The sequence below is a fragment of the Thiothrix winogradskyi genome, from assembly GCF_021650935.1.
Lineage (GTDB): Bacteria > Pseudomonadota > Gammaproteobacteria > Thiotrichales > Thiotrichaceae > Thiothrix > Thiothrix winogradskyi.
The window spans coordinates 4,111,123-4,168,793 of sequence record NZ_CP091244.1; the positions used below are offsets into that span (position 1 = coordinate 4,111,123).

A 57,671-nucleotide genomic window follows, 5' to 3' on the forward strand; every position below is an offset into this window, starting at 1 on the left:
CAGATGATCGACGATGACCTGATAGCCATCCGGGAACAGCGCATCATCGCCTTTGAATGCCGCTGCTGCGTCATACCAGTGGGCGGAAAGTTCGTGGCTGCCGCCTGCGTATTCTTGCTCTAGGGTGCTATTGAGGATGAATTGCACGAGTTGGCGTTCGTTTGCCTTCAGGTTATTCCAGTTCAGTGCTTTTTCCACAGCGGCTTGTACGGACTGATCTGTGTCAGCATTTTGTGCGGCTTCCAAGGCGTTGTCGATACGCGCTTGCCACTGTTCCAACTGGCGGCTTTCGCTGTTGCTTAAGGGTTTGCCTGCGGTGTTGTAGGTAGTGGTGTCGGCGTAACGGGTGATCAAACGCTTTGCGCCGATGCGGTCAGCCAAGGCGGATAAGGGATTGTCTTTCGCGCCGTGAATCCAGGTTGCACCGAGGTCTACGGGCATGTGTTGCCAGCGTTTGCTTGTCCATAAACGCCCGCCCAAGCGGTCACGCGCTTCCACAACGGTCACGGAATGCCCTTGCTGACGTAGGGTGTGTGCGGCAGTTAGACCGGCGATGCCTGCGCCGACGACGATAATGCGTTTGGCGGGGGCGGCAGTGAGCGGCGCAACGCTAGTGCTTGCCAATAGAGCGGCGATCAGGTGTAAAAATTTTCTTCGGCTCATGGGGCTTGTTACCTTAGTTTTTACGGCGTGGTTAAATAATCACCATAAAGGATGCATTGAGAGTCTTCCTCACGCTGCTTTTTGTTGGGGCAAATGCACATCCACTATGATTTCTGAGTAGGGCGTGAAGATTTTGCCGTTGGCATCGCGTTCGATGGCAAGCCATTCCATCAGGCGTTCCACGTCGTTGTGGACGTTTTTGTAATCACGTTGCAAGGTGCGGGCAAGTTCGGCAATGCTCATTGCGCCATGTTCGCGTAACGCTGCCAGCAAATCCCAGCGCTTGGGGGTGAAGACACTGAGCATTTGGCTGACGTTTTTGAAGCCTACGCCGAAGTAAGGGGCGGGTTCTTCGCCGACTTCAAGGCGTTCTAACATTTGTTGGGCGAGTGCGAGTGAGGACTGGATGCCTGTACCTACTTTGATGGTGAGAATGTTTTGGTTCATGTGTTTACCCTCTTAAATCTCTTGTATAAAGGCATGGTGGCATGGCACTTTTATGGTGTAAAGAACCATATTTTTCTGATTTTATTTGACCAGAACAGAGCCTGTGATTCACATAATGCGGGAAAAATAAATACCCCCCGCTTTTGAGTGCTGCGGTTAATGCTGTCAGAAAACGACAGGGTGGCGGCAGAGTGTGCCAGAGGTAACAAGGTGGAGGGGAATTGGCGTCACGATGGTGTTATCTGTCGGCTGGTTCGGGCGGTCTTTATGGATTATGCTTATCCCAGCAAATCTGCTAACGGAGGCGATGACCATGTTAAATTTAGAGCTAAACGTACAACCTGCCACAGCGCAACGTTTACGCCTGTTAATGTCCCAAGTCGCGGATCAGGAGACTTTTGCCCAGAACATCATCGCTTTTCAGGTGCATGAGTTGAAACGGGGTATCTTGAATTTGCGGCTGGATTTGAGGAAATTTGAAGAGCAATACCAGATGCCATCTGATGTGTTCTACGGTCAGTTTGAACAGGGTGAAGTGGATGATAGTGAAGACTATATGCTCTGGTCCGGGCTGTATGAAATGTTGCGCGACAACCAGCAGCAGTTGCAGGCATTACAATGATCGAAGCCTATTTCACCCAAATCGAGCAAGTGCTGCAAACTGTTCCGAACACGCAAAACTTGTCGCTCCGCAAAACCCTTTACAACAACAAGCAAGGCTATATTGCGGGTTCTATCGTGTTTGATGGGGGCGACAGATTAGACTTTGCCGAAGTCAAAAATACTGACCATGCAGGTAAGGTGAAGTATCGGTATCAATACATGGATGCCAATCAAACGATGATTTTTCGGTACGATAATGCGCCACATCATCGGCAGGTAGGGACGTTTCCGCACCATAAGCATGACGGTGAAATTATCCGTGACAGCCGCGAACCATCATTAGCGGATGTTTTGATGGAAATTGCAGGGTATCAGCGAACACATCACTAATAAGGGAAATAATCTGCTGAATTCTTATCCCAGTCGTGCCAATATTGTTTAGCTGGCTCGAACGCGGCGAATTCGTGGTTTCTGCCGAAAAAGCCTGCGCCCTCCACGCTGCTGCTGGCAAAGAAGAAGCATTAGAATGGGGACGCTTCCGTTCCGGTGGCGTATTCATCGCGGGAACAGATTACATGCCGCCACCCGTCGCCGAATTGCCCGCCCGTTTCGAGGCAATGGTTGCCGACCTTGCCCACATCGACGACATTTACGACCAAGCCATTCACCTCTTCCTGACGATGGCGCGTTGCCCGTTTTTCTACGACGTGAACAAGCGCATGGGGCGTTTCATGATGAACGGGCATTTGCTCCAACACGGCTACCCCGCGATCAACCTACCCGCCAAACGCCAACTGGAATTCAACACGCTGATGTTGGCGTTTTATGCGTCGGGGGATGAAAGTGCGATGAATGCGTTTATGCGTTCGTGCATGGATGAACGGGTGCTGCGGATTATGCGCGGGGCGTAGACTGCCAATAATACTGCCGCGCTGCTGCATGTTTAACAGCGGCTGGCGATTTTCTACTAAGCCGCAACATCCGTTAGGAAAGGAACTTTACGTAAACTTTACGCCATTGCCTGACAGCACTATTGTCTTTTTACGCCCCCACCCTCTAGCCTAGTAACACAAGTTCATGACAGGTGTTGTTCATGCAAAGAGTGTTTAAGGCGTTAGAGAAATACCATTATCTGGCTGCCTTGTTGATCATGGTATTGGCGTTACTGGTTTCCCTGTTATTGGGAAACTGGTTTTTGCCACCCTTGGGCGTGTTGCTGATTCTGCAACTGGGCGTAGGCGTGGTGGCGTTTATTGGGCAACGCGCCTCCGCCATCCTCGCTGGGGTGTTTGGCGCAGTGGCATTCAATTACTTTTTCACCGAACCGCGTTACACCTTGCACATGCACGAGGTGGAAGACACCGTGAGTATGCTGGTATTTCTGGTGATTGCGCTGCTGACCAGCCAACTGGCGATGTTGTACCGGCGGCAACAGGCGGAATTGCAACATACCCGCCTGCGTTCCAGCATTCTGCTCTCGGTTTCCCACGATCTGCGCACCCCGCTCGCCAGCATTATTGGCACATTGAGTACCTTGCAAGCCTACCGCGAACGGTTGCCCGCCGCCGAACAGGATGAATTAATCAGCGGCGCGTTGGAGGAAAGCCATCGGCTGCACCATTACATCGAAAACGTGCTGCAAGCCACTAAGATTCAACACGGCGCAATGAATTTCACCACCACCATTCAGCCGCTCATGCCGATTGTGCAACAGGTGCTGAAACGGGTGGACAACCCCAGAATCCGGCTGGACGTACTGCCCCCCCTGCCCGAAGTCAAGGTACGCGAATCCTTGCTGGCACAAGCCCTGTATAACCTCGTCGACAACGCTCTGAAATATTCCCGTGCTGCCGTCATCCTCAAACTGCGTTTTGCTGCCCCCTGGGTAGAAATCACCGTGATGGATTACGGTGCTGGCATCCCCGACACCTTGCGCCACAAAGTGTTTGAATCGTTTTATTCCACCCGCAGCGGGGATAGCGGCGAAGGCGGTACAGGCTTGGGCTTGACGGTTGCCGCTGGGATTATTCATGCGCATCAAGGTCACATCGACCTGCTGCCTGCCACCGCACCGGATGCACCGTTTGCTGTGCGCATCCGCTTACCAGCCGTCCCAGAGGAACAAGCCTAATGCAACAGCGTATTTTGCTCATTGATGATGAAGTGCAAATCCGGCGTTTCATGCGCATTTCCTTGCAAGCGGAAGGGTTTGCGTATTTGGAAGCCAGCACTGCCCGCCAAGGTATCGACATGATTGCGCTGGAAAGCCCTGATTTGGTGATCCTCGATTTGGGCTTACCGGATGAAGACGGTTTCAAGGTCTTACAAACCTTGCGCTCTTGGAGCAATTTGCCGGTATTGGTACTCACCGCCCGCGATGCCGAAGAGGAAAAAGTCAAACTGTTAGAAGGCGGCGCGAACGATTATTTGAGCAAACCGTTTGGGATTCGCGAATTGATTGCGCGAGTACGGGTGTTATTGCGCGATTTAAAAGAGAGCAGCAGCGAGGAAACCACCCCGGCACGGCTGGTTTTCAACGAGTTGGAAATTGATATTCCCAACCATCAGGTGTGGCATAAAGCGCAATTGCTGACCTTATCCCGCAAGGAATTTGCCTTGCTGGTGATGTTGGCGCGGCATCCGGGGCGTTTGATTACGCAGCAACAGTTGCTCACCAGCATCTGGGGTAAAAGCCATGTGGAAGATACCCATTACCTGCGCATTTTTGTCAGCCAGTTGCGGAAAAAGCTTCAGGATAATGCCGATGACCCAACTTATATTTTAACTGAGCCGGGCATTGGCTACCGGTTTATCCCCTTGCCGCTATGTTAAATCTGGCGAATACCCTGTTGCTGCTGTCCGTGCCGGTGCTGTGGATGGGCGTGGTGCAATTGTGCTTTGGGCTGTTATCCCGCTGGGTGTTTGACGATGACTTGATGCTGATCTTTGTCGAATCCGCGTTGCCGATGATTCTGGTGGGACTGGTTATGTTTTTGGTGGTGTGGAAGCGCCGCCTGAAAACGGTGTCGTATCGCGATGCTTTATTGTTTGCCACCCTCACATGGGTCGTCACTGGCGTGTTGGGTGGGCTGCCCATTATGCTGATTGCCCAGGTCAGTTTTACCGATGCGGTGTTTGAATCCATCAGCGCCCTGACCACCACGGGGGCAAGCATCTTGATTGGGCTGGATGGTATGTCTCCCAGTTTTCTGCTTTACCGCCAATTTTTGCAATGGATGGGCGGGCTGGGTGTGGTGATTTTCGTGGTAGCGGTGCTGCCAATGCTGAACGTGGGCGGGATGCGGTTGTTACGGGCGGAAACGCCGGGGCCGGTCAAAGATGACAAGCTTACCCCGCGCATTGCGCACACCTCGCATTACTTGTGGCTGGTATACGGGCTGATCACGGTCTTGTGTGCGCTGGCGTATTACCTAGGTGGGATGACGTTTTACGACGCGGTAGCACACAGTTTTTCCACCGTTTCAACCGGGGGATTTTCAACGCATGACAGTGGCATGTGGTTTTACGAAAGCCATTGGCTGCTGGCTATCAGCAATGTTTTTATGCTGCTGGGAGCGCTCAATTTTGCGCTACATTTCAGCTTTTTGTACTCCGGCAAACCCAAGGTGTACTGGCACAATGAAGAAGCGCGGGTATTCCTGATCACTGTTACCTTGTTGTCGCTGGGACTCGCCGGGTGGTTATGGGCGCAAGGGCGTTATGGTATCGGCGATGCACTGGGATTTGCCTTTTTTGAGGTCACGACTTTCATCACCAGCACGGGATTTACCGGGGCTGATTTGACAAGCTGGCCACCGGGAACCGATTTATTTCTGGTGACGGTGGCTTATCTGGGGGGCTGCGCAGGGTCAACAGCGGGAGGCAATAAGTTTATCCGCAACATTGTAGTCGTAAAGTTATTTCAGCATTTGCTGCAACGGGCAATTCACCCCCATGCCATGCTGCCAATTCACTACAACGGTGAAGTGGTGAGTGATGCAGTACTCAATGCGATCATGGCTTTCCTATTTTTAGCGGCAACCAGCAGCGTGGTATTCACCTTGCTGCTGATGATGACGGGCTTGGATGCCTGGTCAGCGTTTACCGCCGTGGCCGCCTGCATCAATGTGCTGGGGCCGGGGTTTGGCGTAGTCAGTAGTAACTTCCAACCGGTCAGTGACGCGGGGATCTGGATGCTTTCCGCCGCCATGATTATCGGGCGGCTGGAATACCTGACGGTGTTTGCGTTGTTGTTGCCTGCGTTCTGGCGTTATTGAATGGCATTATTGCCGATGCGCGTCTGCAAATTGGTTAAGGGTACGCGATGAGCATTGCCGAACTTGCCTGTACGAAGCTATTTATCGGGCGTTGGGCTTAATCATCGTGTTTGAGGAAATGGTCGAATTGCGTGTAGGCATTTTCCAGCCACACCCGCAGCCGCTGACGTTCCGGCGTATTCATCAGGTCGCGGTTATTTGCCGCCGCCCAGAAACTCAGGTCGTTGAAATCGACTTTCTGCACCAATTTGGCGTGCAATTTGCCCAATGTCATGCAATACGCATTGCGTTGTTGCGCTTTCTGGAAAATCGGTGAACGCTCGAATGCCTCGAAGTTTTCACCGCGCCCCATGTTTTGCACCACAATGAACTGAATGTCTTGCTGTGGGTAGCTATCCAGCGTTTTGTCCAGCAGGCTCATGGCATCTACACCGTCATCCATCACGTGCCAGATGAATACTTTATGCCCCATTTCGGTGAAAATGCCGAATACGTCGCTTTCCGCAATCCACTGCCCCAAGCGTGCCGAAGTTTGCGCGGCAAGGTCGATAATGAGGTCATGTTCCGGCAACGTTTCGGCGATAGTAATAATATTATCCAGACTTTCGTAATCATCCACGCGCAGCGGCGAGGCGAAGTCCTTGTAAAATCGAGAAAATGTGCCGTGTGACTGGTCGGAATCGAAGCCCGTAAACGGCGTGGCGTTGTCGATGAAATATTGTGCCAATAGACGTGCGGTCAGTGATTTGCCAACGCCGCCTTTTTCGCCGCCAATGAAATGTACCCTACCCATTATTGTCTCCATGATTGCTGGTGGTTAAGATGCGTATTATGCAACATTCAAGCCAGCTCGAACTAACTCTTCCCATTGATGCCGTCCTCGACGCTCTCAAACAAGCCCTGCGTGAACGCCACGAAGTCGTGCTAGAAGCCCCACCCGGCGCTGGCAAAACCACCCGCGTGCCTCTGGCTTTACTGAATGAGCCGTGGCTTGTGGGCAAAAAAATCCTCATGCTCGAACCGCGCCGCATTGCCGCCAAAAATGCCGCGCACCGCATGGCAAGCCTGCTGAACGAAAGCACCGGGCAAACTGTCGGCTACCGAATGCGCCTCGACAACAAAACCAGCCGCCAAACCCGCATCGAAGTCATTACCGAAGGCATCCTCACCCGCCAGTTGCAGCAAGACCCGTCGCTGGATGGCGTTGGCTTGGTGATTTTCGACGAATTCCACGAACGCAATTTGGATTCCGACCTCGCCCTCAGCTTGTGTTTGAAAGGGCGCGAACTGTTCCGCGACGATAGCCATCCGCTGAAATTACTGATCATGTCCGCCACCTTGGATAGCGTTGCGATTGCCAATCTACTGGATGATGCGCCAGTAGTACGCAGCGAAGGTCGCACTTACCCGGTAAACATCCGCTACGGGCAAGCCGCCAAACCCAATGAGCGTATCGTTGAGCGCATGGTTGCCACCTTGCGCCAAGCCTTAACCGACAACCCTGACAGCAGCATCCTCGCCTTCTTGCCCGGTCAAGGCGAAATCCACCGCACCACCGAAGCACTCGGCGCATGGCTGGTGGAACGCAAAATTCGCGGCGTGCATTTACGCCCGATGTACGGCAATCTCACGCTGGACGAACAGCAACAAGCCATTGCGCCGCTCACAGATTCAAGTGCTGGCGAACGCAAAGTGGTGCTGGCAACCAACATTGCTGAAACCAGCCTGACCATCGAAGGCGTGGATGTGGTGGTCGATTCCGGGCTGGTGCGTGAAGCCCGTTTCGATCCCGGTACGGGCATGACCGGCTTGCACACCACGCGCATTTCCCGCGCATCCAGCACCCAACGCGCCGGACGTGCAGGCCGACTTGCCCCCGGTGTGTGCTACCGACTGTGGACGGAAAGCCAACAAGAACAACTTGCCGCGCACAATACGCCCGAAATCTTACGCGCCGATCTCGCCCCACTCGCCTTGCAATTGTTGCAATGGGGGGTGGATGATCCAACAGAATTGCACTGGCTGGATGTGCCGCCTTCCGGTCTGTGGCAACAGGCGCTGGATTTGCTGGAAACGCTCGGCGCGATTCAACGCAAGGGCAAAGCCACGGTACTGACTGCACACGGGCAAGTCATGTGCAATCTGCCCGTGCATCCGCGCCTTGCACACCTGCTGATTTGTGGCGCACAAGCCGGACACCTGAACGCTGCGGCTAACCTTGCCAGCCTGCTTTCCGAGCGTAATCCGTTCAGCCAAGACAATCCTGACATTAGCCAAGCGCTGGAAATACTGGCAGGCAAAGCCAAATGCCCGCCCCAGCAGCAAGGCTGGTTACAACGTACCCGGCAACTGGCAAACCAGTTTAAAGAAACCCCTCCTAACCTCCCCTTATCAGGGGAGGGACAAGAATTCGGAGTCCGGTCAAGCTCCTCCCCTGATAAGGGGAGGCCGGGAGGGGTTTCTTCGTCCATCAATGGCTACTTGTTGGCTTGCGCCTACCCCGACCGTATTGCCCGACGGCGGCATTCCGGCGGCTACCAACTAGCCAACGGACGCAGTGCTGATCTGCCCGACAAACACGCGCTGGGCAATCAGGCGTGGCTGGCGATTGCCGAAGTCAGCAACATGGCGGGCAAAAGCAGCGACACCATCCGCTCCGCCGCCGCGTTGGATGACAAGCTGTTTGCGAGCGCATTGGCGGATCAAGTGCGCACGCAAACCGTAGTGGAATGGGACAATAAAGCGGGGCGTTTCATCGCAGAAGCCCAGCAAAAAATCGGTGCATTGGTATTACAACGCAAAGCCCTGCAAGCCGTACCAAGTGAAGCCAAAAGTGCCGCGCTGATTGGTTTCATCCGCAAACAAGGGCTGGATGTGCTGCCTTGGCAAACGGAACAGGAACAATGGTGCGCACGGGTGAATCTGTTACGCAGCGTAGACCCCGAACAGCTCTGGCCTGATGTCAGCCGTGCCAACTTGCTGGCAACGCTGGAAGATTGGCTTGCGCCGTATCTGGAGGGGGTGAATGTATTGGCGGATTTCAAAAAGCTCGATTTGACCAGCATCCTCAGCAACCTGTTGCCGTGGGAAAGGCAACAGCGTTTGGAGCAACTTGCTCCCAAACGCTTGGACGTGCCTTCGGGGCATGACATTGCCATCGACTACAGCCAAGCGCCGCCGGTACTCGCGGTGAAATTGCAGGAAATGTTTGGTTGCCAACAAACCCCGACCATTGCCAATGGCAGGGTCGCGCTGCTGGTGCATCTGCTGTCTCCGGCGGGCAGACCATTGCAGATTACGCAGGATTTGGCAGGATTCTGGCGCACGTCTTACCACGAGGTGAAAAAAGACATGAAAGGACGTTACCCTAAGCACCCGTGGCCGGATGACCCATTGCAGGCAATGGCGACGCGCAAGGTCAAGCGGCTGCTGTAATCAGGAGTAACTCGGTTTACACGCGCCGGGAATGCGCCCAAACCCAATCAAGCGATTCGACCAATAGCCTTTCAGCTCATCGGTGGCAATCGCCCTGCCCTTACGTGGCGCATGGACAAATTTGTCGTTGCCCAGATAAATCCCCACGTGGCTTATGCGCTTGCCGCTGGTATTGAAAAATACCAAATCGCCTTTCTGACTTTGCGCTTTAGGAACTTTGACAGCAGCAGCGTATTGCTCAGCAGCAGTGCGCGGAATGGCTACTTGTGCGCCGTTTTTGAAGGCGTATTGCGTCAAACCGCTACAATCAAAACCGGTTGCCGGACTCGTGCCGCCCCAGCGGTACATTTTGCCCTGCTGCTTTTGCGCATTCCACACGACTTTATCCAGCAAACTCACCGCTGGTTGCTGCTGTACCACCGGAATTTGCGCCACACTCGCTACTTTCGGCGATTCAGACACCGCACTACAACCAACCGAAGCACACACCAACAACACTGCAAATCCTTGCATTATGACACCAGACATATAGGCATCCTCCACTCAACACCACACAACCTTTATACTCGTAAGGTTAGGGGGAAAACCTAATATTCCCCCTAAGCGGCTTACAATACATCCCTCACTTAACAATAAAAAGTCTAGGTCAGAACCTGAATCTTTGCTGAACAAATATGATTAAATTAGCAAGAAACTTTTTACCTGCCCCGCTTGGGTTTCGCGATGGATGTTTAAGTTGAAACGGCTGAAGTCAATCCTGGCATCAGACTCGTGTTCCAGATAGATCATGCCCCCCGGTTGCAACAAAGATTTTGCCAGCACGATCTCCAGCACGGGTTCCAATAAGTTTTTACGGAAGGGGGGATCAAGGAAAATCAAATCAAAACCCTGTGTTTCCCGTTGCAGAAACCGCAAGGCATCATCGTGTACCAACTGCGCGTGTTGCGCCCCCAACAACGCAATATTGTCACGCAAGGCTTTGGCAGCAGCCGGATGCTTTTCCACCATCACCACCTCACTCGCCCCCCGTGACAAAGCCTCCAAACCTAATGCACCACTGCCTGCAAACAAGTCGAGGCAACGCGCCCCCGGTATTTGCAGTTGCAACCAATTGAACAAGGTTTCGCGCACCCGATCCGGGGTTGGGCGCAAACCGGGTACATCGGCAAAACGTAACTGGCGACTGCGCCATTCGCCCCCAATAATGCGCAATAGGTTATTTTTCATCACCGCCCACAATCACCGTCACCATTTTGTCGGGCTGGATACGACGAGTAAACGCTTCGGTAATTTGTTCCCGCGTCAAGGCATTCACCTTAGTGGTAAAGGTATCCAAATAATCCAATGGCAATTGGTAAAAACCGATCATGCCGATGTATTCGACAATCTGGCTATTATTCGCGGTACGCAAGGGGAAACCGCCACTCACGTCTTTTTTGGATGCTTCCAGTTCTTCAGCCGTCGGGCCTTCTTGCTGGAATTTACCCAACACATCACCCACCACCTTCACGGCTTCATCGGTTTGTTCCAACTTGGTTTGCAAGCCTATTTGAAACACCCCAAGCTGCGCCAAGGGTGCAAAATAACTGTACACGCTGTAACTCAAACCCCGATCATTGCGGATTTCCTTCATCAAACGTGAGGTAAAACCACTGCCGCCCAACACCTGATTGCCCATGTACAGGGTGAAAAAGTCCTCATCGCCACGCTTATTACCGATCTGCCCCACCAAAATGTGCGCCTGCGCGGACGGGTAAGGAATCTTCACGGTTTTCGCCTCAGTGAGTGGCTTAACCTCAGGCAACGCAGCGGCTGCTTCTCCTTCCGGCAATGCTCCCGACACTTTTTCCGCCAAAGCTTCGGCTTGCGCACGGTCTACCGCGCCCACAATCGCCAGCAAACCATTTTTTGCTACGTAATGCTGTTGGTAAAACGCTTTCAAATTCTCGACTTTCAACGCTTGCACACTGTCTTCCGTGCCGTTTTCGGGCTGACCATACGGGTGATCGCCGTACAACGCTTGGTAAAACGCTTTGCTGCCAAGGCTGGCGGGGTCTTGTTTTTCAGCTTGCAAACCCACTAGGGTCAGCTTTTGCACCCGCTCGAAATCTTTTTGCGGAAAATCGGGTTTCGACACCACTTTCAACCACAAATCCAGTGCCGCTTGTTGCTCTTTTTCCAAGGTAATGGTGCGCAAACCTGCCCAGCCCATGTCGCTGGAAGTGCTGGAAGAAAACACCGCACCAATGGCTTCAAACTGCTCGGCGAGTTGGTCTTCACTCAAACCCGCCGCGCCTTTATCCAACATGCTATTGGTCAGCATTGCCAAGCCCGGTTTATCGCCATCGCGGGCGCTACCGGCTGCAAAAATCAGGCGCATATCCAACATCGGCAATTCCGGCGCGGGGACGTAATACACCCGCAAGCCATTGGCAGTTGTCCAATGTTCAATCTTCGGGGCGGCTGCTACCTGCGCGGTAAACAGGGCAAATAACAGCACCAACGGCGCTACAATAATAGTTTTTAACATGGAGTTATCTCTCAAAGCGTGGCGCGTTTTTCGGCTTATTCGGGTCAATGGGTTGCGGATCAAGTTCCGCAATCGTGAGTGAATCTTCGATCAGGTATTTTTTCGCCACTGCCTGAATTTGTTCCGGGGTAATCGCCAGAATATTATCCACGTATTCATCCGCCAGCTTGTAACCCAAACCCACGGTTTCCAATGAACCCAACACATTCGCCTGATTTTGTTGGGAATCGCGCTCGTAGATTTCACTGGCAATCACTTGGGCTTTGACCCGCGACAACTCCTCAGCAGTCACTGGTTCGTTGCGGAGTTTTTCCACCTGTTCCAATAAGGCAGCTTTCACCGTTTCGAGTTTTTCGCCTTTGGTCGGCATTCCGCTTAAGCTGAATAAATCCGGCAAGCGCCCAAACCCGCTGTACCAAGCGCTGGCGCTGGAGGCGATTTCTTTGCCACGAATCAGTTCTTTGGATAAGCGCGAACTGTTACCGCCATCTAAAATACTGGCTAACATTTCCAGCGCATACGGCTCCCATTTTTCCTTGGCATTGACCATGGCGGGGACTTTGTAACCCATCAGAATGTACGGCAGTTCGGCAGGCGCTTTCACCTTAATGGTGCGCAAGCCTTTTTGCTCGACTTCGGTTTGCGGTTTAGGTGGAGGAATGTTTTCCGTCGGTTTGAGTGGACCATAATATTTTTTCGCCAGTTCTAGCACTTTTTCTGGCTCAACATCACCGACGACCACCAGCGTGGCATTATTGGGCGCGTACCAGCGTTCATACCAGGCTCGCAGGTCTTCAACTTGCATGGCGTCCAAATCTGCCATCCAACCGATGACCGGGTTTTTGTAGGGGCTATTGAGGAAAGCTACCCCCTCGAATTGCTCACGGGTCAAGGACGTGGGTTTATCGTCGGTACGCCAGCGGCGCTCTTCTTTGACCACTTCGAGTTCTTTTTTGAATTCGGCAGGCGGTAACGTGAGGTTACGCACCCGATCCGATTCCAAGTCAAACGCGACTTCCAGCCGATCGGCAGCAATCACTTGATAATAAGCGGTGTAGTCTTGCCCGGTGAATGCATTATCTTCCGCACCGTTTTCCGCGATGATGCGATTGAATTCGCCGGTGGGGTATTTTTCTGTACCCTTAAACATCATGTGTTCCAGCACGTGGGAAACCCCTGTCGAACCGTTCGGTTCATAGCTCGACCCCACTTTGTACCACAATTGCACCACGGCAATCGGCGCACGCTTATCCTGTTTCACCAGTACCTTCAAACCGTTATCCAGCTTGTATTCGTGGACGGGTACTTCTACCTTTACCCGCTCAATGGCGTGCGCTGTGGACACAAAAAAACCTGAAAATATGACAGAAACCGCTAGAATTGTTTTGATATTACGGTTTTGTCTGGCAAATGGTAGTATTCTTCGCATTCTCGCACCTGACGATAATAAAGCTGGACGGTCATTGTACGATGTTTGGATTCGGAAAGAAAAAAAAGCCGGAATTACCTGATGCCACCACGGTAGTTCCTCAAGCCCCTGCCCCAGCGGAAGGTTTGTTTGCGCGGTTAAAGCGCGGTCTGTCAAAAACCAGCCATGCCCTTACCGAGGGAATGGAAACGCTGGTGGTTGGCAAAAAGCAAATCGACGACGATGTGCTGGAGGAGCTGGAAACGCGCTTACTTACCGCCGACGTCGGCATGGAAGCGACCCGCGAAATCATGAGCGACCTTACCAGCCGCGTGAAACGCGCGGAACTTGCGGATATGGATGCGCTGATGCAAGCGCTCTACAATAAAATGCACCGCATTCTGCGCCCTGCCGCACAACCCTTGGAAATCGACGGCTCACACCAGCCCTTTGTGTTGCTCATGGTCGGCATCAATGGCGCGGGTAAAACCACCACGATTGGCAAACTGGCGAAAAAATTCCAACAAGACGGCAAATCGGTGATGTTAGCGGCGGGTGACACTTTCCGTGCTGCCGCCGTGGAGCAGCTCACCGTCTGGGGCGAACGCAATAATATTCCGGTGATTGCGCAAGGCAGTGGTGCGGATTCCGCGTCGGTGATTTTCGATGCGTTTCAAGCCGCCAAAGCGCGTAAAATCGACGTATTGCTGGCGGATACTGCCGGACGCTTGCACACTCAAACCAATTTGATGGATGAGCTGAAAAAGGTCAAACGGGTTATTCAGAAATTCGACGGCACTGCACCGCATGAAATCATGCTGATTGTGGATGCCAGCATTGGTCAAAATGCTTTGGTACAAGCCAAACAATTCAACGAAGCATTGGGGCTGACGGGAATCACCGTCACAAAACTGGACGGAACTGCCAAAGGCGGGATTCTGTTCGCGATTGCCCAACAACTTAACATTCCGGTACGCTTTATTGGCGTGGGTGAAAGCATCGACGACTTGCAAGAATTTGATGCGTATGAATTCACCAGCGCCCTGCTCGCCGGAAACGACTGAGCCACATGATTGAATTCAAACAGGTTAGTAAGAAATACCCCACGGGGCAACTCGCCCTTTACAATATCAACCTGACGCTGGAAGCCGGTGAAATGGTATTCATCACCGGGCATTCCGGTGCAGGCAAAAGTACTTTATTGAAACTGGTCGCGATGCTCGAACGCCCCAGCAAAGGCGAAGTGCTGATCGGTGGGCGTTCCTTGAGCAAATTGGGGCGTAGCCAAATCCCCAACTACCGCCGTCGCATTGGATTCATTTTCCAAGACCCCCACTTATTGTACGACCGCACCGTGTTCGACAATATCGCCCTGCCCTTGCGGATTGCCGGTATGGGGCAAAGCGAAACCCGCCGCCGCGTGCAAGCCGCGCTGGATAAAGTCGGGCTAACCGGGCGCGACACTACCTTTCCCCTGATGCTTTCCGCCGGGGAAAAACAACGGGTTGGCATTGCTCGTGCGATGGTCAATAAACCCACCATCATTCTGGCGGACGAACCCACCGGCAACCTCGACCCGGAACTCGCGCAAGACATTATGTTTACCTTTGCGCAATTCAACGAACTCGGTGCCACGGTCATGATTGCCAGCCACGACCACGCCTTGGTGGAACGCATGAAAAAACGCACCATCGTCTTACAAAAGGTGGACTAATGGCGAACCCCAGCAATAAGAAAACTCCCCCAAAACGCAATGCAGCCTCCAGCGCTAACCCGTTGAGCGCTTGGTGGAATCAGCAATCCAGTGCCATCCACTTCAGCATGGAACGCCTGTGGTTCAACCCTATCTCCACGTGGATCACGCTGGCGGCGATTGCGATTGCCTTATCCTTGCCCACCAGCTTGCATTTACTGCTGAAAAACATGCAAACCTTGACGGCAGATAAGCGCGAAGTCCCCACGATTACGCTCTTCCTCAAACAATCGGTATCCGAACAGCAAGCCAAAGACCGTGCGGAATTGCTGTCTGAATTGCGCGAAATCGATAATGTACGGGTGGTCACACGCGAGGAAGCGCTGGCAGATTTCCGCAAAATCACCGGCTTTGCCCAAACGCTGGAAACGTTGGATGAAAACCCCTTGCCCCATGTACTGATTTTGACCCCGCGCCTCAGTCTGCTCGGCGATTTGGAAATGGATGTGGCAGGTTTATCCAAAAAACTCAAAGCCTACCCCGAAGTCGATGATGTGCAAATTGACGTGGAATGGGTGCAACGCCTGCGCGGGATTTTACGCATTGCCGAACGCATTGTGCTGGTGGTTGCTATCTTGCTGGGGCTAACCGTGCTGCTGGTGGTCGGTAACACCATCCGGCTCGATATAGAAAACCGCAAGGAAGAAATCCGCGTCACGCAATTGATCGGTGCCACCAATGCCTATATCCGCCGCCCCTTTATTTACAATGGTATCTGGCTGGGATTGTTTGGCGGCGTACTAAGCTTGGTCATTGTCCACGTCGCGCTGTTATTCCTGGTCGAACCGGTGACTAAACTCGCCAGTTTGTATGGCAGCACGTTTATCCTCAGTGGTATTGATGTGCTGATGACCCTGAAAATTCTACTCGCCAGCAGCGTGTTAGGCGTTATCGGCTCATGGTTAGCTGTCGGGCGTTATTTATGGCAAAGTGATGATGCCATTAAATAAAATAATGATAAATTAATAATAAAAAACATTAATTACAGTTAAGGTTGATTTTTATATCAACTTGGCTTACCTTAACGCTGTATGAATATTGTTCTGAGTGTTAAAGGGCTTGTTTTATGTTAAGTACATCCAAAGCGTTAGTGATTACATCACCACCGCGTCCATTTTCGCAAAAACACCATTTTGATTGGCTAAAACAAAGCCGCATGGGTTGCCCCAGTTGCCGCAGCGCCTACGTCATGGCAGTGCGCCGCACTTGGTATGAAAAACTCATTACCCGCCAACACAAATTCTGGTGTCAGGATTGCGGCGAGAAATTCTGGAAGAAGGATTGATCCCCATCAATTGAGCAAGCGTGGCACAGCCTGCAACAGCTTCTGTGTGTACGCATCTTGGGGATTACCGCATACCGCAGCGGTAGTCCCCCGCTCCACAATCTTGCCTTTGTACATCACCACCGTTTGATCGCTTAAGTATTCCACCACCCCGATATTGTGCGTAATAAACAGCAAGGTCAGGTTATGTTCCGCACGGATTTTTAGCAGCAATTGCAAGATTTCCGCTTGCACGGACACATCCAATGCGCTGGTAATTTCATCACAGACGATGAATTCGGGGTTCAACACCAAAGCACGCGCCAAACCAATCCGCTGACGTTGCCCGCCGGAAAATTCGTGCGGGTAACGCCACAACGTGTCACGCGGAAGCTGCATATCCTCCAGAATCTGCGCGGCACGTTCGATGCGTTCCTCATGGTTTGCGCCGATGCCGTGGGCTTTCAGCGGCTCAGTTAAGGTGGTTTCGATCAGCAAACGCGGATTCAGCGACGATTGCGGATCTTGGAAGGCAATCTGCATTTTCGGGCGCAGGGGGCGTAATTCCCGCGCCGATAAGCCGACCAATTCCTGCCCGTGAAGCTGAATACTGCCGGAAGTCGGCTTTTCTAACTGTAATACCGCCCGCCCCAAGGTGGTTTTGCCGCAACCGGATTCACCCACCAATGCCACGATTTGCCCTTGCGGAATATCGAGAGAGACATCATCGACGGCGCGTACATGGTCAACCGTGCGGCGCAGAATGCCTTTTTTGATAGGGAACCAGACGTTTAGGTGGCGGATGGAGAGGAGAGGTAGGTCGGACTTCAGTCCGACATCTTCTACATGATTTATGACGGAAATTGTCGGACTAAAGTCCGGCCTACTGGATCGACGGCGAGCTAAATTCTCCGGCACTGCCGCGAGCAATTGCCGCGTGTAAGCGTGTTGCGGCTGACGCAACACTTGCGCCGTACTACCGACTTCCACCAAGCGCCCTTGCTGCATCACGCCGACTTGTTGCGCCATTTGTGCGACCACGCCGAAATCGTGGGTGATAAACAGCGTGCTCATGCCGGTATCGTCTTGCAGTTGGCGCAGCAGGCGCAAAATTTCAGCCTGTACAGTCACATCCAGCGCGGTGGTCGGTTCGTCGGCAATCAGCAATTCCGGTTCGCACGCAAGCGCCATTGCAATCATCACCCGTTGGCGTTGCCCGCCGGACAATTGGTGCGGAAAATCACGGAAACGTTCACGTGCCTTGGGGATTTGCACCTGTTCCAGCGCTAACATTGCCCGTTCTATCGCATCCGCCTCGCTCATCGACGGGTGGTGCAATTGCAAGGCTTCGGTAATCTGTTCGCCCACCGAAAATACCGGGTTAAGCGAGGTCATCGGCTCTTGGAAAATCATCGCAATTTGCGAACCGCGAATGTGCTGCAATGCCGTTTCGGGTTGGGTAAGAATATCCTGCCCATTAAACAGGATTTCGCCGCCGGGGTGCGAAGCAATATCCTGCGGCAATAAGCGCATCACCGACAACGCCGTAATCGACTTGCCACTGCCCGATTCGCCGACCAAACAAAACGTTTCGCCTTTGGGGATGCTAAAACTCACATCATCGACCGCTTTCACGGTGCGCCCATCACTCTGCAAATAAGTACGCAGGTTGCGAATCTCCAGTAGGGGCGGTTCGTGAACCGCCCTTACCCCCGCCAGATCCTCATTCATACCCACAGTCATGCCCCTACCCCCGCCTTGCGCGACAATTTCGGATCAATCGCATCGCGGAAGGCTTCCCCAATCAGATTGTACGCAAACACCGTGAAGAAAATCGCGCCACCGGGGAATGCCGCCATCCACCAATTGAAGGTGGACGATTTCACCGCCTGATCCAACATTTGCCCCCAAGACGGCTCGCCAACCAACCCTAACCCCAAGAAACTCAAGGTCGCTTCCGCCAAAATCGCCGACGCCACCCCAAAACTCACCGCGACCAGCAAGGGTGCGACCCCATTCGGCAACATGTGGCGGAACAAAATCGAGGTCAAGGGCAGACCACTCGCAACCGCCGCTTGCACATACTCTTGCTGGCGCAATTTGAGGAACTCGGCACGCACATAACGCGCATACCCCGACCAACTGGTCAGACCGATAATAATCATCATCATGTACAAACTGCGCCCAAAAAACGCCACAAACGTCAGCAGCAAAAACAGCGTAGGAATCGCCTCAAAAATTTCCACCAAACGCATTCCGAGCATATCCACCACGCCAGAAAAATAGCCCATTAACCCGCCCAGAATCACCCCGATCACCAGCGCAATGCCGGTCGCAATCAGCCCAATACTCAAGGCAATGCGCGACGCGTGAATCATACGACTGAACACATCCGCACCATTTTCCTCCGTTCCCATCAAATGAAAGCGCTCGGTGGAAGCTAACGGCGCTTCCAAACCGTGTTCGGGGTAATCGCGCAAATAATCGGTGGGCGCGTAAGGCACAGGCGGCATAATGCGCCAATCGACCTCGGTGTACGCAGGAGTGCGGAATTCGTCGTAAATTTTCACCGCTGGCGGTTTTACCAGCCAATTGGCTAACAATGCTGCCAGCAAAGTTCCGGCAATGAACAGCACTACCCGCTTGCCGCCACTCAAGGGCAACCACGCCAACAGCAGCGCCAGCGCAAACATTGCCAACACCAAGGCATCTTCCGCCGTTAAATACGCCAATACCGGCGCAGACAACACCCCGTCTTTGCTCATTAGCAAGGGCATGGAGTTGGCTAAGAATGGTGCAAATACCCCCATGAAAATCAACACCCCCACCCACGCAAAGCCGAGTTTCACCCCGACACCCTGCCAAGTTTTTAGCCAAATACGTCGGGAAAACGATTCGCGGCTGACCGCCTGTGCGCTTATTTTAGTCATACGACACCCTCGGATCCACCAACGTGTAACAAAAATCGGCAATCAAATAGCCAATCAGGGTCAAAAAACCGCTGATCCAAGTAATCGACAGCACCAATTCGCGGTCACGCCCTTTCACCGCCTCGACGGCCAATTGCCCCATGCCATTAATACTGAAAATGTTTTCCACAATCAGCGACCCCGCCAATAAGCTTGGCAATAACCCGGCGGAGACGGTAATCAACGGCAACAGGCTATTGCGGAACACGTGTTTCCACAACACCTCCTCTTCCGCCAGCCCTTTGGCGCGTGCAGTGCGGGCATAATCGGCTTGCAGATTTTCCAACACCGAGGTGCGCGTGAGTTTTGCCAACCCCGCAAATCCGGCGTAAGACAAACAAATGACCGGCAATACCAAATGCCAGAGGCGATCCAATAAGTAACCGGGGACAAATTCTCCCCCTAACATATGCGGCAAAAACGGCATGTCTTGCGCGGCACGACTGGAAATCCCCGCCGTTGGAAACCACTGAAAATATTGCGTATTAGCAAAAAACCCCAGCAATAGCACCCCCGCCAACATGGTCGGAATCGACCACAACGCCAGCATCGACACACCGGAGGCAATATCAAAGCGCCCGCCCCTATCCGTCGCCGCTTTCACCCCAACCACAATCGCAATCACGTAAATCAACGGCAAACTCACCAAATTGAGCAGCAAGGTAATGGGAATGCGTTCCGCCAGAATCTCGCTGACCGGTCGCCCATACATAAAGCTATTGCCCAGATCCATGCCTTTGGTGAAGGAAAAGCCGGTGAATGCGCCTTCCGCATCTTGGGTAAAACCAATCGGGGAAACATTGTTGAGCCAACGTAAATACTGGAGTGGCGCGGGTTGATCGAGGCCATAACGCTGGTTGTAATAGGCAGTCAGCGCGGCTTTTTCCTGCGGGTTCATATCCGCACCGCCGACCAGCGATTGCGCGGTAATGCCACCGGGGGAAAGTGCCATGACGGTAAACACGACAATCGTGATCCCCAACAGCGTGGGGATCATCAAGAGTAAACGGCGCAGGAGGTATGTTAGCAAGTTCTTTTATCCTGACTGGTGGTGGAAGGGTTCAGAGTACACAACCCCTCTACAATCGTCTAGTATGTGACCGCCATCACAGGCATAATCGTCGCAGCGCATTAAGCCATGGTATATCTAAATTAACAGCGCTTACCGATGCCGACCATGACAAGGCAGGGCGGTAGCGCGTTTAGCGCGTTTAGCGCGTTTAGCGCGTTTAGCGCGTTTAGCGCGTTTAGCGCGTTTAGCGCGTTTAGCGCGTTTAGCGCGTTTAGCGCTGGCATATTCGTCTTTTTTTGCTGTATATCGGTAAAGAAGGCTGCTGTCCTCGGTCAGAACCGTGATTTGGAGCAGCAGCTCAAGGAGACGAAAAAGGAGAAGGTGTCCCCTCCTAACCTCCCCTGATAAGGGGAGGTTAGGAGGGGTTTCTTTTGCGCTCAGGGCGCGGGTAAGTGGTGGACTCACGAACTCCGTGGGCTGAGCGAAGTCGAAGCCCTGTACCCCGTGAATGAAGGTAGCGCAACTGAATACCGCACAGTCACCGATTGCCGATGATGACATTATCCACCGTAACTCACGGGTAGTGGGGATTTATCGGCTGATTATGCCAGCCCCTCTGAACTAAACTCAAATAAAAACGCCAAAAATAGTTGTTTCTGATAAAATTTCAGATTCACTGAAGATTTTTCGGATTTGAGCATGAGTTTAGTCGGTTACGCATACTTAGTAGAGCAGTTAACGTTAGCTGTCAAACCCGTCTCACCGGTTGCACAAGTATCGGGAACAGTCAGCCAACGTATTGAAGCTCAGGGGAAGTTGCTGTTTCCGCACGGTGTCGCGTTGCAGGATACGCCACTGGGACACCTGGAGTTTGCCATCAAGCATGAAGGCATTAATCTGGAAGTGATTGATGCAGCATTTGAGCATATCCAACCCGCTGAGCTATTGAACCGCCTCGCCCAAACACCCAATGGGGAAAGCATCCGACGTTTGTGTTTTTTGTGGGAATGGTTACGCGGGGATTCGCTGGATGCGCCCACGACACCGACGGGTAAATACATCGATCTGTTTCCCAACGACATTTATTTTACTGCCCAACATGGGGAGCGACACAAAACCTATCGAATCACCAATAATGCCCTAGGAAATGCTCAGTTTTGCCCCACTGTTAGGCGGGATGTGCTGGCTGGCAAGGCAACATTGGAAAGTTTGTTAGCGCAAGCACATCAACTGTTTTACCAAGGGCATTCGGCAGCGGTTTATCAACGGGCTATCCATTATCTGTATCTGTCGGAAACCCGTAGCAGTTTTGCCATTGAGAAAGAGACACCCAGCGCCCAGAAAGAAGAACGGTTTGTGCAGTTATTGCAACGGGTGCATGAATACCCGCAACTGACAGAAGATGATCTGGTCATTTTGCAAAATGCCGTGGTACGGGATGTGTATAGTCAGGAAGCCAGTTACCGCTGGCGACAAAACTGGCTGGAAAACAGTTTGGGCAGGGTTACGTATTTCCCCCCACCGCCCGCTGTGTTACAGCACTTAATGCAAGGTTGGGAAACGTTTACCAATGATAGCCAACGCGGCGTTGATATACTGGTGCAGGCAGCTTGCGCGGCGTTTGGGTTTGTTTACCTGCACCCGTTTATGGATGGCAATGGGCGCTTACACCGTTTTATGTTTCATCAGGTATTGGCACGACACCCGCAGCTACCCGCCGATATGATTGTGCCGGTTTCGGCGGTGATTATGCAAAATATCCCGGCTTACCATGAAGTACTGACGGGGTTTTCGCAGCCGATCACAAGGCTTTGGGATTATCGACGGGCAGAGATTGAGCCTTACATCCTTAAAGCAGCGGATAGCCGCAGCTACCGTTTTTTTAATGCCGACCGTGAAGTGGCCTTTCTGCATCAGATGTTGCAGCAAGCGATTGAAGTCGAAATGCCTCAGGAAATGGCTTGGCTCGATGGCTATGATCAAGCCACCACTGCGCTGGAGCAGCGTTTTGATTTGCCGAAGAAAGACATAGCAGCATTGGTGCGGATGGCTTGGGGCAATGGCGGAGATCTCTCGAAACATCGGCGCAAGCAGTATGCACATTTGCCCGATAGTGTGTTGGATGAAGTGGAGACAGTGGTTCGACAAGCTTTCCAGTTTGGAAATGACTAAGCCGAAACGCTATTTGCAGCCCTTCCCCTGCCCTGCTAACCTCACAGCATCGTGGATAACAGGATAGCAATGATGAGCGCATTACCTAAAGTTACTTACATTTCCCCGGAAGAATACTTGTTAGGGGAAAATGACCGCTCTGATGGCATACGGTATGAATACGTCAACGGGCAGACTTATGCGATGGCAGGGGCAAGCAGGAATCATAACCGTGTTGCTGGAAGTTTCTTTGCACGTTTATTCAATCACCTAGATGGCGGGCACTGCGAAGTATTTCAGACTGACATGAAAGTTGGCATCCGCTCGCTACGAGAAGATCACTTTTACTACCCAGATGTGCAAGTGACCTGTGAGGATGAAACGGATAAATATTACAACAGTTCGCCTTGTTTGATTGTTGAAGTCTTGTCTGAGAGCACGGCGCGGACAGATCGCACCGAGAAATTGACCGCGTATACATTACTGCCTTCCTTGCAAGAATATGTGTTGTGTTCGCAAGATTTTCCAGCCATTGAAATGTACCGCAAACGCACAGAGTGGCAGGTGGAGCGTTATGTGGGTGGGCAAAACCTCATGCTCGAATCGGTTGGGCTGGAGATAGCAGTGAATGATTTGTATGGTTTTTTGCTGAGTGAGAAGCAGACTTAAAGCACTTGTCTTGCCCTTCGACTCCCCTTCGACAGGCTCAGGGCGCGGGTAAGTGGTGGACTCGCGAACTACCGCGAGGCATCCGTGGGCTGAGCGTAGTCGAAGCCCCACTTCACCACCAACAGATAAACACTCATGGATGTGGATGAATTGATTGCGGATGTGAGATTCAAGCCTGCTACAGAGGTGGAGGATGGGTTGGAGCGGTTTGTGCGGTGGTATCGGGATTACTATTGATATAGCGCTTGGGAGTGACTGAGCCAATCAGCTACACTTGCTAGCATGAATTCATGAATAGACATAACACTATGCAAGCACTTGAAATCCTTGATCGCATTCATAACGGTGAAGATAGCACCACCCAATTTAAACAGGATGTCACCGACGCGAACCGGCTGGCGGAAGAGTTGGTTTCCTTCTCCAATGCCGAAGGTGGTTTATTGCTGATTGGGATTGGTGATGATGGCTCTGTGACAGGTCTGGATGAGGCACAAATCAGCCGCATCAACCAATTACTCAGCAATACCGCCAATGAAAATGTCAAACCGCCGATTTATCCACTGACGGAAGTACTTGGTATTCAGGGCAAACGCATCATAGCCGTGAGTGTACGCAAAGGTGAGAGTCGCCCTTACCAAACCAGCAAAGGGGTTTACTTTACCAAGTCAGGCAGTGATAAGCGCAAGATGTCGCCGGAAGAATTGCGGCGTTTGTTTGCGGAGTCTGCGCGGTTATTCGCTGATGAGGAAGCACTCCCCCGTAGTGACATCACTGACTTGAACACCGAAGCGTTTTACGACTTCTTAAGCACGGATAACCGCAGCGTTTATGAAGCGCTAAAACAAGGTCAGTTAACGCTGGCAACCGTCTTGCAAAATCTTGACCTGTTGCGGGACGACCATCTGACACTGGCTGGCAACCTGATTTTCGGTAAAACACCGCAACGTTTCAGCCCATCATTTTACGTGGATTGTGTGCATTTTGATGGCGATGATATTGGTGTTGACGGCTTTATTACCAAAGCAACGATCAAAGGCAGTTTGCGCCAACAATACGAAAGCACTATGCAGTTCTTACAAATTAACCTGCACCGCATCCCAACAGAATCAGGGTTCAATGCCCAAACAAAGCTGGAAATTGATGAGATGGTGTTGGGGGAGTTATTGGTGAATGCTTTGATACATCGGGATTACTACATACAATCCTCCGTCAAAGTGTTTGTGTTCAAAACGAGATTGGAAATCGTTAGTCCTGGCAAGTTGCCTAATTCACTCACGGTGGAAAAAATTAAACAGGGTTTGTCAGTCCACCGCAACCCTATTCTGAATTCGATTTGTAGGCGGGTGTTGCCTTATAGCGGTTATGGCAGTGGGATCAAGCGAGCGTTAGTTTTACAACCGAACTTGATATTGGTCGATGATCGAGATAAGGAAGAGTTCCGGTGCGTGATACCGCGTTGAAGAGATTACAGGTAATGACATTCCTCTAAAAGAACCTCACCCCAACCCCTCTCCTTGACAGGAGAGGGGCTAAGAAATGCGACTCTTTCTCCCCCTCGCCTGTCAAGGAGAGGGGGCGGGGGGTGAGGTTCTTCATGAATATTCAAATCTCGGCGAGGTCGGGTATATTGCAAATGCCCTTCGACTGCGCTCAGGGCGCGGGTAAGTGGGCTTATACGAAAACGCCGTACATCGCCTATACTCGTGCTTTCAAGCCCATCAGCACGGTCAGCACCTAAACCATGAAAAGCCAAACGCCTAACAGCAAATATTCCAGCACCAAGGACATTACCAGAGACGAAAAATATGCTTACTCAAATTGATGTATCGCGCTTGCCGTCTTACCAATGGGGACGGGAAGATGCCCGGAATGAATTCAAAACACTGTTGGCAGAAACAGATAGTGTGTTGCAAGAAAAAGAGAACTTGCTTAAACAGGCTTCACAAGAAAAAGACCAGCAAACACTCAGCATGATCGAACTAGCCAGACTAACTAGAAAAAAATACCTATCAGGACATAAAGAAACCCCTCCCCAGCCCTCCCCTTATCAGGGAAGGGAGCAAGAAGGAGAAGGTGTCCTCTTGTTCCTCTCCTGATAAGGGGAGGTTAGGAGGGGTTTCTTTTGCGCTCAGGGCGCGGGTAAGTGGTGGAATCGCGAACTACCGCGAGGCATCCGTGGGCTGAGCGAAGTCGAAGCCCTGTTCGGCGTGAATTTTACTCTCCACAATTGACTAGAATGTGACCGCCATCACAGGCATAATCCCCTTATTCCATTAAGCTATGGTACATATCACACGAACACTTAGCTGATGCCGACTATGACAAGGTAGGGCGGTAGCGTGCTTAATGCGGGCTTACATTTTCTGTTTTTTGATTTGATACTGATAATGACGAGGTAGGGCGGTAGCGTGTCTGGCGCTGGCATATTCCTCACTTATTTGAAATAACCACTATGAAAATTGCTATTGCCGGAACGGGCTATGTTGGGCTATCCAATGCGTTGCTGCTTTGGATACTGTGCCGGATGAGGTGCTATCGGCGAGTGCGTAAAGAGGTTGGGCTGGATGCTCTGCGGTAAACAAGAATACGGCATATACCATCGGCACATGAGAATTAGGTTTCCTTGGCAGGGTTCCCCGTGAATTTTAGTCCCCACAATTGACTAGAATGTGACCGCCATCACAGGCATAATCCCCACATTCTATTAAGCTATGGTACATCTAAATTAACAGCGTTTACTGATGCCGACCATGACAAGGTAGGGCGGTAGCGTGCTTGATGCGGGCTTACATTTTCTGTTTTTTGATTTGATACTGATAATGACGAGGTAGGGCGGTAGCGTGTCTGGCGCTGGCATCAACACCTCATTTCTAAATGTTTCAACCCTAGATTCACATCACTATGAAAACTATTGAAGAATCCACTCTCGCCATTATCGGCTTGGGATACGTCGGGCTACCGTTGGCTGTCGAATTTGGCAGAATCCTCCCCACTATTGGCTTTGACATTAATAAAGCCCGGATTGAGGAACTCAAAAGTGGTAATGACCATACACTGGAAACCACGCCAGAAGAGTTACAAGCGGCGAAGCACTTAAGTTACACCGCGCAGTTGGACGATTTGCGTGATGCCAATGTTTTCATCGTGACAGTGCCAACACCGATTGATGAACATAAACGCCCTGACCTCACCCCGCTGATCAAAGCCAGTGAGAGCCTTGGCAAGGTGATCAAACGTGGCGATGTGGTGATTTACGAATCCACCGTCTACCCCGGTGCGACAGAAGAAGATTGCATTCCGGTGATTGAGCGTGTGTCTGGGCTGACGTTTAACGTGGATTTTTTTGCTGGCTATTCGCCAGAGCGCATTAACCCCGGTGACAAAGAGCATCGCTTGCCAACCATTAAGAAGGTGACTTCTGGTTCTACCCCTGACGTAGCGGATTTTGTGGATGCGCTGTATCAACGCATTATCACCGCAGGCACACATAAAGCGACCAGCATTAAAGTGGCGGAAGCTGCCAAAGTCATTGAGAACACTCAGCGCGATTTGAATATTGCTCTGATCAATGAGTTGGCAGTGATTTTTAACCGTATGGGTATTGATACCGAATCCGTGTTGTTGGCAGCGGGTACAAAATGGAATTTTTTGCCCTTCCGACCCGGTTTGGTTGGCGGGCATTGCATTGGAGTTGACCCGTATTACCTGACCCATAAAGCGCAATCATTGGGTTATCACCCGGAAGTGATTCTGGCGGGGCGGCGTATTAATGACGGCATGGGGGCTTATGTGGTGTCGCAACTGATCAAGGCGATGTTGAAGCAGCGTATTCAGGTTGAAGGCGCGAAAGTGCTGGTGATGGGCTTGACATTTAAAGAAAACTGCCCAGATTTACGTAATACTCGTGTAGTCGATATGCTGAAAGAGCTTTGTGAATTTGGCATTACAGCCGATGTGTATGACCCTTGGGTATCGGTTGAAGAGGCGCAGCACGAATACAACATTACTCCAATAAGTAAACCGCAACAAAGCACTTATGATGCGATTATCTTAGCGGTTGGGCATCAGCAATTTAAGGAAATGGGCATAGATGGCATTCGCGGTTTAGGGAAAAACGTGCATGTGCTGTATGACTTGAAATATGTGTTCCCTGCCGATGCTTCGGATTTGAGATTGTAAAAAAACCCCTCACCCTAACCCTCTCCCTCAAGGAGAGAGAGAACAAGAGATATTCTGATGACTGCTTATGAAACTTTACTTGCTACCCTTCCCTCACAGCCTAAGACTTGGTTGATTACGGGTGTTGCGGGGTTTATTGGTTCTAACTTGCTGGAGACTTTGCTGAAGCTTAATCAGCGGGTGGTGGGCTTAGATAACTTTGCAACTGGGCATCAGCATAATCTGGATGAGGTACAAAGCCTTGTTAGTGGTGAGCAGTGGGCAAACTTCCGGTTTATACGCGGGGATATTCGTAATTTAACAGATTGTCAAAGTGCGATGCGTTTCTTGCCCCCCTCTACCTCTGGGAGAGGGGTTGGGGGTGAGGGTCTTCCTGTGGACTATGTACTGCACCAAGCGGCGTTAGGCAGTGTGCCACGTTCATTGGAAGACCCGATCACCACGAATGGCACTAATATTGATGGTTTTTTGAATATGCTGGTGGCGGCGCGGGATGCACAAGTAAAACGCTTTGTGTATGCGGCTTCTAGCTCTACGTATGGGGATCACCCTGCCCTGCCTAAAATTGAGGAAAACATTGGTAAGCCATTGTCGCCGTATGCGGTCACTAAGTATGTGAATGAGTTGTATGCGGATGTGTTTGCACGGGCGTATGGGTTTAATACGATTGGGTTGCGGTATTTCAATATCTTCGGCAAACGCCAAGATCCGAATGGGGCGTATGCGGCAGTGATTCCCAAGTGGATTGCCAGCATGATTAAGAACGAACCTGTTTATATTAATGGGGATGGTGAGACCAGTCGGGACTTTTGTTATATCGACAATGCGGTACAGGCGAATTTACTGGCAGCGACGACGGAAAATAGTGAAGCAACGAATCAGGTGTATAATGTGGCAATAGGTGATCGCACCACGCTGAATGAATTGTTTTGGCATTTGCATGAGAACTTGTTGCCACGGTTTGCACATTTACAAGAGTTTGAGCCGACCTATCGGGATTTTCGGGCGGGGGATGTAAGACACTCACTAGCAAACATTGATAAAGCAAAAATAAATTTTGATTATAGACCTTCACACAAAATCATTGATGGTTTGAAAGAGTCAAAAGCATGGTATATCCAAAAACTAGGTTAATAAAAAACTATATAAAAGATAACTCACTATGAAAATAATAAAGAAAGCGATCAAGAACTCATATTACTATTTGTATGCGACATTCAATCATGAAGGTTTCGCTAAAAAAATAGGTGTAAAAATGGGGAGTAATGTACATATTTATGGAAACCCATTTTCTATGTTTGGAACTGAACCTTGGTGTATAACATTAGGCAATCATGTACATATAACTAGGGAAGTTTTATTCATAACTCATGATGGTGGCACTTTACTTTACCGTCACTTGATTCCAGACCTAGAAATAACCAAACCAATTACCGTTGGAAATTATGTGTATATAGGTGTCAGAAGCATCATTCTTCCTGGTGTTAACATTGGTAGCAACTGCATAATAGCAGCAGGCTCTGTTGTGACAAAAGACATACCTGATAACTCTGTTTTTGGGGGAGTTCCTGCTAAATATATTAAGTCATCAAATGAATACCTTGAAAAAATCAAACTAGAATCTTTAAAATTAGGACATTTAAAAAGTGAAGAAAAAGATAAAGCACTGAAAGATTTTTTCTCAAAAAAAAATAAATAACAGCTTTTATATTAAAACGCCCAAGATGAAATATCTACCAATAAAATTCCATATAACTTATATTATATTTACTTTATTATTCAGCTTTTTTGGTCCCAGAGAGTATCTTAATTATGAAAAAACATTAGTAGCTTTTTTTATAGCCATTTATTTGCTATCAGTATCAATAGGATTTTATTTGGGCTACAATTCTAAGCTGCATATTACATCACATACCGATAACAAAGACTTAATATTTAAAATATTTAAATATAGTTTACTCACAAGTATTACCCTAATAATAATCAACATGTTTTATCAGAGTATGCAAGGAAGGCTAAATCTTAACATATTTGAAATGGGTAAAAATTATACCAATTATTATGAGTATTACTATGAAAAGAAAGAAACTGCTCAATTTAGCATTGAACTCTTATTATTAATCACCACCGCTATTCCCAAATTTATATCTCTATGTCTAGGTTTTTTCTTATTCGAGTCACTAAGAAGAAAATATAAGTATTATTTCATTCTTTTCATTATACTCATAATCTTATCGCAAACAGTCTCTGGTGGAAATCAAAAATCTCTAGGTGATATATTTATAATTGGTTCTATTGCAGCAACTATTAGGCTATATAAAATCAACGCAAGAAAAAGAAGAAAAATAATTAGCGCTATCGCAACAGCTTTTATTATACTTTTTCTAATTTTTTCTTATTCTCAATACTCTCGGCTAGATGCTAGAGATATTTCCGCATCTGATATAAATAACTATATGGCAGCTTATTCAAGCTTTAATGTAGATCACCCTATTTTCAGTTTATTAGGGGACAAGATGGGATTAGGTGTATCTGCATTTATAACGGGATACTTATCAGGAGGGTATTACGGTCTTTCTCAGTGCTTAACATTACCCTTCGAGTGGACATATGGTATTGGCAACTCTGTTGCGCTATCTTCATTCACTGAACTCTTGTTTAGCACAAACATTTATGAACAGACTTATTTATATAGAATGGAAGAGACATTTGGCATTCCCGGAAAAAGGGCGTGGCATACAATATTTCCCTGGCTTGCATCAGATGTATCTTTTTTTGGCATTCCACCCCTATTTGTAATGATTTCCTACTTTTATGGGAAAAGTTGGAAAGAAGTAATTATTTATAAAAATCCCATATCCTTGTTACTATTTTCACTACTATCCATACTGTTCATTTTTGTAGTTGCAAATAATCAAATTCTTCATGGATATGATTATTTACTTATTACATTTTTTGTAATCACAATCTATATTTTCAAGCATAAGAAATTCAATATAAAATGAAAAAATGGATCGGAGTCAATATAATAATAATTTTCATGGTAATTTTACTTGGGAAAATAATAAGCTTATTACGTAATATTGTTATATCTTACTATTTCGGAACATCTACAACATCAGATGCTTATTTTGCGGCAAATAATATACCTAGCATAATATACTTGGCTTTCATCTCAAGCTATTTAGTTTTACTAATACCTGAGCATGATAAGATAAAAATAAATAATGGATTAGTTGCAGCAAACAAGTTTGTTTCGCGGTATTTAACATTCGTAGTTGCGGTTTCTTTATCACTATCTATATTATGTTATTTTTTCATTGAGATTTTAATTGAAGTCGTTGCTCCAAATTTTAACCGTGAAACAAAAGAACTTGCATCATCTTTAGGTAGAATTCTCGTATTATCATTTCCATTTACAGCTATATGCCTATCACTGGCAGCCATCTCAAGTACACACAATAAATTTTATGCCCAGCATATTATTCCAATTTTTTCAGGGGTATTCACCATACTTGGTCTTTACCTGTTTGTTGGGCAATATGGAATTTACTCCCTTGCTGTAGCTGGTGTATTAGCAACTGTTATACAGGTAGTAATACAAATTTTAATTTCTAGGAGCCATTTTAAATATTCTTTTCAAAAAAGGCTATTGGACTCTAATATAAAAAGCATGTCGATACTTGTTCTACCAATATTTGTTGGATATTCAATAGATCAAATTAACCTACTCGCCAATAGCATTATCTCTTCAGGACTGGGTACAGGTAGTTTATCGGCGTTAACTTATGCACAAAATATACAGCTAACTATCCTTGGCACAGTCACAACTGCAATGATAACCGTTTTATATCCAAGGATGTCCAAACTTTCAAGTGAAAACAAGACGGAAGATTTAGTAAAAACAACATGGACTGGCATAAAGTATTTAATAATAATACTATTACCGGTTACATTCTACCTTGCTATTAATGTCGAAAGCTTAGTAAAAATAGTCTATTTTAGGGGTAAATTCGATGAGCTTGCATTAACTCAGACATCTAATATTTTATTATTTTACTTGATTAATATTTTACTTATCTCCACCAGAGAGTTTATCGTACGATATTACTACTTATTCAAAAGAACGACTTTTCCAATGATTGCAGGAGTAATTTCTGTATTTATCAACATCATTCTTAGTTATATGCTTGTTGCGGATTTTGGCGTATCTGGCTTATCATTTGCAAATCTTATAGCAACACTTTTAAGTTTATTACTATTGATCGGTGTTCTCTTCGCAAAAAGAGAAGTACTTCAAATATCTCAGGATGCAAGACAATTCTTTTTTCACATATTTATTTCAATGATGTTAATATCAGCTTTCCACTTTTCAATAAAAAACCATATTCACTCAGAAAATGCCATAGCATTCGGGAGTTGGTTTATAGTTTACTTGATAATTTTTTATGCAATTTTATTGCTGATACGCCAAAGAGAAGCGGTTCAAACATTCTCAATCATAAAGAGCAAGTTTATTTATGCAAAAAAATGAAACGTTATTAATTACTGGTGGCACTGGCTCTTTCGGCAACGCCGTCCTCCGCCGCTTCCTAAAAACCGACATCGCCGAAATCCGCATTTTCAGCCGTGACGAGAAAAAACAAGATGACATGCGGAAGAAGTATTCTAATCCCAAGCTGAAATTCTACATCGGCGATGTCCGCGACTACCAAAGCATCCTGAATGCCAGCCGTGGGGTCGACTACATCTTCCACGCCGCCGCACTAAAACAAGTCCCCTCCTGCGAATTTCACCCCATAGAAGCCGTTAAAACCAACGTCATGGGAACTGAAAATGTCTTGGAAGCCGCCATTCAAAATCAGGTAAAACGGGTAGTCTGCCTCAGCACTGATAAAGCGGTTTATCCCATCAACGCAATGGGTATATCTAAAGCGATGATGGAAAAAGTCATCGTGGCGAAATCACGCAACCTGAAAGGCACACAAACCACTATTTGCAGCACCCGCTACGGCAACGTCATGGCTTCCCGTGGCTCAGTCATCCCATTATTCGTAGATCAAATCCTCGCTGGCAAACCCATCACCATCACCGACCCCAACATGACCCGCTTCATGATGACCTTGGAAGATGCTGTGAACTTAGTGCTATATGCCTTTGAACACGGACAAAACGGTGACATTTTCGTCCAAAAAGCCCCCGCCGCCACCATTGAAGTCCTCGCTCAAGCACTACTAGGCATCATGGATAAACCCAACCACGAAGTACGCATGATCGGCACACGCCACGGTGAAAAACTGTATGAAGCCCTACTCAGCCGTGAAGAAATGCTCGCCGCCGAAGACATGGACGACTACTACCGCATCCCCCCCGATTTGCGTGACCTCAACTACAGCAAATTTGTGGAAGAAGGCGAATCCCGCATTGCCACCATCGAAGACTACAACTCCCACAACACCACTCGTCTGGATGTGGAAGGCATGAAAACCCTGCTACGCAAACTGACGTTTGTTAAAGCCCTAGAACGCGGCGAATACGTCCAGCCAGAGGAATAAATACCGTGAAAGTCTTAGTCACTGGCGCAGACGGGTTTATCGGCAAAAACCTGTTAGCCCGCTTCGCAGAAATGGCAGATATAGAAGCCCTGCGTTTCTCGCGGCAAAACACCGAACAGGAACTCCCTGAGCTGATTGCCGCCGCTGATGCCATTATCCATTTGGCTGGTATCAACCGTCCGCTGTCACCGGAAGAATTTGTCACGGGCAACACAGGGTTAACCACCACTCTGAGCCAGATTCTCACCGACACCCAGCGCACGATTCCCGTCTTATTCGCCTCCTCCACCCAAGCAGCCCTAGACAACCCCTATGGCAGCAGCAAACGCGCCGCCGAAGATGCTTTACGGCAGTATGCCGAGCAAACGGGTGCAAATGTTTACATCTATCGCCTGCCTAATGTCTTCGGCAAATGGTGCAAACCCAACTACAACTCAGCGGTAGCGACCTTCTGCCATAACATCGCCAATGGTTTGCCGATCACCATTAATGACCCCAACGCACCCATCACACTGGTGCATGTGGATGATGTGGTCAGTGATTTCATTCACGTGTTACAACATACGACCTCGAAGACCCTCACCCCCCAGCCCCCTCTCCCAGAGGTAGAGGGGGAGCAAGAGCTTGTTTTTCTTAGCCCCTCTACCTCTGGGAGAGGGGTTGGGGTGAGGGTCATCGCCCCCGAATACCAAACCACGGTAGGCGAACTTGCTCAACAGATAGAAAGCTTCCGCAATAGCCGCAACACGCTGATCACCCCCAAAGTCGGCACAGGACTACTACGGGCGTTATATTCCACCTATGTCAGCTATTTACCGACAACCGACTTTGCTTACAGCCTCCCGAAATACGGTGATCAACGCGGTGTTTTCGTGGAAATGCTCAAAACCCCTGATTCAGGGCAATTCTCCTTTTTCACCGCCCACCCCGGTATTACCCGTGGCGGTCACTATCACCACACCAAAACCGAAAAATTTCTAGTGATTAAAGGTAAAGCCCAGTTTGGTTTTCGGCACATCCTCACCGATGAAACCTTCACGCTAGAAACCGACGGTGACAACCCACAAATCGTCGAAACCATCCCCGGCTGGGCGCACGATATTACCAATATCGGTACAGACGAAATGGTTGTCATGCTGTGGGCAAACGAACAATTTGACCGTGAACACCCCGATACTTACGCACATCAGGTTTGATATGAAAAAGCTAAAAGTAATGACCGTGGTCGGCACCCGTCCGGAAATCATCCGCCTGTCACGGGTCATGGCAAAACTCGACCAGTACTGTGATCACGTCCTGGTGCATACCGGGCAAAACTACGATTACGAACTCAACCAGATATTTTTTGACGATCTGGAAGTACGCAAGCCCGATTATTTCCTGCAAGCCGCAGGCGCATCCGGTGCGGAAACCATCGGTAAAGTCATTATCGGCGTGGATCAGGCACTTGCTGAAGTCAAACCGGACGCGATGCTGGTGCTAGGCGACACCAATAGCTGCATGGCAGTGATTCCAGCCAAACGCCGCAAAATCCCCGTATTCCACATGGAAGCAGGCAACCGCTGCTTTGATCAGCGCGTCCCCGAAGAAATCAACCGCCGTATCGTTGACCACACTGCCGACATCAACCTCACCTACAGCAGCATTGCGCGTGAATACCTGTTACGTGAAGGTTTGCCACCCGATATGGTGATTAAAACCGGCAGCCCGATGTTTGAAGTGCTGAACCACTACCGAGCAGGCATTGAAGCCTCTGAAGTACTCAGCCGCTTGGAACTTAGCGAAGGTCAGTTTTTCGTAGTCAGTGCTCACCGTGAAGAAAACATCGACTCTGACAAAAACTTCCTGAAGCTGGTCAACGTTCTCAATACCGTGGCAGAACATTACGGTTATCCGGTAATTGTCTCGACTCACCCGCGCACTCAAAAGCGTGTTGATGCGATGAATATCAGCTTCAACCCATTAGTGCGCCTGCTGAAACCTTTAGGCTTTAAGGATTACAACAAACTACAAATGACCGCCAAAGCGGTATTATCTGACAGTGGCACAATTACAGAAGAATCCTCGATCTTAAACTTCCCTGCCCTCAATATCCGCGAAGCCCACGAACGCCCTGAAGGGATGGAAGAAGCCTCGGTTATGATGGTGGGATTAGAGACAGAACGAGTGATGCAAGCTTTGTTCGTGCTGGAATCTCAGGCAAGAGGCAATACTGAACGCACACTACGCCCTGTGGGTGATTACAGTATGCCGAATGTTGCCGAAAAAGTTGTGCGGATTATTCATAGCTATACGGATTATGTGAACCGTATCGTTTGGAAAAAGTACTGTTAACAATATAGTCATAAAAACTAAATCATGAAAAAAAATATAATATACATTGGGAACTTTTCTTTTCCAAAAGAAAACTCTTCTGGCATACGCGTTTTAAATAATGGTTATCTATTCCGTGCCTTAGGCTATGAAGTAACGTTCATTGGATTAAGCAAAAGCATTGAAAAATCCACCAAACTGAACTTAACATTAAGCAATTATGATGGTTTCAGCTACTATTCATTCCCTTATCCAAAAAAGATAACTGACTGGATATTTTTTAAAGAACAATTGCAACAAACCATTGAAATAATAAAACAAAATCAACCATCAATTGTTGTTGCATATGGAAGCATCTCCAATTCATTTTTTACATTATATTTAAACAATTGGTGCAAAAAAAATAAAATAAAAATCATTCATGACTGTGTAGACTGGTTACCAAGCGCATCGGGAGGACTTGCATTTAAAATAGGAAAACATATAGATACAGAAATACACAAACGCTATATTAATGCTTCAGGTGATGGTGTAATCACAGTAAGTAACTATCTTAGTAATTACTATATAAAAAAAGGATGCAAAACATTAACTATCCCACCATTATCCAAAGAATCACATTTAAAAACAACTCCAACCGAAGAAAAACCAATAACAATAATTTATGCTGGATTTCCATTCCCCACAACCAGAAAAATTAAAGATAAAAGTTTCTTCAAAGACAGATTAGACATAGCCATTGAAATACTTTCAAAAGTAAATAATCATAATTTCGTGTTTAATATATTTGGCATTTCAAAAGAAGATTACTTGAAGGTTATTCCAGAACACTTCAATTTAATAAACACGATGAACTCAAAAGTGTTCTTTCATGGCATAGTAAATAATGACGACGTTATTAAAAACTTATTAGAGTCTGATTATTTTATTTTAATAAGAGATAAAAACAAAATGACGCAAGCGGGATTTCCATCAAAAATCACAGAAGCGATTAGCCATGGTATTCCAGTAATAGTTACTGACACATCTGACTTAAAAGAATATATTTTTAACAGGGAAAATGGATACATAATCAGCGATAACGACAAAAAAGAAAATCAAATTAAAGAAATAGAAGAAATCATTAATAATGGCAAAGACCATGCTGATGCTTTATCTAAAAATTGTGTTGAAAAAAATCCTTTTTTAATAGATAAATTTAGAAGCAATGCAAAATCATTTATTGAATCGATTTAATTGGAATTAAGAAATCATGAAAATAGCACTACTAGGTGATATAGCCCTATATGGGAAATACTCAAAAAACAACAAGAACCTATTTAACTATTTAGAAGAAATAAAAGAATACTTAAGTCAGTTTGATTATGTGATAGGAAATCTTGAAACTCCATTTTCTAAAGAAGAAAAACCTATAAAAGGTAAGTCAGCAACAATACGATCTTACCCAGAAAACATTGAAATACTCAAGTATTTAAAAATAAATATAGTTAATCTGGCTAACAATCATATGTTTGATTACGGCGAAATTGCATTTAATAAAACAATAAAAACATTAGAGGAAAATGGCATTGACTATTTTGGAGTAAACAACAAGCCACTATTATTAAATAACGCGATTGCACTTCATGGTTACTGTAGTTACAACACAAATCCATCAGGAGTGTCTTTACAAGATAATAACAGCGTAACTGCTTTAAATATAAAAGAAATTTCAAAAAATATTTTAAAAAATCATAACGATAATTTTTTAAATATTATAAGCATTCATTCGGGTCAGGAACATGTTAATTATCCAAGTATTGATGATATTGAAATGGCACATCTCTTTGCAGACATATGTCCATACATATACTATGGACATCACCCACATGTGGTTCAGGGTATTGAAGAGTTTAAATCATCCATAATAGCTTATAGTTTAGGGAACTTTTTATTTGATGATGTATATACCGAAAAATCTTCAAAACCCCTAGTCAAACAAAATGATAATAATAAAACTGGATTGATACTAGAGATAGAGCTAGACAAAAATAAAATCATTTCTCACAATAAAAAAATAATTTACAGTAATATAGAAAAACTCGAAATAATCCATGACACTACGACCAACTATTATAGACAGTTAGACAACCACACTAATGCATTAATTAATGCCACTTCTAACAAAGTTCTGTACAATACAAATAGAGACACAATAATTTCAAATTATATCAACGACAGAAAAACACAAAGAGACATCAACTGGTACATCAAAAGATTAAACTTAAATTCGGTCAGAATAATAATAAACTCAAAGATAAATGCAATCAAGTACAAAAACAATGTAACAAAATACCTACAATAACTAGTGACCGTTTGCAAATAAGTGCTCATGCAAAAGTTTTTCGAAAAAACCACTCTTTATAAATCAAGAGATTATGCTTATAAAGTTCCGGGAAACTTATCTCTTATCTCTTTAAAAAATCAATTAAAATTTTTAACCAAATTATTTGGATGTTCAATATGCTTAATGAGAGTATTTACAATATATCACCCATTTTATTTCAGAATTTTATAATATCAACTTATGGCAAGAAAGTTTTCAAACAACGATATGGGGATGTATATTATCATTTTTTTGAAGAATATATTAAAGAGGAAAAATCAAATATAGCCAAAGAAAAAGAAAACCAACTAATTGAGTTAAGAAGTTTAATTGAACATGCAAAAAAATATAGCCCTTATTATGCCAGTACTTTAAAAAATATAGAAGCCATTAAAATAAAAAACATTGATGACATAAAAAAAATCCCAATTATCGAAAAAGAAGAACTAAGACAAAATATTAAATCTATATATACAACAGCGAACAGAAATACTATAAAATCTTTTACAGGTGGAACAACAGGAAAATCATTGGAAGTTTACTTTACCCAAAATGATTTTCAAAAAAGAATGGCTTATCTAGACTCTTTCAAATACAAATGCGGAATTAATAATATCTTCTTATCCAAAAAAGCAACTTTTAGTGGTCGTTCTTTTGCAAAAGGTTTTTTTCAAAAAAATAGCAATATTTATTGGCGTTTCAATAGTGCATATAATCAGAGACTGTATTCTACATTTGATATGCAAGAAGAAAATCTACGTTATTACATAAGCGATCTAAACGATTACAAGCCAGAGATTATAAATGGCTTCGTTTCCGCTATTTACCAGCTTGCAAAATATGTTCTCGACAACAATATCAATCTTGTATTCACTCCCAAGGCTATATTTACCACATCAGAGACCTTATTATCTTTTCACCGAGATGCTATTCAAAGTGCATTTAGTTGCAAAGTGTTCAATCAATATGCATCTGCGGAAGGAGCGCCATTTATAACAGAGTGCGTAGCCGGTAAGCTACACTACCGGATGGATACTGGTGTTATAGAAACAAATGAGACTGGTGAAATGTTAGTAACTTCTTTTACAACATATGGAACACCCTTAATTCGTTATAACATTGGAGACAGAATTACTTTTGCAAAAAATGATGGATACTCTCTATGTGAATGTGGAAGTTGTCATCCCATCGTAGAAAGCATAGATGGACGTGCTGTTGATTATTTATTTTCACCAGAGAAAGGCAAGGTAAGTTTAAGTCATCTTGCAGATGTGATAAAAGGCATTCCTAATAGCATAAAAGAAGTACAATTCATTCAAAATAATATAGATGAAATTGAAATTCATCTTAATGTAGACAAAAAACAATACACTGCACAAGATGAGAAAAAAATCATTGAATCAATGACTTATAGATTTGGCAGAAACATGTTTTTCACAATCAAACTAGCAGACAGAATTGAAAGAACACGAGGCGGAAAATTCGTATTAATCAAAAATAACTTAATTAAAATCATAGAAAAATCATGACTCAGTTCATTCTTATCGGCGCACTGCCCGAATCCCTCATCAACTTCCGTGGCTCACTCATCCAGTCCCTACGCAAAGCCAACTACCAAGTAACTGGTATGGCTTCAGAAACACAAACCAAAGTCACTGAACAACTAGCCACATGGGGCGCAAATTTCCGCGCTTACCCCGTACAACGCAATAGCCTAAACCCACTAGCAGACTTCAAAACATGGCAATCCCTACGCCAAACATTCCAAGAACTGCAACCCGATGTCATTCTCGCCTACACCATTAAACCGGTAATTTGGGGCGGGCTGGCAAGCCGTATTCTCCCGAATACACACTTTTACGCCCTAATCACCGGGCTTGGCTTTGCCTTCCAAGGGGAAACGTTCAAGCGCAAACTGCTAGTGAAGCTAGTCACGTTCCTCTACCGCACCGCCTTAAAACGAGCCGAACGGGTGATCTTTCAAAACCCCGATAACCTCAACGAATTTGTTCAACGTAGCATTGTACCAGCCGCCAAATGCGCCTTAGTCAACGGTTCGGGCGTAGACATTAGCCGCTACACACACACACCGTTGCCCGATAACCAGCCTGTTTTTCTCACCATCGGGCGTTTATTGGGCGAAAAAGGCTTCCGCGAATACGCCCAAGCCTCCCAAATTGTCAAAACCCGCTACCCAGAAGCCACCTTCCAACTACTAGGGCCAGAAGACCCATCGCCCGATGGCATCCCCATCAGCGAAGTACAACACTGGCATCAACAAGGCTGGCTCGAATACCTAAGCTCAACCCATGACGTGCGCCCCTATTTACAAAATTGCCATATCTACGTCTTACCCTCCTACCACGAAGGAATGCCGCGCACCGTACTAGAAGCCATGGCAACCGGTCGCCCGATACTCACCACCGATGTCCCCGGCTGCCGCGAAACCGTCATCCCCGGTGAAAACGGCTACCTCGTTCCCAAAGCCAATGCCCAAGCCCTCGCCGAACGCATGATCTGGTTCATCGAGAACCGCGACCAATGGGAACGCATGGGCAAACGCAGCCGCGAACTCGCCGAAGAAAAATACGACGTACACAAAGTCAACGCCCAACTGATGGAAATCATGGGACTACGTTGAATTGTGATAACTATCACAGCCACTTAATAAATATAACTAATATTATAAGCCCATGTTCAACGGGCTTATGGTTAACACAATGAAACACTTCACTGACTTCACCGCCGCTTTCTTAGCACTACTTGTGTTATCGCCACTGTTACTGATTTTGATGGTATTAGTCCGGCTAAAACTCGGCTCACCGATCTTTTTCACCCAAGTGCGCCCCGGCTTACACGGCAAACCCTTCAAAATGATCAAATTCCGCACCATGACCGATGCCCGCGATGCCGATGGCAACCTGCTGCCTGATAACATCCGCCTCACCGCTTTTGGTCGTTTCCTGCGCTCGACCAGCCTTGACGAACTCCCCGAACTCTGGAATGTCCTCAAAGGCGACATGAGCTTAGTCGGCCCGCGCCCACTACTGATGGAATACCTGCCCCGCTACACCCCAGAACAAGCCCGCCGCCACCAAGCCCGCCCCGGCATTACCGGCTGGGCGCAAATCAACGGGCGCAACGCGATTAGCTGGGAAGCTAAATTTAAGCTTGATGTCTGGTATGTCGATAACCAATCCTTCTGGCTCGACCTGAAAATCTTAGCGTTGACCATCAAAAAAGTCTTCGTGCGTGAAGGCATCAGTGCCGAAGGCGAAGCCACCATGCCGAAATTTACAGGCTCATCAGGCTCTGCTACGCTATAATCCATTAATCTTGAAAAATCAGGCGGTACGTTATGAATTGGCAAGAAGTCTGCACTAACCCCGCATTGCAAAACCTACCCTATAAAATGGAATTGAACAGACAAGGGCAGATCATTATGAGTCCAGCCAGTGTGCGGCACGTTATTTTTCAAGCCCGAATTATTGCCTTACTCAACAAGCAAGCAGGTGACTGGTTAGTTGTGCCAGAGTTGCCAGTCGAAACGGCTGATGGGGTCAAAGTAGCCGATGTTGGTTTATTGACAATGGAACAAGCCATCACCATCAAAAATAATATTACCTCAGCCTTTGCCCCTGTTATTTGTGTAGAAGTGTTATCCCCCAGCAATACATTGGCAGAGATGAATCATAAGAAAACACTCTATTTTGAAAAAGGCGCAGAAGAATTTTGGCTATGTGATCAAATGGGCAATATGACGTTTTATGATCAGAATGGCGAATTATCAACATCAAAAAAAGTCAGCTATTTCCCTTCAAATATTGATTTTTGATAAGGACACCCACCATGCAAGCCGTTGCCTCCCTGCGTTATGGCGTGATCTTCAAAAAAGCCTTCTCCCAGCCGGACGTTTTCACAGCGTTTGTGAAGGCTATTCTCGGCATTGACCTGATCATTGATCATGTCGAAACCGAAAAATCCTTCCCCAATGCCATTGGCAATATTGCCAACCACTTTGATCTATTCGCCGAAGATAAAGTCAACCGTATTATCGTCGACATTCAGCACCGCCGCCATGCGGATCATGACCTCCGCTTTTTGCACTACCATTGTGCAGCCTTGCTAGAACAAGCAGTTCAAGCCAAGGACTATCGCCCCGCACTCGCCGTCTACACCATCGTGGTACTTACCTCCGGTGATAAACATGCGCGTGATATGGCCATGATCGACTTCGACCCCAAAGACCGCCACGGTGTCGGCTTGGGCGAGGTACCTCACAAAATTATTTACCTCTGCCCCAAATACCTCAACGATGAAACCCCCGAAGCTTGGCGGGAATGGATGCTGGCGATCAACGATAGCCTTGACGAAGAAGTCGATGAATCCGCTTACCACAACCAATGTGTACAAAAAGTACTGCGCAGCATTCGCAAAGCCACTCTCAGCCCTGAAGACCACGCCCGCATGAAAGACGAATACAGCGAAGACGAATTGCGCAAAGAAGAGCGGGAAAAAGCCCTTCAGGAAGGCATACAGCAGGGAATGGAGAAGGGAATGGAAAAACAAGCATTGGGCATTGCAGCCAACTTGCTTGACCTCCTTGATGACCAAACCATCGCGCAAAAAACGGGCTTAAGTTTTGAGCAAGTAGCACAACTCCGCCATCTGGGAAAACCGCGTTAAATCATGTTCTTCATCTACATCTACGGCGCAGGCGGTCACGGCAAAGTCGCTTTTCACACCCTGACCCAAAGCGGCACAAAAGTTCAAAACTTCATCGACGACAAAGCGCGTGGGGAACTGTGTGGTATTTCTATACTCTCTCCACCACAGCTTCAGGACTTATACCCCTACGCCATCCATTTCGCGATTGGTAACAACGCCATTCGTAGCCGCCTGCAAAGCGAATGGCGTAGCGTCGGCATCCTGCCAGAAACGGCTATCCACCCACGTGCGACCCTTTATCCCGGTACAAAAATCGGTTTAGGTAGCCTCATTACGGCAGGCACAATCATCGGCCCTGATACCCGTCTTGGTGATGGCTGCATCATCAACCATAACGCCGTCGTCGATCATGATTGCGTCATCGGTGATTTTTGCCACATTGCCCCCGCTGCTACCCTCGGCGGCGGTGTCACCCTCGGCAGAGAATGCCTAATTGGTGCGGGTGCAACCATCCTGCCCTATCTCACCATCGGCCGCAATGTCACCGTCGGGGCTGGTGCAGTCGTCACCAAAAACTTACCGGATAACGTCACCGTCGTCGGTTGTCCGGCACGGCCTAAATAAAGCCCCTCACCCCCCAACCCCCTCTCCCAGAGGTAGAGGGGGAGCAGGAACTCAATCTGTCTTAGCCCCTCTACCTTTGGGAGAGGGGTTGGGGTGAGGGTAAAACGCAACCCAAGAAAGCCAAACCATGCTAAACACCCAACTCCCCCCCTGGCCCTCCTTCACCCCCGAAGAAGCCGATGCCGTTTCCCGCACCCTCCTCTCCAACCGCGTCAACTACTGGACAGGCAACGAATGCCGCGAGTTTGAAAAAGAATTCGCCGCATGGTGTGGCACAGAATACGCCATTGCCCTAGCCAACGGCACCGTCGCGCTCGATGTTGCCCTAAAAGCCTTGGGGGTCGGGCAAGGCGATGAAGTCATCGTCACCTCCCGCACCTTCCTCGCCTCGGTCTCCTGCATCGTCACCGCAGGGGCTATCCCCGTGTTTGCTGACATTGACCGCGACAGCCAAAACATCACCGCTGCCACCATCGCCCCCATGATCACCCCACGCACCCGCGCCATCATCTGCGTCCACCTCGCAGGCTGGCCGTGCGACATGGATGCGATCATGCAACTCGCCGCCCAACACAACCTTTACGTCATCGAAGACTGCGCCCAAGCCCACGGCGCTACCTACCAAGGGCGCATGGTCGGCAGCATCGGACACATCGGCGCATGGTCATTCTGCCAAGACAAAATCATGACCACCGGCGGCGAAGGCGGCATGGTCACGACTAACGACCGCGAACTCTGGTCAAGCATGTGGAGCTACAAAGACCACGGCAAAAGCTGGGAAGCCGTCTACGAACGTCAACATCCCCCCGGTTTCCGCTGGCTACACGACAGCTTCGGCACCAACTGGCGAATGCTGGAAATGCAAGCCGTCATCGGGCGCATCCAACTCACCCGCATGAACGACTGGACAGCCCAACGCCAACACCATGCCACCGCCATCTGGGAAACCGCCCGCCAACTCCCCGGCTTGCGCGTCCCCACCCTTCCCGCCCACATCGGTCACGCCGCCTACAAATGCTACGTCTTTATCGAACCCACCCAACTCAAACCCGATTGGAACCGTGACCGCATCATGGCGGAAATCAACCAACGCGGCATCCCCTGCTTCTCCGGCTCGTGTTCCGAAGTCTACCTAGAAAAAGCCTTCGACAACACCGACTGGCGACCCGCCCAACGCCTCCCCATTGCCAAAGAACTCGGTGAAACCAGCCTAATGTTCCTCGTCCACCCCACCCTCACCGACGCACACATCCACCAAACCTGCACCGCGCTGACCGACGTGATGCAGATGGCAACTTAATTGCCACCGCTTGCAAGTAGACATCCGCAAAACCCGCGATCTGCTCGGCTGGACACCACCCGTCAGCGTCGATGCAGCACTGCGCCAAACCGCCCAAGCCTACCTGCAAAACCAGCGTTAAAGCGTGCTATACTCACGCAATACCCAAACAAGGAAGCAGCAACCATGCACACAAAGATTCTAACAGTGAATAGCCTATGCTGATTTACCTCGACATGTGCTGCTTCAACCGACCTTTCGACGACCAAGCCCAGCTACTCGTCCACCTGCAAACCCAAGCCAAACTATTTGTGCAGGAAAACATCAAAACAGGTCAATTTACGCTAATTTGGTCTGCCATCTTGGATCTGGAAAACACCGCAAACCCAGACAGGGAACGCACCAAAGCCATTGCCGAATGGCGTATGTTCGCCACTCACGATGTGTCTGTAACAGAACAAGTAGAAGCATTAGCTGATACACTACAAACCATTGGTATCAAGTCAATGGATGCACTCCATCTAGCATGTGCGATCAGTGCCGGAGCAACTTACTTCCTGACCACGGACAAAGGCATTCTTCGCAAGATGACACAAGATCAACGCATACGAGTCCTCGATCCCATTGCGTTTTTAAGTGAATACAGGGGAACAGATGATGAAAACGGATCATGAAATTCGCGCAGAAGGAATGCGCTTACTGATGAAAGGTCTCGGTGAAGTCAACGCCGAACGCTTTATCGCCTTAATGAACCGCGAAAAGTTTGATTATACCCTATGGCGGCAGCAACAATGGCAAGGCGAAACGGTTCATTCACTCGCAGAACAAGCCCGTGAACTGCGTCGATTAAGCCAAAACTAATAGTGCTGGTCAATGCTGGACGTTTGAAGCGCCTTGCACCCGATAAAACAATCATTGGCAAATTTGAGCGGAGATACCCTAATGAAATCATCAACCTGTTCCACATCTGCCCCCACGCCCTCACTGCCAACGAAGCCCAGTATCTCATTGGTTTCAAGACGGCTGACGAAATCAGAAATCGACGCACTAAGGCAACGGAAGAAATCCATCGCTGACTATGTTCAAAGGGAATTGAGCTTGCTGCTGACAACAATGGATAAGGTAGCCTAAGCCAAGACGCCCAAGCGCATCTGCAAAGCCAACGGTGAAACTGCTATACTTTTTCTGAATTAAACGACTCACGGATAATCACCATGCTCCACCGTCACCTGACCCACCAACAGTTCACCTTGGCGGCGATTGACGACATTATCGCCCGTGGGCGGCGGGTGGACTGGGCTGAGTTACGCATGGCCTTACACCAAGACCCCACATTGACTACCAAAGTACAACGTATTTGCGATGCCCGCATTGCTGACCCCTTCGCACAACGCTACCACTTCTGGAAACATTATGCGCAACGCCAAGCTGCCTGACTGGGAACAAGTGCTATCGGCGGCGGCACGCCTGCAACGCATTTTGCCGGAAGCCGTTCTAGTGGGTGGCACAGCATCTGCCATTTACGCCCAACCCCGCTTTTCACGGGATGCTGACCACGTACTGGCTGACCTAAAAGCACGCTTTGATGACGTGTTGCTTGAAATGGAGTCTGTCGCAGGCTGGAAAACAGCCCGTATTCAACGCCCAGTACAAATACTCGGCAGTTTAGACGGTATTGAAACTGGCATACGGCAACTGATCCGCGAAATACCGCTAGAAACCAACGTGATTGACTACCACGGGGAAAAGCTAACGCTGCCCACACAAGGCGAAATACTGCGTATCAAAGGCGTGCTAATCCTCAAACGCAACGCGACCCGCGACTACTTGGATTTTATTGCACTGGCTGATCATTTGGGTGAGGAGCAAGTCACTCACGCACTGGCACGTTTTGATGAACTGTACCCTCAACCCAATGGCGAATCGCCTTTGCAACAACTGCAAACGCAACTGGCGAATCCCTTACCTTTTGACCTAGATGAAGTAGCACCTGAATTGGCAGAATACAAGAACCTTGACCCCAAATGGCATGACTGGCTACAAGTGAAAGCAGCTTGCATCCATATCTCACTGGTGTTATTCGATAATTTGCATTGAAATAACAACCTGCAAGTCGACATCAGCAAAACCCGCAACCTGCTCGGCTGGACTCCCCCCGTCAGCGTCGACGCAGCCCTACGCCAAACCGCCCAAGCCTACCTGCAAGCCAAGCGTTAAAATGTGCTACACTCACGGCATATCACCCACTAGCAAACAACACCATGCCTCCCACTGCAACATCACTTCGTGAATACGGCATTCCCATAGGTGCGAGCGAGCCTTTCAGCTTATTCGAGCATGACACCGATCTAAAAAAACACAATTGTTATCAATCCGCTAAAGCAGGTGATGAACAAGCCGCATTTATATTGCTCAAAGAGTTGGCACTGCCATTTCTGATTGGCATCAAAGGAAAACTGCCCAGAGACGCAATATTCGTCGCTCCCTTCGCCAGAGAGTCCGGCGGTGACAACGCCATTCCCCAAGTATTAGCTACCTTTTGCCAGTCTATTTTTGGCGGTGAGCTGGACAATGGTATAGTGCAAGTGACTCGCGTATTTCATACAGGTGCTGATCCAATGGAACGGTTGGCGATGCGCCCTGAATTTGAAGGCAAGGTGATGTCACAACGACTTTATGTGTTAGTGGATGATGTCACTAATATGGGCGGAACCTTAGCCGAACTCGCTAATCATATTCAACGACATGGCGGCATAGTTGCCGCTATAATAGTACTGGTCAATGCTGGACGTTTGAAACGCCTTGCACCCGATAAAACAATCATTGGCAAACTTGAGCGGAGATACCCTAATGAAATCATCAACCTGTTCCACATCTGCCCCCTCGCCCTCACTGCCAATGAAGCCCAGTATCTCATTGGTTTCAAGACGGCTGACGAAATCAGAAATCGACGCACTAAGGCAACGGAAGAAATTCATCGCCGACTACGTTCAAAGGGAATTGAGCTTACTGCTGACAACAATGGATAAGGTAGCCTAACGCCTCTGCGGCAACCTGCAAGTCGACATCAGCAAAACCCGCGACCTGCTCGGCTGGTCTCCCCCCATCAGCGTCGATGCAGCCCTACGCGAAACTGCCCAAGCCTACCTGCAAGCCCGACGTTAATTTGCTATACCCACACGAATCAATCAGGCAGTAGTCATCGGATGATAAAACGTTACCCTTGGGATAATTTTCCACCCATCTGGATTCATGCCAATGAATCGTCAGTCAAACAACACCCAGCCTACCGTGCGGCAAAATCTGGCGACCCTGACGCTGCTTACCAGCTAGTAAACGCTCAATTAAACTCCACTACTATTGGACAATTAGCCACTCGGTTCGCCACACACAAACCCGTGCTGGTATCCGCCCATGCCGTAGAAGGCTCAGGTGTAAACGCCATACCTGAAGCACTCGCCGATATGCTTGCCCAGCAATTAGATTGGATGGCTGACACCGCCATTATTCAAACCAATATCGTTGGGCATACCGGAGCAGATGGCTTTTCCCGCTTGGCACGACAAGCAACCTTTGATGGTGACATTATCAACGGCTGCTCCTACCTGCTGGTAGATGATTTCATTGGACAAGGCGGCACATTAGCCAACTTACGTGCACATATCATACAAGGTGGTGGCACGGTATTAGGCGCAACCGTCTTGACAGGCAAGCCTCATTCCGCAAACATAACCTTAACCCTATCCACACTGGAACAACTGAGGCAAAAACATGGAAACATACTTGAACACTGGTGGCAACAACGCTTCGGCTTCGGGCTTGACTGCCTTACAGAGTCTGAAGCACGTTACCTGCTCAACACCCCGAATGTTGACCGCATCCGAAATCAAATTATTGCGGCAAGCCAAGCTAGAGATTGCCCTGCGGATCAATGAATTATTGCGATTGCACAACACGCCGACCTCAAAGGCAATTTGAGCCAAACAATCCAAAAAGAACGAAAAAATCGCGTGTGAACTGACAGAAACCGAACGCCTGCAACGCCTCAGCCGCGCCTTAGGCAAACCCGCCCGCTTACTCCCCATCCCTCAAAGCTGGCTGGAAACCGCCCTAACCCTAGTGGGCAAACGCGCCATCGCCCAACGCCTCTGCGGCAACCTACAAGTCGACATCAACAAAACCCGCGACCTGCTCGGCTGGACACCCCCCGTCAGCGTCGATGAAGCACTACGCCAAACCGCCCAAGCCTACCTGCAAGCCCTACGCTAAACTGCTATACTCATCCCTGCCATTCACAGGGAAGTCCACCATGCCCAAACACTTCAACACCACCGGCCCCGTCCACCCCGAAGACCACTACTGCATCGACCCGATGAGCCGACTCGACTGGGAAGAAATCTACCACCTGATCGAGACTCAAAAATTCTTCGTTCTGCACGCACCGCGTCAAACCGGCAAAACCACCACCCTACTGGCGATGGCGGACGTACTCAACCAATCCGGCGACTACACCACACTCTACATCAACGTCGAGTCCGCCCAATCTGCCCGTGGGGATGTGCCAGAAGGCATGAAGCGCATCGTCGACAGTTTGGTGGAAGGTGCCGCCATCCGCTTGAAAGATACCCGTCTGCGTGAATGGCGGGAAACAGTCTGGCATAACAGCGGCGCACACGGCGCATTCCACGGCTTACTCAGCCGCTGGGCGCAAGAAAATGACAAACCCATCGTCCTGATGATCGACGAAGTGGATGCCCTCGTCGGCGACACCCTCATTTCCTTGCTGCGCCAATTGCGCGACGGCTATATCGGTCGCCCCGGCATACCGTTTGTGCAAAGTGCCATCCTCTGTGGTGTCCGTGACGTGCGCGACTACCGCATCCACACCGCGCACCACGAAATCATTACCGGCGGCAGTGCCTTCAACATCAAAGCCGAATCCCTACGTATGGGCAGTTTCAACCAAACCGAAATAGCCACCCTTTACGCCCAGCACACCACTGAAACGGGACAAATCTTCGATCCCGACATATTCCCCGAACTCTGGGAAGACACTCGTGGACAACCTTGGCTGGTTAATGCGCTGGGGAATGAACTAACTTGGAAAGACAAAACCGCCCGTGACCGCACCACTCCCCTCACGCTGGAACGTTACCGCGCCGCCCGTGATCGTCTGATTTACTCCCGTGCGACTCACCTCCATCAATTGACCGATAAATTGCGCGAGCCACGAGTACATGCCGTCATTAGCAAATTATTAGCGGGCAGCACAGAAGCCGTGAGTGACCTGCCTAACGATGACATTGAATACGTCGAAGACATGGGACTGATCCGGCGGTTTCCCTCCGCAGAAATCAGCAATCGCATCTACCGCGAAATCATTCCGCGTGAGCTGACCTACAGCACCCAGTATATGCTGACGCAACAGCAGGCGTGGTATCTCACCCCGCAGCGGCACATCGACATGCCCAAACTCCTTACCGCTTTCCAACAGTTTTTCCGCGAAAACTCGCAAAGTTGGATCGAACGCTTCGACTACAAAGAAGCTGGGCCACAACTGCTGCTGCAAGCCTTCCTGCAACGCATTATCAACGGCGGCGGGCGCATCAACCGTGAATACGGCTTAGGCAGAAAACGCACCGATCTGTTTATCGAATGGCCTGTCGATGAGGAAAAAGGCTATTACGGCGAGATACAACGCATCGTGCTGGAACTCAAAATTCTCTATAAATCACTGGAAGCCACTGTTGCCGAAGGGCTGGAACAAACCGCAGGCTACGCTGACCAGTGTGGCGCAACCGAAGCCCACCTCATCATTTTCGACCGCCGCGCCGAAATAACATGGGATGATAAAATCTGGCAACGTGCAGAAAACTGGCAAGGGCGTAGCCTAGGTGTCTGGGGGATGTAAGTGTTATACTTCAAACCGATGCAGTCATTATCAAGGTACTCACCATGCAAGCCGTTGCCTCCCTTCGTTATGGCGTGATCTTCAAAAAAGCCTTCTCCCAACCGGATGTATTTACCGCTTTCGTGCGCGACATCCTCGGTATTGAACTGATCATTGATCATGTCGAAACCGAAAAATCCTTCCCCAGTGCCATTGGCAATATTGCTAACCACTTTGATCTGTTCGCCGAAGATAAGGTCAACCGCATTATCGTGGACATCCAGCACCGCCGCTATGCCGATCATTACCACCGCTTTTTGCACTACCATTGCGTACAAAAAGTCCTGCGTACCATCCGCCGCGACACCCTCAGCCCCGAAGACCACGCCCGCATGAAAGACGAGTACAGCGAAGAAGAATTACGCCGTACCGAATGGGAAAAAGCCGAACAACGTGGCTTGCTGAAGGGTTTGGAACGAGGGCTGGAACAAGGTAAACAAGCCGAACGCTTGGCAGTTGCCCGCAACCTGCTGGATGTCTTGGACGATACCACTATCGCGCAAAAAACGGGCTTGCGCAACGCACAAGTCGCCCAACTGCGTCAGGAACATGGTTGATAACCGCCCCGCTCATAGGCGATTGAATATTTTGATCATTGCATCATCATGACTCACTGCTACATCTACGGTGCAGGCGGACACGGCAAAGTCGTGTTTCACACCTTTACCAGCATGGGCAAAACCATCACCGCGTTCTTAGATGATAAGCCCACTCATGAACAGCGTTGCGGCTTGCCCATTCTCACCCCTGCTGACATACAGGATTCAGCCGCCTACACCATCCACTTCGCCATCGGCAATAATCGCATCCGCCACGCTGATTGACATGGCATTAGCACTGCTGGCTACCGCTGTGTTGCTAATACCGGGGCTAATCGTGGCATTGCTAGTCCGCTTAACCTCACCCGGCCCTGTTCTGTACTGGTCGGATCGTGTGGGTGAAAACAACCGTATCTTCAAATCGCCTTACGTACCGAGCGGTCTGTTCACCGCATCCCCCCCGGTTTGACGGGTTGGGCGCAAATCAACGGGCGTGATGAATTGCCTATTCCACAAAAAGTCGCCTTGGATGCCGAATACCTGCAACGCCAATCCTTCTGGTTTGACCTGAAAATCATCTGGCTGACCGCGCTCAAAGTCATCCGCAGCGAAGGAGTGACTCACTAACACGGCTCTGTTAATCCCGCTGCTCTCGCCTACCCCACCGCAGAACCGAAATTTACAGGCTCATCAGGCTCTGCTACGCTATAGTCCATTAATCTTGAAAAATCAGGCGGTACGTTATGAATTGGCAAGAAGTCTGCACTAACCCCGCATTGCAAAACCTACCCTATAAAATGGAATTGAACAGACAAGGGCAGATCATTATGAGTCCAGCCAGTGTGCGGCACGTTATTTTTCAAGCCCGAATTATTGCCTTACTCAACAAGCAAGCAGGTGACTGGTTAGTTGTGCCAGAGTTTCCAGTCGAAACGGCTGATGGGGTCAAAGTAGCCGATGTTGGTTTATTGACAATGGAACAAGCCATCACCATCAAAAACAATATTACCTCAGCATTTGCCCCTGTTATTTGTGTAGAAGTGTTATCCCCCAGCAATACATTGGCAGAGATGAATCATAAGAAAACACTCTATTTTGAAAAAGGCGCAGAAGAATTTTGGCTATGTGATCAAATGGGCAATATGACGTTCTATGATCAGAATGGCGAATTATCAACATCAAAAAAAGTCAGCTATTTCCCTTCAAATATTGATTTTTGATAAGGACACCCACCATGCAAGCCGTTGCCTCCCTGCGTTATGGCGTGATCTTCAAAAAAGCCTTCTCCCAGCCGGACGTTTTCACCGCGTTTGTGAAGGCTATTCTCGGCATTGACTTGATCATTGATCATGTCGAAACCGAAAAATCCTTCCCCAATGCCATAGGGAATATTGCCAACCACTTTGATCTGTTCGCCGAAGATAAAGTCAACCGTATTATCGTCGACATCCAGCACCGCCGCCATGCGGATCATTACCACCGTTTCCTGCACTACCATTGTGCAGCCTTGCTAGAACAAGCGGTTCAAGCCAAGGACTATCGCCCCGCACTCGCCGTCTACACCATCGTGGTACTCACCTCCGGTGATAAACATGCGCGGGACATGGCCATGATCGACTTCGACCCCAAAGACCGCCACGGTGTCGGCCTGGGCGAGATACCTCACAAAATTATTTACCTCTGCCCCAAATACCTTAACGATGAAACACCCGAAGCTTGGCGGGAATGGATGCTGGCGATCAACGATAGCCTTGACGAGGAAGTCGATGAATCCGCTTACCACAACCAATGTGTACAAAAAGTACTGCGCAGCATTCGCAAAGCCACCCTCAGCCCTGAAGACCACGCCCGCATGAAAGACGAATACAGCGAAGACGAATTGCGCAAAGAAGAGCGGGAAAAAGCCCTTCAGGAGGGCATACAGCAGGGAATGGAGAAGGGAATGGAAAAACAAGCATTGGGTATTGCAGCCAACTTGCTTGACCTCCTTGATGACCAGACCATCGCGCAAAAAACAGGCTTAAGTTTGGAGCAAGTAGCACAACTCCGCCATCTGGGAAAACCGCGTTAAATCATGTTCTACATCTACGGCGCAGGCGGACATGGCAGAACATCACATCTAATGATAGATACCGCATGGCAGAAGCAGAATGAATCGTGAGTTTGCCATTCCCGAAACAGCTTTTATACTGCATTTGTTTGAAGAGGATACCGACCTCAAATCACTGAATGGTTATGCACTAGCCAAAGCAGGGGACAAAGAAGCTGCACTCACACTCATTGGTGATTGTTAACGCCGGACGTAACAAACACTTCTTAGCCAATAAGCGAATAATTCGCCTTTTAAATGAGAGGTTTGGTGATGGAATCAAAGACATCTTCGGAATTGCACCCCACGCACTTACCGCCAACGAAGCCAACTACCTTATTGGTTTCCGTACAGTTGACGAGATCAGAAGTCGATGCATTAAGGCAAAAAAAGAAATTAATCTCCGCTTACGCGCAAAAGGCATTACTCAAATACCTTAAACCGGCTGCTTAATAACGTGTTCATCACCTCAAAAAAGTCTTCGTGCGCGAAGGTATCAGTGCCGAAGGCGAAGCCACCATGCCCAAATTCACAGGTAGCGCCTAATCATTCACTCGCAGATGATGTTTCGTGGGGTATATAATCACAACATCGGCAACACTCACAGGTATCACCACCATGAACCAAGCCACCTACGACCAAGACCTCTACACATGGTCATTACAACAATCACAACTCCTGCGCGAACGCAAATTTGACCAAGTAGACTGGGAACACATCATCGAGGAAATCGAAGACATGAGTAAGTCCGAAAAGCGTGCCCTGCAATCCTTTTTGGAAACCCTGCTCATGCACCTGCTCAAATGGCAGTATCAACCTGCTTATCAAGGAAATAGTTGGAAATTTACCGTTATCGAACAACGCGAACGCATCCTTGAGCATTTACAGGACAATCCGGGCTTAAAAAGCAAACTACCTGAATTAATAATCAGGGCTTATGGCTATGCTGTAAAAGGTGCAGTACGTGAAACGGGTTTGCCTATCAGTCATTTCCCCGAAAACTGCCCGTGGACATATGAAACCTTTATGGATGAGACATTCTGGCCAGAATCAGGCATTACCCCGTAGCATCACCATGTTCTTCATCTACATCTACGGCGCAGGCGGTCACGGCAAAGTCGCTTTTCACACACTGACCCAAAGCGGTACACAAGTCGAGAATTTCATCGACGACAAGGCGCGTGGGCGCTTATGCGGTCTTCCGATACTTTCACCCCCCAACCCCCTCTCCCAGAGGTAGAGGGGGGGCTGGAACTCAATCTGTCTTAGCCCCTCTACCTTTGGGAGAGGGGTTGGGGTGAGGGTAGAACGCAACCCAAGAAAGCCAAACCATGCTAAACGGTAATGGCAACTTAATTGCCACCGCTTGCAAGTCGACATCAACAAAACCCGCGACCTGCTCGGCTGGACACCACCCATCAGCGTCAATGAAGCCCTACGCCAAACCGCTCAAGCCTACCTGCAAGCCTTACGCTAAACTGTTACACTGACCCCTGCCATTCACAGGGAAGCCCACCATGCCCAAACACTTCAACACCACCGGCCCCGTCCACCCCGAAGACCACTACGCCATCGACCCGATGAGCCGACTCGACTGGGAAGAAATCCACGCGCTCATCGACGCAAAGAAATTCTTCGTCCTCCACGCCCCACGCCAAACTGGCAAAACCACCACCCTGCTGGCGATGGCGGACGTATTGAACCAATCCGGCGACTACACCGCCCTTTACATCAACGTGGAATCCGCACAATCTGCCCGTGGCAATGTCGCAGAAGGCATGAAGCGCATCGTGTACAGTCTAGTGGAAGGGGCAGCCATTCGTCTAAAAGATACCCGCCTGCGCGAATGGCGTGAAACGATCTGGGACAACAGCGGCCCACACGGTGCATTTCACGGCTTACTCAGCCGCTGGGCGCAAGAAAATGCCAAACCCATCGTGCTAATGATCGACGAAGTGGATGCCCTCGTCGGCGACACCCTCATTTCCCTCCTGCGCCAATTGCGTGAAGGCTACATTGGTCGCCCCGGCATCCCTTTCATCCAAACGGCCATCCTCTGCGGCGTGCGTGATGTGCGCGACTACCGCATCCACACCGCACACCACGAAATCATTACCGGCGGCAGTGCTTTCAACATCAAAGCCAAATCCTTGGTAATGGGCAGTTTCAACCCAACCGAAATACAAACACTTTACCAACAACATACCACCGAAACCGGACAAATTTTCGATCCCGACATCTTCCCCGAACTCTGGGAAGACACCCGTGGGCAACCTTGGCTAGTCAATGCACTGGGGAATGAGCTAACGTGGGAAGACAAAACAGCCCGTGACCGCACCACCCCCATTACGTTGGAACGCTACCGCGCCGCCCGTGACAGTCTGATCCGATCACGTGCGACTCACCTGCACCAATTGACCGACAAATTGCGCGAACCACGGGTACACCGCCTGATCGCAGCAATATTAGCAGGCGATGAAAACCTCAGCGGTATTCCTGCCGATGATCAAGAATACGTTGTCGACCTAGGGCTAATCGAAGCCCGCCCCCAAATGCGTATTAGCAACCGCATCTATCAGGAAATCATCCCCCGCGAACTGATCTGGGTCGAACAAACCAGCATCATGCAACAGCAGGCCTGGTATCTCACCCCGCAGCGGCACATCGACATGCCCAAACTCCTTACCGCTTTCCAACAGTTTTTCCGCAAAAACTCCCAAAGCTGGATCGAACGCTTCGACTACAAAGAAGCCGGGCCACAACTGCTGCTGCAAGCCTTCCTGCAACGGATTATCAACGGCGGCGGGCGCATCAACCGCGAATACGGCTTAGGCAGAAAACGCACAGACCTGCTTATCGAATGGCCTGTCGATGAAACAAAGGGCTATTACGGCGAAATTCAACGCATCGTGCTGGAACTCAAAATCCTCTATAAATCACTAGAAGCCACCGTTGCCGAAGGGCTGGAACAAACCGCAGGCTATGCTGACCAGTGTGGCGCAACCGAAGCCCACCTGATTATCTTCGACCGCCGCCCCGAAATAACATGGGATGATAAAATCTGGCAACGTGCAGAACAATGGCAAGGTCATACATTAGGCGTATGGGGAATGTGATAAACACCTCAAGGAAAACCCAGCCCAAACAGTAAACTGGTCGAGGTGTGTGAATCAGCTTACGAATATGCCGTAAAAAACTTATGAAATTACGTGATGACTATCACAGCGCTTATGTAATCTACCAATTACAATCATCATCAACATCTTACAACATTTAATAAACTAGCGTTTCAGTGTGCTAGGCGGCTGATGGTGTATCAATTTTATAGAGTAAACCTCTATTGTGGGAAAGAACTAATGAAACGTAAAAAACCTTATTCTAGCATCTTCCAACTGCAACGCTGGCAAAAACGTTTGTTGATGCTCACAACCGATCTGGTTCTTTTACCCTTAGCCGTTTGGGCTGCATTTGCGATGCGTTTGGGTAGCTGGACTCCCGACTTAAAAGATGGTGTATGGTTATTAGTGTTAGCACCGTTAGTGAGCATCCCAGTCTTCACTAAATTTGGATTGTATCGTGCCATTATCCGTTATATTGGGGGGCAAGCTATCCAAGCAACATTTGCGGGTGTTTTACTGTCCACCATGATCCTTGCGGCACTAGCAAGCCTATTCGATGCGGAAGGCATCCCTCGTTCCGTTTACCCGATATATGTTGGCACTGCCTTCCTATTGATTGGTGGCAGCCGTTATCTTATTCGGCGCTACTACCGGTTCATGCGGGATAATAAGGGCAACAAAATTCCGGTGGCTATCTACGGCGCAGGGGAATCCGGCAGACAATTGGCGAGTATGTTAACGCGCAGCCCAGAATACGCCCCAATACTCTATCTGGATGATGAAGCCACCTTACACAACACCACAATTTCAGGCATAAAAGTCTATGCCCCCCTGCTGCTACCGATTTTGATCGAAAAGCACCAGATACAACAAGTGCTGCTTGCCATACCTTCCGCCAGCAATGCACGCCGCCGCGACATTATCGCCCAACTGGAAAAGCTCCCAATACATGTGCGCACGATTCCCAGCCTCAACGAACTCGTTTCAGGCAATAGCGACATTGACCATTTGCGGGAAATTGATATTGAAGAATTGTTAGGGCGCATCCCTGTTGCTCCTGATGAAACCTTGCTCAGCGCTAATATCTATCAAAAAAACATTATGATTACCGGCGCAGGCGGCTCAATTGGTTCAGAATTGTGCCGTCAAATCATTCGCTTATCACCTAGCCGGTTGGTATTATTTGAATCTTCCGAACTGGCGCTCTACCAGATCGAGCGAGAACTGCAAGAATTCATGGCGCACGAAAAGCTGAATATCCCCCTGATTCCAACCCTTGGCTCAGTGCAAGACCGTTTACGGGTAGAAGAAACTCTGCGGGCTAACTGCATCCAAACGCTTTACCATGCCGCCGCTTACAAGCATGTGCCGATGGTAGAGTGCAACCCGATAGAAGGGATTCGCAACAACACTTTCGGTACATTTTATACCGCCCAAGCCGCGCTGAACGTGGGCGTAGAACGCTTTGTACTTATTTCGACGGACAAGGCTGTACGCCCAACCAATGTCATGGGTGCAAGTAAACGTCTTTGCGAACTAGTCCTACAAGGTTTCAGCCAAGTATCCCGTAAAACGGTCTTTTGCATGGTGCGCTTTGGTAATGTGCTGGGGTCATCCGGCTCAGTTGTACCCCTATTCCGTCGCCAGATACAAGAAGGCGGGCCAATCACTGTCACGCACACTGACATTATCCGTTTTTTTATGACCATTCCCGAAGCAGCACAACTGGTAATACAAGCCGGTGCCATGGCCAAAGGTGGCGAAGTTTTTCTGTTGGATATGGGCGAACCCGTCAAGATTCTTGATCTTG

Annotated in this window: 63 protein-coding genes (2 of these 63 only partly in view); 53 read left to right on the forward strand and 10 right to left on the reverse strand. The window is 48.7% G+C overall.

All coding sequences use genetic code 11. From position 1 onward, the window contains the following. Together L2Y54_RS20385 and L2Y54_RS20390 are read right to left on the reverse strand one after the other, a co-directional pair. Positions 1–663, reverse strand: partial view of a flavin monoamine oxidase family protein gene (locus L2Y54_RS20385; RefSeq protein ID WP_236498637.1) — the beginning only. 687 nt of this gene lie to the left of the window's left edge; 663 of the gene's 1,350 nt are visible here — the first part of the coding sequence; the start codon lies at positions 661–663; the stop codon falls past the left edge of the window. A gap of 69 nt (positions 664–732) precedes the next feature. Next, the gene (locus tag L2Y54_RS20390; protein ID WP_236498638.1) at positions 733–1,110 is read right to left on the reverse strand and encodes an HVO_A0114 family putative DNA-binding protein; all 378 of its coding nucleotides are present in this window, start codon (positions 1,108–1,110) and stop codon (positions 733–735) included. Between the two features lie 313 nt (positions 1,111–1,423). Between L2Y54_RS20390 and L2Y54_RS20395 the strand changes: the two genes are divergently transcribed. The 6 genes from L2Y54_RS20395 to L2Y54_RS20420 all read left to right on the forward strand — a co-directional run bounded on the left by L2Y54_RS20395 (position 1,424) and on the right by L2Y54_RS20420 (position 5,990). Next, positions 1,424–1,732 carry a hypothetical protein gene (locus tag L2Y54_RS20395; RefSeq protein ID WP_236498640.1) on the forward strand — a complete coding sequence of 103 codons (309 nt, stop codon included), beginning with the start codon at positions 1,424–1,426 and terminating at the stop codon, positions 1,730–1,732. After that, positions 1,729–2,103 (forward strand): toxin-antitoxin system TumE family protein, encoded by a 375-nt coding sequence (locus L2Y54_RS20400; RefSeq protein WP_236498642.1) that lies wholly within the window; start codon positions 1,729–1,731, stop codon positions 2,101–2,103. Before L2Y54_RS20395 ends, L2Y54_RS20400 begins: the two co-directional genes overlap by 4 nt. 44 nt (positions 2,104–2,147) lie before the next feature. Continuing rightward, positions 2,148–2,624, forward strand: a complete 477-nt coding sequence (locus L2Y54_RS20405; RefSeq protein ID WP_236498644.1) for a Fic family protein — start codon at positions 2,148–2,150, stop codon at positions 2,622–2,624. Positions 2,625–2,806: 182 nt separating this feature from the next. Then, the gene (locus L2Y54_RS20410; protein WP_236498646.1) at positions 2,807–3,844 is read left to right on the forward strand and encodes a sensor histidine kinase; all 1,038 of its coding nucleotides are present in this window, start codon (positions 2,807–2,809) and stop codon (positions 3,842–3,844) included. Continuing rightward, positions 3,844–4,545: a response regulator gene (locus L2Y54_RS20415; RefSeq protein WP_236498647.1), complete on the forward strand. Its 702-nt coding sequence runs from the start codon at positions 3,844–3,846 to the stop codon at positions 4,543–4,545. The genes L2Y54_RS20410 and L2Y54_RS20415 overlap by 1 nt, the downstream gene beginning before the upstream one ends. Next, positions 4,539–5,990, forward strand: coding sequence for a TrkH family potassium uptake protein (locus L2Y54_RS20420; RefSeq protein WP_236498649.1), 1,452 nt, complete (start codon positions 4,539–4,541; stop codon positions 5,988–5,990). Before L2Y54_RS20415 ends, L2Y54_RS20420 begins: the two co-directional genes overlap by 7 nt. Positions 5,991–6,087: 97 nt before the next feature. Here L2Y54_RS20420 and L2Y54_RS20425 read toward each other — a convergent pair whose 3' ends face one another. Beyond that, positions 6,088–6,783 (reverse strand): P-loop NTPase family protein, encoded by a 696-nt coding sequence (locus L2Y54_RS20425; protein ID WP_236498651.1) that lies wholly within the window; start codon positions 6,781–6,783, stop codon positions 6,088–6,090. A gap of 38 nt (positions 6,784–6,821) precedes the next feature. On the opposite strand from L2Y54_RS20425, the gene hrpB reads away from it, so the two are divergent. After that, positions 6,822–9,425: an ATP-dependent helicase HrpB gene (gene hrpB, locus L2Y54_RS20430; RefSeq protein WP_236498653.1), complete on the forward strand. Its 2,604-nt coding sequence runs from the start codon at positions 6,822–6,824 to the stop codon at positions 9,423–9,425. On the opposite strand, the gene L2Y54_RS20435 is transcribed toward hrpB, so the two are convergent. From L2Y54_RS20435 to L2Y54_RS20450, 4 genes are all read right to left on the reverse strand, one after another. Next, on the reverse strand, positions 9,426–9,953 hold the full coding sequence (locus L2Y54_RS20435; RefSeq protein ID WP_236498655.1) for a C40 family peptidase: 528 nt from the start codon (positions 9,951–9,953) through the stop codon (positions 9,426–9,428). It abuts the gene before it with no gap. Positions 9,954–10,103: 150 nt separating this feature from the next. Next, positions 10,104–10,652 carry a 16S rRNA (guanine(966)-N(2))-methyltransferase RsmD gene (gene rsmD / locus L2Y54_RS20440; protein WP_236498656.1) on the reverse strand — a complete coding sequence of 183 codons (549 nt, stop codon included), beginning with the start codon at positions 10,650–10,652 and terminating at the stop codon, positions 10,104–10,106. Next, positions 10,642–11,955 carry a M16 family metallopeptidase gene (locus L2Y54_RS20445; protein ID WP_236498657.1) on the reverse strand — a complete coding sequence of 438 codons (1,314 nt, stop codon included), beginning with the start codon at positions 11,953–11,955 and terminating at the stop codon, positions 10,642–10,644. The genes rsmD and L2Y54_RS20445 overlap by 11 nt, the downstream gene beginning before the upstream one ends. 4 nt (positions 11,956–11,959) lie before the next feature. Next, positions 11,960–13,300: a M16 family metallopeptidase gene (locus L2Y54_RS20450; RefSeq protein ID WP_236498659.1), complete on the reverse strand. Its 1,341-nt coding sequence runs from the start codon at positions 13,298–13,300 to the stop codon at positions 11,960–11,962. Between the two features lie 125 nt (positions 13,301–13,425). Here L2Y54_RS20450 and ftsY point away from each other — a divergent pair, with 125 nt between their 5' ends. The 4 genes from ftsY (at position 13,426) to L2Y54_RS20470 (ending at position 16,401) form a co-directional block, all read left to right on the forward strand. Then, a complete protein-coding gene (gene ftsY / locus L2Y54_RS20455; RefSeq protein WP_236498662.1) occupies positions 13,426–14,427 on the forward strand; it encodes a signal recognition particle-docking protein FtsY in 1,002 nt (333 codons plus the stop codon). Positions 14,428–14,432: 5 nt separating this feature from the next. Continuing rightward, positions 14,433–15,077, forward strand: coding sequence for a cell division ATP-binding protein FtsE (ftsE, locus tag L2Y54_RS20460; RefSeq protein ID WP_236498664.1), 645 nt, complete (start codon positions 14,433–14,435; stop codon positions 15,075–15,077). Next, positions 15,077–16,066: a permease-like cell division protein FtsX gene (gene ftsX / locus L2Y54_RS20465; protein ID WP_236498666.1), complete on the forward strand. Its 990-nt coding sequence runs from the start codon at positions 15,077–15,079 to the stop codon at positions 16,064–16,066. The genes ftsE and ftsX overlap by 1 nt, the downstream gene beginning before the upstream one ends. A 116-nt stretch (positions 16,067–16,182) precedes the next feature. Further along, complete coding sequence (locus L2Y54_RS20470) at positions 16,183–16,401, forward strand: hypothetical protein (protein WP_236498668.1); 219 nt, start codon at positions 16,183–16,185, stop codon at positions 16,399–16,401. Positions 16,402–16,407: 6 nt separating this feature from the next. Here L2Y54_RS20470 and L2Y54_RS20475 read toward each other — a convergent pair whose 3' ends face one another. The 3 genes from L2Y54_RS20475 to L2Y54_RS20485 are packed head-to-tail and all read right to left on the reverse strand — an operon-like array spanning position 16,408 to position 20,379. Further along, positions 16,408–18,123 carry an ABC transporter ATP-binding protein gene (locus L2Y54_RS20475; RefSeq protein ID WP_236498670.1) on the reverse strand — a complete coding sequence of 572 codons (1,716 nt, stop codon included), beginning with the start codon at positions 18,121–18,123 and terminating at the stop codon, positions 16,408–16,410. Beyond that, complete coding sequence (locus L2Y54_RS20480) at positions 18,120–19,310, reverse strand: ABC transporter permease (RefSeq protein WP_236498672.1); 1,191 nt, start codon at positions 19,308–19,310, stop codon at positions 18,120–18,122. Before L2Y54_RS20480 ends, L2Y54_RS20475 begins: the two co-directional genes overlap by 4 nt. Next, positions 19,303–20,379 carry an ABC transporter permease gene (locus tag L2Y54_RS20485; protein ID WP_236498673.1) on the reverse strand — a complete coding sequence of 359 codons (1,077 nt, stop codon included), beginning with the start codon at positions 20,377–20,379 and terminating at the stop codon, positions 19,303–19,305. Before L2Y54_RS20485 ends, L2Y54_RS20480 begins: the two co-directional genes overlap by 8 nt. 681 nt (positions 20,380–21,060) lie before the next feature. Between L2Y54_RS20485 and L2Y54_RS20490 the strand changes: the two genes are divergently transcribed. The 42 genes from L2Y54_RS20490 to L2Y54_RS20695 form a co-directional block, all read left to right on the forward strand. After that, positions 21,061–22,533: a Fic family protein gene (locus L2Y54_RS20490; RefSeq protein ID WP_236498675.1), complete on the forward strand. Its 1,473-nt coding sequence runs from the start codon at positions 21,061–21,063 to the stop codon at positions 22,531–22,533. Between the two features lie 69 nt (positions 22,534–22,602). After that, positions 22,603–23,181, forward strand: a complete 579-nt coding sequence (locus L2Y54_RS20495; RefSeq protein WP_236498677.1) for a Uma2 family endonuclease — start codon at positions 22,603–22,605, stop codon at positions 23,179–23,181. Between the two features lie 290 nt (positions 23,182–23,471). Beyond that, positions 23,472–24,641 (forward strand): RNA-binding domain-containing protein, encoded by a 1,170-nt coding sequence (locus L2Y54_RS20500; RefSeq protein ID WP_236498679.1) that lies wholly within the window; start codon positions 23,472–23,474, stop codon positions 24,639–24,641. A gap of 134 nt (positions 24,642–24,775) precedes the next feature. Beyond that, the gene (locus tag L2Y54_RS20505; protein ID WP_236498681.1) at positions 24,776–24,919 is read left to right on the forward strand and encodes a hypothetical protein; all 144 of its coding nucleotides are present in this window, start codon (positions 24,776–24,778) and stop codon (positions 24,917–24,919) included. Between the two features lie 67 nt (positions 24,920–24,986). Further along, on the forward strand, positions 24,987–25,277 hold the full coding sequence (locus L2Y54_RS20510; RefSeq protein WP_236498683.1) for a hypothetical protein: 291 nt from the start codon (positions 24,987–24,989) through the stop codon (positions 25,275–25,277). A gap of 805 nt (positions 25,278–26,082) precedes the next feature. Further along, positions 26,083–27,360: a Vi polysaccharide biosynthesis UDP-N-acetylglucosamine C-6 dehydrogenase TviB gene (tviB, locus tag L2Y54_RS20515; protein ID WP_236498684.1), complete on the forward strand. Its 1,278-nt coding sequence runs from the start codon at positions 26,083–26,085 to the stop codon at positions 27,358–27,360. Positions 27,361–27,417: 57 nt separating this feature from the next. After that, a complete protein-coding gene (locus L2Y54_RS20520; RefSeq protein WP_236498686.1) occupies positions 27,418–28,494 on the forward strand; it encodes an NAD-dependent epimerase/dehydratase family protein in 1,077 nt (358 codons plus the stop codon). Between the two features lie 28 nt (positions 28,495–28,522). Further along, positions 28,523–29,059 (forward strand): acyltransferase, encoded by a 537-nt coding sequence (locus L2Y54_RS21785; RefSeq protein ID WP_311196210.1) that lies wholly within the window; start codon positions 28,523–28,525, stop codon positions 29,057–29,059. 337 nt (positions 29,060–29,396) lie between these two features. Next, entirely contained in the window at positions 29,397–30,365 is a 969-nt protein-coding gene (locus L2Y54_RS20530) for a hypothetical protein (RefSeq protein WP_236498687.1), read from the forward strand. After that, on the forward strand, positions 30,362–31,894 hold the full coding sequence (gene murJ, locus L2Y54_RS20535; RefSeq protein ID WP_236498688.1) for a murein biosynthesis integral membrane protein MurJ: 1,533 nt from the start codon (positions 30,362–30,364) through the stop codon (positions 31,892–31,894). Before L2Y54_RS20530 ends, murJ begins: the two co-directional genes overlap by 4 nt. After that, entirely contained in the window at positions 31,881–32,915 is a 1,035-nt protein-coding gene (locus L2Y54_RS20540) for a polysaccharide biosynthesis protein (RefSeq protein ID WP_236498690.1), read from the forward strand. The genes murJ and L2Y54_RS20540 overlap by 14 nt, the downstream gene beginning before the upstream one ends. A 5-nt stretch (positions 32,916–32,920) precedes the next feature. Further along, on the forward strand, positions 32,921–34,111 hold the full coding sequence (locus tag L2Y54_RS20545; RefSeq protein ID WP_236498692.1) for a polysaccharide biosynthesis C-terminal domain-containing protein: 1,191 nt from the start codon (positions 32,921–32,923) through the stop codon (positions 34,109–34,111). A gap of 1 nt (position 34,112) precedes the next feature. Continuing rightward, positions 34,113–35,249 (forward strand): non-hydrolyzing UDP-N-acetylglucosamine 2-epimerase, encoded by a 1,137-nt coding sequence (gene wecB, locus L2Y54_RS20550; protein ID WP_236498694.1) that lies wholly within the window; start codon positions 34,113–34,115, stop codon positions 35,247–35,249. Positions 35,250–35,273: 24 nt separating this feature from the next. Then, complete coding sequence (locus tag L2Y54_RS20555) at positions 35,274–36,464, forward strand: glycosyltransferase (protein WP_236498696.1); 1,191 nt, start codon at positions 35,274–35,276, stop codon at positions 36,462–36,464. Positions 36,465–36,480: 16 nt separating this feature from the next. Further along, a complete protein-coding gene (locus L2Y54_RS20560; RefSeq protein ID WP_236498698.1) occupies positions 36,481–37,572 on the forward strand; it encodes a CapA family protein in 1,092 nt (363 codons plus the stop codon). 158 nt (positions 37,573–37,730) lie between these two features. Further along, positions 37,731–39,122, forward strand: coding sequence for a phenylacetate--CoA ligase family protein (locus L2Y54_RS20565; protein ID WP_236498700.1), 1,392 nt, complete (start codon positions 37,731–37,733; stop codon positions 39,120–39,122). Then, positions 39,119–40,234, forward strand: a complete 1,116-nt coding sequence (locus tag L2Y54_RS20570; RefSeq protein WP_236498701.1) for a glycosyltransferase family 4 protein — start codon at positions 39,119–39,121, stop codon at positions 40,232–40,234. Before L2Y54_RS20565 ends, L2Y54_RS20570 begins: the two co-directional genes overlap by 4 nt. A gap of 79 nt (positions 40,235–40,313) precedes the next feature. Further along, positions 40,314–40,919: a sugar transferase gene (locus tag L2Y54_RS20575; protein ID WP_236498703.1), complete on the forward strand. Its 606-nt coding sequence runs from the start codon at positions 40,314–40,316 to the stop codon at positions 40,917–40,919. A 32-nt stretch (positions 40,920–40,951) separates the two neighbouring features. Further along, positions 40,952–41,428: a Uma2 family endonuclease gene (locus L2Y54_RS20580; RefSeq protein ID WP_236498705.1), complete on the forward strand. Its 477-nt coding sequence runs from the start codon at positions 40,952–40,954 to the stop codon at positions 41,426–41,428. A gap of 14 nt (positions 41,429–41,442) precedes the next feature. Beyond that, positions 41,443–42,279 (forward strand): PD-(D/E)XK nuclease family transposase, encoded by an 837-nt coding sequence (locus L2Y54_RS20585; protein ID WP_236498707.1) that lies wholly within the window; start codon positions 41,443–41,445, stop codon positions 42,277–42,279. A gap of 3 nt (positions 42,280–42,282) precedes the next feature. Beyond that, the gene (locus L2Y54_RS20590) at positions 42,283–42,885 is read left to right on the forward strand and encodes an acetyltransferase (RefSeq protein ID WP_236498709.1); all 603 of its coding nucleotides are present in this window, start codon (positions 42,283–42,285) and stop codon (positions 42,883–42,885) included. A 127-nt stretch (positions 42,886–43,012) separates the two neighbouring features. Then, positions 43,013–44,185: a DegT/DnrJ/EryC1/StrS family aminotransferase gene (locus tag L2Y54_RS20595; protein WP_236498710.1), complete on the forward strand. Its 1,173-nt coding sequence runs from the start codon at positions 43,013–43,015 to the stop codon at positions 44,183–44,185. Between the two features lie 197 nt (positions 44,186–44,382). Next, entirely contained in the window at positions 44,383–44,838 is a 456-nt protein-coding gene (locus L2Y54_RS20600) for a PIN domain-containing protein (RefSeq protein WP_236498712.1), read from the forward strand. Next, entirely contained in the window at positions 44,819–45,025 is a 207-nt protein-coding gene (locus tag L2Y54_RS20605; protein WP_217629984.1) for a hypothetical protein, read from the forward strand. The genes L2Y54_RS20600 and L2Y54_RS20605 overlap by 20 nt, the downstream gene beginning before the upstream one ends. A gap of 2 nt (positions 45,026–45,027) precedes the next feature. Next, positions 45,028–45,240, forward strand: coding sequence for a hypothetical protein (locus tag L2Y54_RS20610; protein WP_236498714.1), 213 nt, complete (start codon positions 45,028–45,030; stop codon positions 45,238–45,240). A gap of 138 nt (positions 45,241–45,378) precedes the next feature. After that, a complete protein-coding gene (locus L2Y54_RS20615) occupies positions 45,379–45,600 on the forward strand; it encodes a hypothetical protein (protein WP_210222730.1) in 222 nt (73 codons plus the stop codon). Beyond that, positions 45,578–46,261, forward strand: a complete 684-nt coding sequence (locus L2Y54_RS20620) for a hypothetical protein (protein ID WP_236498716.1) — start codon at positions 45,578–45,580, stop codon at positions 46,259–46,261. Before L2Y54_RS20615 ends, L2Y54_RS20620 begins: the two co-directional genes overlap by 23 nt. 164 nt (positions 46,262–46,425) lie before the next feature. Then, on the forward strand, positions 46,426–47,193 hold the full coding sequence (locus L2Y54_RS20625) for a phosphoribosyltransferase (RefSeq protein ID WP_236498718.1): 768 nt from the start codon (positions 46,426–46,428) through the stop codon (positions 47,191–47,193). Positions 47,194–47,370: 177 nt separating this feature from the next. Next, complete coding sequence (locus tag L2Y54_RS20630) at positions 47,371–48,099, forward strand: phosphoribosyltransferase (RefSeq protein WP_236498720.1); 729 nt, start codon at positions 47,371–47,373, stop codon at positions 48,097–48,099. Between the two features lie 184 nt (positions 48,100–48,283). Next, positions 48,284–48,433, forward strand: a complete 150-nt coding sequence (locus tag L2Y54_RS20635; RefSeq protein WP_236498721.1) for a hypothetical protein — start codon at positions 48,284–48,286, stop codon at positions 48,431–48,433. Between the two features lie 40 nt (positions 48,434–48,473). Further along, the gene (locus tag L2Y54_RS20640; protein WP_236498723.1) at positions 48,474–50,075 is read left to right on the forward strand and encodes an ATP-binding protein; all 1,602 of its coding nucleotides are present in this window, start codon (positions 48,474–48,476) and stop codon (positions 50,073–50,075) included. A gap of 44 nt (positions 50,076–50,119) precedes the next feature. Continuing rightward, the gene (locus tag L2Y54_RS20645) at positions 50,120–50,671 is read left to right on the forward strand and encodes a hypothetical protein (protein ID WP_236498725.1); all 552 of its coding nucleotides are present in this window, start codon (positions 50,120–50,122) and stop codon (positions 50,669–50,671) included. A 48-nt stretch (positions 50,672–50,719) separates the two neighbouring features. Beyond that, entirely contained in the window at positions 50,720–50,938 is a 219-nt protein-coding gene (locus L2Y54_RS20650) for a PglD-related sugar-binding protein (protein WP_236498727.1), read from the forward strand. A gap of 1 nt (position 50,939) precedes the next feature. Further along, entirely contained in the window at positions 50,940–51,122 is a 183-nt protein-coding gene (locus L2Y54_RS20655; RefSeq protein WP_236498729.1) for a sugar transferase, read from the forward strand. Continuing rightward, positions 51,119–51,280, forward strand: coding sequence for a sugar transferase (locus L2Y54_RS20660; protein WP_236498730.1), 162 nt, complete (start codon positions 51,119–51,121; stop codon positions 51,278–51,280). Before L2Y54_RS20655 ends, L2Y54_RS20660 begins: the two co-directional genes overlap by 4 nt. Positions 51,281–51,396: 116 nt before the next feature. Further along, a complete protein-coding gene (locus tag L2Y54_RS20665; RefSeq protein WP_236498731.1) occupies positions 51,397–51,873 on the forward strand; it encodes a Uma2 family endonuclease in 477 nt (158 codons plus the stop codon). Positions 51,874–51,887: 14 nt separating this feature from the next. Next, positions 51,888–52,724, forward strand: coding sequence for a PD-(D/E)XK nuclease family transposase (locus L2Y54_RS20670; RefSeq protein WP_236498732.1), 837 nt, complete (start codon positions 51,888–51,890; stop codon positions 52,722–52,724). A 79-nt stretch (positions 52,725–52,803) separates the two neighbouring features. Beyond that, positions 52,804–52,947 (forward strand): hypothetical protein, encoded by a 144-nt coding sequence (locus tag L2Y54_RS20675; protein ID WP_236498733.1) that lies wholly within the window; start codon positions 52,804–52,806, stop codon positions 52,945–52,947. Positions 52,948–53,360: 413 nt separating this feature from the next. Continuing rightward, positions 53,361–53,810 carry a DUF29 domain-containing protein gene (locus tag L2Y54_RS20680; protein ID WP_236498735.1) on the forward strand — a complete coding sequence of 150 codons (450 nt, stop codon included), beginning with the start codon at positions 53,361–53,363 and terminating at the stop codon, positions 53,808–53,810. Between the two features lie 7 nt (positions 53,811–53,817). After that, positions 53,818–53,982, forward strand: a complete 165-nt coding sequence (locus L2Y54_RS20685; RefSeq protein WP_236502074.1) for a PglD-related sugar-binding protein — start codon at positions 53,818–53,820, stop codon at positions 53,980–53,982. A gap of 277 nt (positions 53,983–54,259) precedes the next feature. Further along, positions 54,260–55,858: a DEAD/DEAH box helicase family protein gene (locus tag L2Y54_RS20690; protein WP_236498737.1), complete on the forward strand. Its 1,599-nt coding sequence runs from the start codon at positions 54,260–54,262 to the stop codon at positions 55,856–55,858. Positions 55,859–56,098: 240 nt separating this feature from the next. Then, positions 56,099–57,671: the 5' portion of a polysaccharide biosynthesis protein gene (locus L2Y54_RS20695; RefSeq protein WP_236498738.1), read on the forward strand. It continues 362 nt past the right edge of the window; 1,573 of the gene's 1,935 nt are visible here — the first part of the coding sequence; it begins with the start codon at positions 56,099–56,101; its stop codon lies off the right edge, out of view.

Coding starts and splice junctions, on each gene's coding strand:
- L2Y54_RS20420 (WP_236498649.1), top strand. CDS start 4,539: ATGTTAAATCTGGCGAATACCCTGTTGCTGCTGTCCGTGCCGGTGCTG.
- L2Y54_RS20510 (WP_236498683.1), top strand. CDS start 24,987: ATGCTTACTCAAATTGATGTATCGCGCTTGCCGTCTTACCAATGGGGA.
- L2Y54_RS21785 (WP_311196210.1), top strand. CDS start 28,523: ATGAAAATAATAAAGAAAGCGATCAAGAACTCATATTACTATTTGTAT.
- L2Y54_RS20490 (WP_236498675.1), top strand. CDS start 21,061: ATGAGTTTAGTCGGTTACGCATACTTAGTAGAGCAGTTAACGTTAGCT.
- L2Y54_RS20645 (WP_236498725.1), top strand. CDS start 50,120: ATGCAAGCCGTTGCCTCCCTTCGTTATGGCGTGATCTTCAAAAAAGCC.
- L2Y54_RS20500 (WP_236498679.1), top strand. CDS start 23,472: ATGAATAGACATAACACTATGCAAGCACTTGAAATCCTTGATCGCATT.
- L2Y54_RS20580 (WP_236498705.1), top strand. CDS start 40,952: ATGAATTGGCAAGAAGTCTGCACTAACCCCGCATTGCAAAACCTACCC.
- ftsE (WP_236498664.1), top strand. CDS start 14,433: ATGATTGAATTCAAACAGGTTAGTAAGAAATACCCCACGGGGCAACTC.
- L2Y54_RS20540 (WP_236498690.1), top strand. CDS start 31,881: ATGCAAAAAAATGAAACGTTATTAATTACTGGTGGCACTGGCTCTTTC.
- L2Y54_RS20410 (WP_236498646.1), top strand. CDS start 2,807: ATGCAAAGAGTGTTTAAGGCGTTAGAGAAATACCATTATCTGGCTGCC.
- L2Y54_RS20605 (WP_217629984.1), top strand. CDS start 44,819: ATGATGAAAACGGATCATGAAATTCGCGCAGAAGGAATGCGCTTACTG.
- L2Y54_RS20685 (WP_236502074.1), top strand. CDS start 53,818: ATGTTCTTCATCTACATCTACGGCGCAGGCGGTCACGGCAAAGTCGCT.
- L2Y54_RS20600 (WP_236498712.1), top strand. CDS start 44,383: ATGCTGATTTACCTCGACATGTGCTGCTTCAACCGACCTTTCGACGAC.
- tviB (WP_236498684.1), top strand. CDS start 26,083: ATGAAAACTATTGAAGAATCCACTCTCGCCATTATCGGCTTGGGATAC.
- L2Y54_RS20575 (WP_236498703.1), top strand. CDS start 40,314: ATGAAACACTTCACTGACTTCACCGCCGCTTTCTTAGCACTACTTGTG.
- L2Y54_RS20630 (WP_236498720.1), top strand. CDS start 47,371: ATGATAAAACGTTACCCTTGGGATAATTTTCCACCCATCTGGATTCAT.
- L2Y54_RS20680 (WP_236498735.1), top strand. CDS start 53,361: ATGAACCAAGCCACCTACGACCAAGACCTCTACACATGGTCATTACAA.
- L2Y54_RS20505 (WP_236498681.1), top strand. CDS start 24,776: ATGAATATTCAAATCTCGGCGAGGTCGGGTATATTGCAAATGCCCTTC.
- L2Y54_RS20390 (WP_236498638.1), bottom strand. CDS start 1,110: ATGAACCAAAACATTCTCACCATCAAAGTAGGTACAGGCATCCAGTCC.
- L2Y54_RS20470 (WP_236498668.1), top strand. CDS start 16,183: ATGTTAAGTACATCCAAAGCGTTAGTGATTACATCACCACCGCGTCCA.
- L2Y54_RS20425 (WP_236498651.1), bottom strand. CDS start 6,783: ATGGGTAGGGTACATTTCATTGGCGGCGAAAAAGGCGGCGTTGGCAAA.
- L2Y54_RS20650 (WP_236498727.1), top strand. CDS start 50,720: ATGACTCACTGCTACATCTACGGTGCAGGCGGACACGGCAAAGTCGTG.
- L2Y54_RS20570 (WP_236498701.1), top strand. CDS start 39,119: ATGACTCAGTTCATTCTTATCGGCGCACTGCCCGAATCCCTCATCAAC.
- L2Y54_RS20560 (WP_236498698.1), top strand. CDS start 36,481: ATGAAAATAGCACTACTAGGTGATATAGCCCTATATGGGAAATACTCA.
- L2Y54_RS20530 (WP_236498687.1), top strand. CDS start 29,397: ATGGGTAAAAATTATACCAATTATTATGAGTATTACTATGAAAAGAAA.
- L2Y54_RS20415 (WP_236498647.1), top strand. CDS start 3,844: ATGCAACAGCGTATTTTGCTCATTGATGATGAAGTGCAAATCCGGCGT.
- L2Y54_RS20400 (WP_236498642.1), top strand. CDS start 1,729: ATGATCGAAGCCTATTTCACCCAAATCGAGCAAGTGCTGCAAACTGTT.
- rsmD (WP_236498656.1), bottom strand. CDS start 10,652: ATGAAAAATAACCTATTGCGCATTATTGGGGGCGAATGGCGCAGTCGC.
- ftsX (WP_236498666.1), top strand. CDS start 15,077: ATGGCGAACCCCAGCAATAAGAAAACTCCCCCAAAACGCAATGCAGCC.
- L2Y54_RS20520 (WP_236498686.1), top strand. CDS start 27,418: ATGACTGCTTATGAAACTTTACTTGCTACCCTTCCCTCACAGCCTAAG.
- murJ (WP_236498688.1), top strand. CDS start 30,362: ATGAAAAAATGGATCGGAGTCAATATAATAATAATTTTCATGGTAATT.
- L2Y54_RS20555 (WP_236498696.1), top strand. CDS start 35,274: ATGAAAAAAAATATAATATACATTGGGAACTTTTCTTTTCCAAAAGAA.
- L2Y54_RS20565 (WP_236498700.1), top strand. CDS start 37,731: ATGCTTAATGAGAGTATTTACAATATATCACCCATTTTATTTCAGAAT.
- L2Y54_RS20435 (WP_236498655.1), bottom strand. CDS start 9,953: ATGTCTGGTGTCATAATGCAAGGATTTGCAGTGTTGTTGGTGTGTGCT.
- L2Y54_RS20655 (WP_236498729.1), top strand. CDS start 50,940: ATGGCATTAGCACTGCTGGCTACCGCTGTGTTGCTAATACCGGGGCTA.
- hrpB (WP_236498653.1), top strand. CDS start 6,822: ATGCAACATTCAAGCCAGCTCGAACTAACTCTTCCCATTGATGCCGTC.
- L2Y54_RS20690 (WP_236498737.1), top strand. CDS start 54,260: ATGCCCAAACACTTCAACACCACCGGCCCCGTCCACCCCGAAGACCAC.
- L2Y54_RS20595 (WP_236498710.1), top strand. CDS start 43,013: ATGCTAAACACCCAACTCCCCCCCTGGCCCTCCTTCACCCCCGAAGAA.
- L2Y54_RS20675 (WP_236498733.1), top strand. CDS start 52,804: ATGAATCGTGAGTTTGCCATTCCCGAAACAGCTTTTATACTGCATTTG.
- L2Y54_RS20480 (WP_236498672.1), bottom strand. CDS start 19,310: ATGACTAAAATAAGCGCACAGGCGGTCAGCCGCGAATCGTTTTCCCGA.
- L2Y54_RS20640 (WP_236498723.1), top strand. CDS start 48,474: ATGCCCAAACACTTCAACACCACCGGCCCCGTCCACCCCGAAGACCAC.
- L2Y54_RS20590 (WP_236498709.1), top strand. CDS start 42,283: ATGTTCTTCATCTACATCTACGGCGCAGGCGGTCACGGCAAAGTCGCT.
- L2Y54_RS20670 (WP_236498732.1), top strand. CDS start 51,888: ATGCAAGCCGTTGCCTCCCTGCGTTATGGCGTGATCTTCAAAAAAGCC.
- L2Y54_RS20615 (WP_210222730.1), top strand. CDS start 45,379: ATGCTCCACCGTCACCTGACCCACCAACAGTTCACCTTGGCGGCGATT.
- L2Y54_RS20475 (WP_236498670.1), bottom strand. CDS start 18,123: ATGACTGTGGGTATGAATGAGGATCTGGCGGGGGTAAGGGCGGTTCAC.
- wecB (WP_236498694.1), top strand. CDS start 34,113: ATGAAAAAGCTAAAAGTAATGACCGTGGTCGGCACCCGTCCGGAAATC.
- ftsY (WP_236498662.1), top strand. CDS start 13,426: ATGTTTGGATTCGGAAAGAAAAAAAAGCCGGAATTACCTGATGCCACC.
- L2Y54_RS20620 (WP_236498716.1), top strand. CDS start 45,578: ATGCGCAACGCCAAGCTGCCTGACTGGGAACAAGTGCTATCGGCGGCG.
- L2Y54_RS20395 (WP_236498640.1), top strand. CDS start 1,424: ATGTTAAATTTAGAGCTAAACGTACAACCTGCCACAGCGCAACGTTTA.
- L2Y54_RS20625 (WP_236498718.1), top strand. CDS start 46,426: ATGCCTCCCACTGCAACATCACTTCGTGAATACGGCATTCCCATAGGT.
- L2Y54_RS20665 (WP_236498731.1), top strand. CDS start 51,397: ATGAATTGGCAAGAAGTCTGCACTAACCCCGCATTGCAAAACCTACCC.
- L2Y54_RS20445 (WP_236498657.1), bottom strand. CDS start 11,955: ATGTTAAAAACTATTATTGTAGCGCCGTTGGTGCTGTTATTTGCCCTG.
- L2Y54_RS20495 (WP_236498677.1), top strand. CDS start 22,603: ATGATGAGCGCATTACCTAAAGTTACTTACATTTCCCCGGAAGAATAC.
- L2Y54_RS20585 (WP_236498707.1), top strand. CDS start 41,443: ATGCAAGCCGTTGCCTCCCTGCGTTATGGCGTGATCTTCAAAAAAGCC.